53 protein-coding genes are annotated in these 47,962 nt (G+C 71.5%); 24 read left to right on the forward strand and 29 right to left on the reverse strand.

Annotated features, from left to right (window positions below; all coding sequences use genetic code 11):
* Positions 1-152: 152 nt before the first annotated feature.
* The 7 genes from soxA to EOINJALH_RS29460 form a co-directional block, all read right to left on the reverse strand.
* Entirely contained in the window at positions 153-905 is a 753-nt protein-coding gene (soxA, locus tag EOINJALH_RS29430) for a sulfur oxidation c-type cytochrome SoxA (RefSeq protein WP_088286995.1), read from the reverse strand.
* A 74-nt stretch (positions 906-979) separates the two neighbouring features.
* Entirely contained in the window at positions 980-1,300 is a 321-nt protein-coding gene (gene soxZ / locus EOINJALH_RS29435; RefSeq protein ID WP_088286997.1) for a thiosulfate oxidation carrier complex protein SoxZ, read from the reverse strand.
* A gap of 16 nt (positions 1,301-1,316) precedes the next feature.
* Positions 1,317-1,769: a SoxY-related AACIE arm protein gene (locus tag EOINJALH_RS29440; RefSeq protein WP_088286999.1), complete on the reverse strand. Its 453-nt coding sequence runs from the start codon at positions 1,767-1,769 to the stop codon at positions 1,317-1,319.
* Entirely contained in the window at positions 1,766-2,167 is a 402-nt protein-coding gene (gene soxX / locus EOINJALH_RS29445; protein ID WP_199873509.1) for a sulfur oxidation c-type cytochrome SoxX, read from the reverse strand. The genes EOINJALH_RS29440 and soxX overlap by 4 nt, the downstream gene beginning before the upstream one ends.
* Before the next feature lie 80 nt (positions 2,168-2,247).
* A complete protein-coding gene (locus tag EOINJALH_RS29450) occupies positions 2,248-4,452 on the reverse strand; it encodes a molybdopterin cofactor-binding domain-containing protein (RefSeq protein WP_088287001.1) in 2,205 nt (734 codons plus the stop codon).
* An 11-nt stretch (positions 4,453-4,463) separates the two neighbouring features.
* Entirely contained in the window at positions 4,464-4,913 is a 450-nt protein-coding gene (locus tag EOINJALH_RS29455) for a (2Fe-2S)-binding protein (RefSeq protein WP_088287003.1), read from the reverse strand.
* A gap of 130 nt (positions 4,914-5,043) precedes the next feature.
* Positions 5,044-5,718, reverse strand: coding sequence for an alpha/beta hydrolase (locus EOINJALH_RS29460; RefSeq protein WP_088287005.1), 675 nt, complete (start codon positions 5,716-5,718; stop codon positions 5,044-5,046).
* Between the two features lie 227 nt (positions 5,719-5,945).
* Between EOINJALH_RS29460 and EOINJALH_RS29465 the strand changes: the two genes are divergently transcribed.
* Together EOINJALH_RS29465 and EOINJALH_RS29470 are read left to right on the forward strand one after the other, a co-directional pair.
* Positions 5,946-6,914, forward strand: a complete 969-nt coding sequence (locus tag EOINJALH_RS29465) for a Tim44 domain-containing protein (RefSeq protein ID WP_199873510.1) — start codon at positions 5,946-5,948, stop codon at positions 6,912-6,914.
* Positions 6,915-7,047: 133 nt separating this feature from the next.
* Positions 7,048-8,331 carry a lipopolysaccharide assembly protein LapB gene (locus EOINJALH_RS29470; RefSeq protein ID WP_088287007.1) on the forward strand — a complete coding sequence of 428 codons (1,284 nt, stop codon included), beginning with the start codon at positions 7,048-7,050 and terminating at the stop codon, positions 8,329-8,331.
* A 28-nt stretch (positions 8,332-8,359) separates the two neighbouring features.
* On the opposite strand, the gene EOINJALH_RS29475 is transcribed toward EOINJALH_RS29470, so the two are convergent.
* On the reverse strand, positions 8,360-8,830 hold the full coding sequence (locus tag EOINJALH_RS29475) for a MaoC family dehydratase (RefSeq protein WP_088287009.1): 471 nt from the start codon (positions 8,828-8,830) through the stop codon (positions 8,360-8,362).
* Positions 8,831-8,899: 69 nt separating this feature from the next.
* Between EOINJALH_RS29475 and EOINJALH_RS29480 the strand changes: the two genes are divergently transcribed.
* Entirely contained in the window at positions 8,900-9,487 is a 588-nt protein-coding gene (locus EOINJALH_RS29480; protein ID WP_088287011.1) for an NnrU family protein, read from the forward strand.
* Positions 9,488-9,520: 33 nt separating this feature from the next.
* Here the strand turns inward: EOINJALH_RS29480 and EOINJALH_RS29485 are convergent, their stop codons facing one another.
* The 3 genes from EOINJALH_RS29485 to EOINJALH_RS29495 form a co-directional block, all read right to left on the reverse strand.
* The gene (locus EOINJALH_RS29485; RefSeq protein WP_088287013.1) at positions 9,521-10,258 is read right to left on the reverse strand and encodes an SOS response-associated peptidase; all 738 of its coding nucleotides are present in this window, start codon (positions 10,256-10,258) and stop codon (positions 9,521-9,523) included.
* 46 nt (positions 10,259-10,304) lie between these two features.
* Positions 10,305-12,371 carry a TonB-dependent receptor gene (locus EOINJALH_RS29490; protein WP_144290222.1) on the reverse strand — a complete coding sequence of 689 codons (2,067 nt, stop codon included), beginning with the start codon at positions 12,369-12,371 and terminating at the stop codon, positions 10,305-10,307.
* Between the two features lie 79 nt (positions 12,372-12,450).
* Positions 12,451-12,846 carry a DUF2946 family protein gene (locus tag EOINJALH_RS29495; protein ID WP_088287015.1) on the reverse strand — a complete coding sequence of 132 codons (396 nt, stop codon included), beginning with the start codon at positions 12,844-12,846 and terminating at the stop codon, positions 12,451-12,453.
* A gap of 143 nt (positions 12,847-12,989) precedes the next feature.
* Here EOINJALH_RS29495 and EOINJALH_RS29500 point away from each other — a divergent pair, with 143 nt between their 5' ends.
* Positions 12,990-13,223, forward strand: coding sequence for a hypothetical protein (locus EOINJALH_RS29500; protein ID WP_088287017.1), 234 nt, complete (start codon positions 12,990-12,992; stop codon positions 13,221-13,223).
* Here the strand turns inward: EOINJALH_RS29500 and EOINJALH_RS29505 are convergent.
* The 3 genes from EOINJALH_RS29505 to EOINJALH_RS29515 form a co-directional block, all read right to left on the reverse strand.
* Positions 13,202-13,792, reverse strand: coding sequence for a DUF3299 domain-containing protein (locus tag EOINJALH_RS29505; protein WP_088287020.1), 591 nt, complete (start codon positions 13,790-13,792; stop codon positions 13,202-13,204). The two genes, EOINJALH_RS29500 and EOINJALH_RS29505, sit on opposite strands and share 22 nt — an antisense overlap.
* Positions 13,793-13,873: 81 nt before the next feature.
* On the reverse strand, positions 13,874-15,136 hold the full coding sequence (locus EOINJALH_RS29510) for an ABC transporter permease (protein ID WP_088287022.1): 1,263 nt from the start codon (positions 15,134-15,136) through the stop codon (positions 13,874-13,876).
* A gap of 43 nt (positions 15,137-15,179) precedes the next feature.
* Positions 15,180-15,881 carry an ABC transporter ATP-binding protein gene (locus EOINJALH_RS29515; RefSeq protein WP_088287025.1) on the reverse strand — a complete coding sequence of 234 codons (702 nt, stop codon included), beginning with the start codon at positions 15,879-15,881 and terminating at the stop codon, positions 15,180-15,182.
* Between the two features lie 204 nt (positions 15,882-16,085).
* Between EOINJALH_RS29515 and EOINJALH_RS32075 the strand changes: the two genes are divergently transcribed.
* Together EOINJALH_RS32075 and EOINJALH_RS29520 are read left to right on the forward strand one after the other, a co-directional pair.
* A complete protein-coding gene (locus EOINJALH_RS32075) occupies positions 16,086-16,238 on the forward strand; it encodes a hypothetical protein (RefSeq protein ID WP_158219947.1) in 153 nt (50 codons plus the stop codon).
* Between the two features lie 168 nt (positions 16,239-16,406).
* Positions 16,407-16,685 (forward strand): DUF427 domain-containing protein, encoded by a 279-nt coding sequence (locus tag EOINJALH_RS29520; protein WP_088287028.1) that lies wholly within the window; start codon positions 16,407-16,409, stop codon positions 16,683-16,685.
* A gap of 83 nt (positions 16,686-16,768) precedes the next feature.
* On the opposite strand, the gene EOINJALH_RS33255 is transcribed toward EOINJALH_RS29520, so the two are convergent.
* Positions 16,769-16,894: a hypothetical protein gene (locus EOINJALH_RS33255; protein ID WP_255407148.1), complete on the reverse strand. Its 126-nt coding sequence runs from the start codon at positions 16,892-16,894 to the stop codon at positions 16,769-16,771.
* A gap of 311 nt (positions 16,895-17,205) precedes the next feature.
* Between EOINJALH_RS33255 and EOINJALH_RS29525 the strand changes: the two genes are divergently transcribed.
* Genes EOINJALH_RS29525 through EOINJALH_RS29535 form a run of 3 tightly spaced genes read left to right on the forward strand, consistent with a single transcriptional unit; the run spans position 17,206 to position 20,278 of the window.
* On the forward strand, positions 17,206-17,862 hold the full coding sequence (locus EOINJALH_RS29525; protein WP_158219948.1) for a Crp/Fnr family transcriptional regulator: 657 nt from the start codon (positions 17,206-17,208) through the stop codon (positions 17,860-17,862).
* An 8-nt stretch (positions 17,863-17,870) separates the two neighbouring features.
* A complete protein-coding gene (locus EOINJALH_RS29530; RefSeq protein WP_234414101.1) occupies positions 17,871-18,665 on the forward strand; it encodes a hypothetical protein in 795 nt (264 codons plus the stop codon).
* A 38-nt stretch (positions 18,666-18,703) separates the two neighbouring features.
* Positions 18,704-20,278, forward strand: a complete 1,575-nt coding sequence (locus tag EOINJALH_RS29535) for a thioredoxin fold domain-containing protein (protein WP_088287031.1) — start codon at positions 18,704-18,706, stop codon at positions 20,276-20,278.
* Here the strand turns inward: EOINJALH_RS29535 and gstA are convergent.
* From gstA to EOINJALH_RS29550, 3 genes are all read right to left on the reverse strand, one after another.
* Entirely contained in the window at positions 20,271-20,879 is a 609-nt protein-coding gene (gene gstA, locus EOINJALH_RS29540; RefSeq protein ID WP_088287033.1) for a glutathione transferase GstA, read from the reverse strand. The genes EOINJALH_RS29535 and gstA overlap by 8 nt on opposite strands.
* Before the next feature lie 77 nt (positions 20,880-20,956).
* Positions 20,957-21,628 carry an ankyrin repeat domain-containing protein gene (locus EOINJALH_RS29545; RefSeq protein WP_088287035.1) on the reverse strand — a complete coding sequence of 224 codons (672 nt, stop codon included), beginning with the start codon at positions 21,626-21,628 and terminating at the stop codon, positions 20,957-20,959.
* Positions 21,603-22,028: a deaminase gene (locus tag EOINJALH_RS29550; RefSeq protein WP_088287037.1), complete on the reverse strand. Its 426-nt coding sequence runs from the start codon at positions 22,026-22,028 to the stop codon at positions 21,603-21,605. Before EOINJALH_RS29550 ends, EOINJALH_RS29545 begins: the two co-directional genes overlap by 26 nt.
* 42 nt (positions 22,029-22,070) lie before the next feature.
* On the opposite strand from EOINJALH_RS29550, the gene EOINJALH_RS29555 reads away from it, so the two are divergent.
* The 4 genes from EOINJALH_RS29555 to EOINJALH_RS29570 all read left to right on the forward strand — a co-directional run bounded on the left by EOINJALH_RS29555 (position 22,071) and on the right by EOINJALH_RS29570 (position 26,070).
* A complete protein-coding gene (locus EOINJALH_RS29555) occupies positions 22,071-22,439 on the forward strand; it encodes a glutaredoxin domain-containing protein (RefSeq protein WP_088287079.1) in 369 nt (122 codons plus the stop codon).
* A gap of 162 nt (positions 22,440-22,601) precedes the next feature.
* Positions 22,602-24,122, forward strand: a complete 1,521-nt coding sequence (locus tag EOINJALH_RS29560) for an alpha/beta hydrolase (protein ID WP_088287081.1) — start codon at positions 22,602-22,604, stop codon at positions 24,120-24,122.
* Positions 24,119-24,910: an ATP-binding cassette domain-containing protein gene (locus EOINJALH_RS29565; protein ID WP_088287083.1), complete on the forward strand. Its 792-nt coding sequence runs from the start codon at positions 24,119-24,121 to the stop codon at positions 24,908-24,910. Before EOINJALH_RS29560 ends, EOINJALH_RS29565 begins: the two co-directional genes overlap by 4 nt.
* Positions 24,907-26,070 carry an ABC transporter permease gene (locus EOINJALH_RS29570; RefSeq protein ID WP_088287039.1) on the forward strand — a complete coding sequence of 388 codons (1,164 nt, stop codon included), beginning with the start codon at positions 24,907-24,909 and terminating at the stop codon, positions 26,068-26,070. Before EOINJALH_RS29565 ends, EOINJALH_RS29570 begins: the two co-directional genes overlap by 4 nt.
* Before the next feature lie 165 nt (positions 26,071-26,235).
* Here the strand turns inward: EOINJALH_RS29570 and EOINJALH_RS29575 are convergent, their stop codons facing one another.
* A complete protein-coding gene (locus EOINJALH_RS29575; RefSeq protein ID WP_088287041.1) occupies positions 26,236-26,544 on the reverse strand; it encodes a hypothetical protein in 309 nt (102 codons plus the stop codon).
* 202 nt (positions 26,545-26,746) lie between these two features.
* Here EOINJALH_RS29575 and EOINJALH_RS29580 point away from each other — a divergent pair, with 202 nt between their 5' ends.
* On the forward strand, positions 26,747-27,460 hold the full coding sequence (locus tag EOINJALH_RS29580; protein WP_088287042.1) for a LuxR family transcriptional regulator: 714 nt from the start codon (positions 26,747-26,749) through the stop codon (positions 27,458-27,460).
* Between the two features lie 310 nt (positions 27,461-27,770).
* Here EOINJALH_RS29580 and EOINJALH_RS29585 read toward each other — a convergent pair whose 3' ends face one another.
* From EOINJALH_RS29585 to EOINJALH_RS33080, 3 genes are all read right to left on the reverse strand, one after another.
* The gene (locus EOINJALH_RS29585) at positions 27,771-27,965 is read right to left on the reverse strand and encodes a DUF2892 domain-containing protein (protein WP_088287044.1); all 195 of its coding nucleotides are present in this window, start codon (positions 27,963-27,965) and stop codon (positions 27,771-27,773) included.
* Between the two features lie 82 nt (positions 27,966-28,047).
* Positions 28,048-28,728, reverse strand: a complete 681-nt coding sequence (locus tag EOINJALH_RS29590) for a Crp/Fnr family transcriptional regulator (RefSeq protein WP_088287046.1) — start codon at positions 28,726-28,728, stop codon at positions 28,048-28,050.
* A gap of 11 nt (positions 28,729-28,739) precedes the next feature.
* On the reverse strand, positions 28,740-28,994 hold the full coding sequence (locus EOINJALH_RS33080; RefSeq protein WP_088287048.1) for a YkgJ family cysteine cluster protein: 255 nt from the start codon (positions 28,992-28,994) through the stop codon (positions 28,740-28,742).
* Between the two features lie 116 nt (positions 28,995-29,110).
* On the opposite strand from EOINJALH_RS33080, the gene mnmG reads away from it, so the two are divergent.
* From mnmG to EOINJALH_RS29615, 4 genes are all read left to right on the forward strand, one after another.
* On the forward strand, positions 29,111-31,093 hold the full coding sequence (gene mnmG, locus EOINJALH_RS29600; protein WP_088287050.1) for a tRNA uridine-5-carboxymethylaminomethyl(34) synthesis enzyme MnmG: 1,983 nt from the start codon (positions 29,111-29,113) through the stop codon (positions 31,091-31,093).
* A 68-nt stretch (positions 31,094-31,161) separates the two neighbouring features.
* A complete protein-coding gene (gene rsmG / locus EOINJALH_RS29605) occupies positions 31,162-31,776 on the forward strand; it encodes a 16S rRNA (guanine(527)-N(7))-methyltransferase RsmG (protein WP_234414102.1) in 615 nt (204 codons plus the stop codon).
* Positions 31,777-31,886: 110 nt separating this feature from the next.
* Positions 31,887-32,663 (forward strand): ParA family protein, encoded by a 777-nt coding sequence (locus EOINJALH_RS29610; protein WP_088287054.1) that lies wholly within the window; start codon positions 31,887-31,889, stop codon positions 32,661-32,663.
* 5 nt (positions 32,664-32,668) lie between these two features.
* Entirely contained in the window at positions 32,669-33,442 is a 774-nt protein-coding gene (locus tag EOINJALH_RS29615; protein WP_158219949.1) for a GNAT family N-acetyltransferase, read from the forward strand.
* A gap of 62 nt (positions 33,443-33,504) precedes the next feature.
* Here EOINJALH_RS29615 and argC read toward each other — a convergent pair whose 3' ends face one another.
* A complete protein-coding gene (gene argC, locus EOINJALH_RS29620) occupies positions 33,505-34,446 on the reverse strand; it encodes an N-acetyl-gamma-glutamyl-phosphate reductase (RefSeq protein WP_088287057.1) in 942 nt (313 codons plus the stop codon).
* Between the two features lie 53 nt (positions 34,447-34,499).
* Here argC and EOINJALH_RS29625 point away from each other — a divergent pair, with 53 nt between their 5' ends.
* From EOINJALH_RS29625 to EOINJALH_RS29645, 5 genes are all read left to right on the forward strand, one after another.
* On the forward strand, positions 34,500-35,048 hold the full coding sequence (locus EOINJALH_RS29625) for an alpha/beta hydrolase (RefSeq protein ID WP_088287059.1): 549 nt from the start codon (positions 34,500-34,502) through the stop codon (positions 35,046-35,048).
* Positions 35,049-35,070: 22 nt separating this feature from the next.
* Positions 35,071-35,964: a ParB/RepB/Spo0J family partition protein gene (locus tag EOINJALH_RS29630; RefSeq protein WP_088287061.1), complete on the forward strand. Its 894-nt coding sequence runs from the start codon at positions 35,071-35,073 to the stop codon at positions 35,962-35,964.
* Between the two features lie 432 nt (positions 35,965-36,396).
* Complete coding sequence (locus tag EOINJALH_RS29635) at positions 36,397-38,319, forward strand: PrkA family serine protein kinase (RefSeq protein ID WP_088287063.1); 1,923 nt, start codon at positions 36,397-36,399, stop codon at positions 38,317-38,319.
* A 32-nt stretch (positions 38,320-38,351) separates the two neighbouring features.
* On the forward strand, positions 38,352-39,644 hold the full coding sequence (locus EOINJALH_RS29640; protein ID WP_199873511.1) for a YeaH/YhbH family protein: 1,293 nt from the start codon (positions 38,352-38,354) through the stop codon (positions 39,642-39,644).
* A gap of 1 nt (position 39,645) precedes the next feature.
* A complete protein-coding gene (locus EOINJALH_RS29645) occupies positions 39,646-41,211 on the forward strand; it encodes a SpoVR family protein (RefSeq protein WP_088287065.1) in 1,566 nt (521 codons plus the stop codon).
* Between the two features lie 78 nt (positions 41,212-41,289).
* On the opposite strand, the gene EOINJALH_RS29650 is transcribed toward EOINJALH_RS29645, so the two are convergent.
* Positions 41,290-42,711 carry an FAD-binding oxidoreductase gene (locus EOINJALH_RS29650; protein WP_088287067.1) on the reverse strand — a complete coding sequence of 474 codons (1,422 nt, stop codon included), beginning with the start codon at positions 42,709-42,711 and terminating at the stop codon, positions 41,290-41,292.
* Positions 42,712-42,807: 96 nt separating this feature from the next.
* Between EOINJALH_RS29650 and EOINJALH_RS29655 the strand changes: the two genes are divergently transcribed.
* Positions 42,808-43,407, forward strand: coding sequence for a cob(I)yrinic acid a,c-diamide adenosyltransferase (locus EOINJALH_RS29655; RefSeq protein WP_088287069.1), 600 nt, complete (start codon positions 42,808-42,810; stop codon positions 43,405-43,407).
* A 61-nt stretch (positions 43,408-43,468) separates the two neighbouring features.
* Here EOINJALH_RS29655 and EOINJALH_RS29660 read toward each other — a convergent pair whose 3' ends face one another.
* The 5 genes from EOINJALH_RS29660 to EOINJALH_RS29680 all read right to left on the reverse strand — a co-directional run bounded on the left by EOINJALH_RS29660 (position 43,469) and on the right by EOINJALH_RS29680 (position 47,932).
* Positions 43,469-44,047 carry a DUF882 domain-containing protein gene (locus EOINJALH_RS29660; RefSeq protein WP_088287071.1) on the reverse strand — a complete coding sequence of 193 codons (579 nt, stop codon included), beginning with the start codon at positions 44,045-44,047 and terminating at the stop codon, positions 43,469-43,471.
* A gap of 10 nt (positions 44,048-44,057) precedes the next feature.
* Positions 44,058-45,626, reverse strand: a complete 1,569-nt coding sequence (locus EOINJALH_RS29665) for a murein L,D-transpeptidase (RefSeq protein WP_199873512.1) — start codon at positions 45,624-45,626, stop codon at positions 44,058-44,060.
* Complete coding sequence (locus tag EOINJALH_RS29670) at positions 45,623-46,297, reverse strand: SagB/ThcOx family dehydrogenase (RefSeq protein ID WP_088287073.1); 675 nt, start codon at positions 46,295-46,297, stop codon at positions 45,623-45,625. The genes EOINJALH_RS29665 and EOINJALH_RS29670 overlap by 4 nt, the downstream gene beginning before the upstream one ends.
* Before the next feature lie 127 nt (positions 46,298-46,424).
* Entirely contained in the window at positions 46,425-46,739 is a 315-nt protein-coding gene (locus tag EOINJALH_RS29675) for a hypothetical protein (protein ID WP_088287089.1), read from the reverse strand.
* Between the two features lie 98 nt (positions 46,740-46,837).
* Positions 46,838-47,932, reverse strand: a complete 1,095-nt coding sequence (locus EOINJALH_RS29680) for a 3-deoxy-7-phosphoheptulonate synthase (protein ID WP_088287091.1) — start codon at positions 47,930-47,932, stop codon at positions 46,838-46,840.
* Positions 47,933-47,962: the final 30 nt, after the last annotated feature.

Genomic DNA, 47,962 nt, shown 5'->3' on the forward strand with positions numbered 1-47,962 from the left:
CCGCCGGAGGTCGCGTGCTGCGGCCTGCCCGGCCGCGGCTTTGCCGCCTCAGCGCCCAAAGGTCGGGACACGGTCCAGCCCCACTGCACGCAGAACGTCCGTTACGAGCCCCTTCCCAACTGCAGGGCTCCCCCATGGACGGTACCGACGCATCAGGGGCGCACCGCGGGCCCCTCGAGCGGCATGCCGGCGGCGCGGCGGGCCAGGTGCAGTTCGATCGCCAGGCCATCGTCGGAATCGGCCGCGAACGGTTCGGCGCGCACCCCGGCCAGGCAGCTGCGCACACGCCGTGGCAGTGAGCCAAGACCCTGCCATTCCAGGCGGTAGGTGGGATAGCCGGTGGGGTGGGCCTGCGGGATCGGCGCGCCGCCCAGGCGTTGGCCGGCGTGCTGGTCGTGGCAGGACGCGCAGGCCAGGTTGAGCTGGCCCAGGCGCAGCTGCCACAGCCGCTCGCCGCGGGCGGCCCAGGGCGCCAGGCGGGGGTGGTCGGGCGGTGCCAGCGGCAGGCCTCGCGAGGCCTGTGCCAGCCAGGCGGCCAGGGCCAGCAGCTCGGGGCCGTCGGCGCCCTGGGGCGCGGCCTGCTGGTGGCGCTGGCGGCAGGCGTCGATGCGGCCGGCCAGCGTGACCGGCCGGCCAAGGGACGCGTCGTATGCGGGGTAGCGGCTGGCCATGCCGCGCTCGCTGCCCGCGGCGTGGCAGCCGCTGCAGGCTCGGCCGTTGGCGGGCGGCCGCGACCACAGCGCCTCGCCTTCCTTCACCCACAGCTGCGCCGGGTTCAGGCTGTCGTCGGCCTGCATCGCCTGCAGCGCCGGCGACATGAACGCCGACCCGGGGCGGCGGGCGTCGTCGGCGGCGTGCGCGGCGGCCACCGCCAGGGCGGCCGCGGCTGCAGCCGTGCAGGCCATCGTTGCGCGGCGGCTGGCGCGACGGCCCTCCGGGAGACGCGCACAAGGGATCGCGCCTGGCGGTCCGTGGCTGCTCATGCCACGTTCAGCGCCACCGTCTCGGTCTGCCGGAAGCCGTGGTCGCCCTCCCAGGTGAAGGTGAGGGTGCCACTGGCTTCGACGCGCAGGAAGAACGCGACGAAGGGGTTGGCCGCCACGGCCGGGTACAGGCGGGCGCTGAACACCGTGCGCTCGCCGTAGCGGCAGTCGAACTGGGTGACGATGTTGCGCGGCAGCGGCCGGCCGAGGTCGTCGGATCGGTAGCCGGTTTCCATCGGGTGGGCGAGCGTCACGCGCACCTCGATGACGTCGCCGCGGCGCGGCGTCGGGGGCAGGTGGATCAGGCTGCGGGCCATGGCGCGTGCGAAGGGGCTATTCGATGCAGGCGGCCAGGGTCACGATGACTTCGACCTGCTGCTGCCAGACGCTGTGGTCGCTCATCCGCGCCAACGCCACCAGGCGCTGCGTGGTGGCCAGGCGGATGCGGGTGGACACCTCGGCGCGGCCGTTGGCCGGCCCCAGCGTGAACTGTGCGACGTCGCGCTGCGGGTTGCGCTCGTTGAAGATCACCAGCTCGCGCACGTGGTCGGCCTCGGTCATCGGGCTGTCGACGCGCACCGTCACCGGCACGGTGTTGCCGTTGTCGACCAGTGGCGCGATGTCGAGCGTGACGCGGCCGTCGCGCGGGGTGACCGTGCCGGACCAGGCACGGATGGCCTCGCGCAGGCCGGGTTCGAGCGGCAACTCGGCGGCCCGCAGCGGCCGCAGCGTCACCGAGGCGAGCAGCCCGGCGACGACCACCTGGCGGCGCGATGCCTGGCTCATTTGAGCGTGGCGAGGTAGGCCACCACGTCTTCCAGCTGTTGTGCATCGAACAGCGGCCGGCCCTGCCGCGCCGGTGCCACGCGTTGCAGGCCGTCGGTGCGCCGGTACGAGGGCATCAGCGAGCCGGGGTTGAGGCGCTCGGGGTCGACCAGCCGCTCGCGCAACTGCGCGGCGGACCAGCGCGCGCCGGCCCCCGCCAGGTCGGGTGCCAGCGTGCCCTGCTGTGACGCCGGCACCCCAGGCACCGCATGGCACAGCACGCACAAGCCCTGGCTGCGGCTGGCCACCAGCGCCGCGCCGCGGGTGGCGTCGCCGGTCGGTGCGTCGGCGGCCGCCGACGTGGTGGCGGCGAGCCAGGCACCCACGACCATCGCAGCCAGCCCGCCGGGCTGCGGCATCTCAGTACCGCCCGGCCGTTCCGAAGGGACTGAGAGCCCCCTCGGGGGGCAGCGAACGCAGTGAGCGTGGGGGCGTCATTTCAGGCCTTCCGCAGGTTCTGGTCCTTCAGCGGCAGGTCGCGGATGCGCCGGCCGGTGGCGGCGAAGATGGCATTGAGCACCGCCGGGGCGGCCACCGCGATGGTGGGTTCGCCGACACCGCCCCAGAAGCCGCCCGAGGGCATCACGATGGTCTCGACCTTGGGCATCTGGGCCATCCGCACCACCGGGTAGGTGTGGAAGTTGTCCTGCTCGATGCGGCCGTTCTTGACGGTGCATTCGCCGTACAGCGCCGCCGACAGGCCGTAGGCGAACGAGCCCTCGACCTGGGCCTCGATCTGCTGCGGGTTGACGGCGTGGCCGCAGTCGGTGGCGGCGACGATGCGGTGCACGGTGAGCGCGCCCTCCGCGCTGACCGAGACCTCGGCGCAGGCCGCCACGTAGCTGCCGAAGCCCATGGTCTGGGCCAGGCCGCGGAACACCTTCTGCCCGTTCACGTCGGGGGCCGGCGTGCCCCAGCCGGCGCGGCGCGCGGCGGCTTCCAGCACGGCCAGGTGCTTGGGATGGTTGGCCATCAGCTCGCGCCGCAGGGCCAGCGGGTCGCGTCCGGCGGCATGCGCCACCTCGTCGAGGAAGCATTCCAGGTAGATGGCGTTCTGGTTGAGGTTGACGCCGCGCCAGAAGCCCGGCGGCACATGCGGGTTGCGCATGGCGTGGTCGATCAGCAGGTTGGGCACCGTGTAGCCGATGCCGGCCTCGGGCCCGCTGGGGTTCAGGCCCTGGAAGACCACCGGGTCGAGCCCGTTCTTGACGTTCTGCGGGAACACCGCCGACAGGATCGATTGCCCGGCCAGCCGCATGTGCAGCGCGGTGAGCTTGCCCTGGGCATCCAACCCGGCCTGCAGCTTGCACTGGGTGATGGGGTGGAAACGCCCATGCAGCATGTCCTCCTCGCGCGACCAGATCAGCTTGACCGGCGTGCCGGGCATCTGCTTGGCGATGAGCACCGCCTGGCGCACGTAGTCGCTCATGCCGCGGCGGCCGAAGCCGCCGCCGAGGTGGATCTTGTGCACGTCGCACTGTGCCGCCGGCAGGCCCGAGGCCTCGGCGGTGGCGGCCAGCGCGGCCTCGCCGTTCTGGGTGGGGCACCACACCTCGCAGCGCTCGGCGGTGTAGCGCGCGGTGGCGTTCATCGTCTCCATGCAGGCGTGGTTCTGGTGCGGGTACGAGTACACCGCCTCCACCTTGCGCGCGGCCTGCGCCAGCGCGCCACGGGCGTCGCCCACGGTGTTGGCGGCGGCGGCCTCGGGCGCGTCCAGCGCGGCCTTCAGGGTGGCGGCGAAGGCCGCGCTCGAGGCATTGGCGTGGGCGCCTTCGTCCCACTTCACCGGCAGGGCGTCGAGCGCGGTCTTGGCGTGCCACCAGGTGTCGGCCACCACGGCGACGGCACTGTCGCCCACGCGCAGCACCTGCTTGACGCCGGGCCTGCCCTGGATGGCGGCGGCGTCGAACGATGCGAGCTTGCCGCCGAACACCGGGCAGTCCTTGATGGCGGCGTTGAGCATGCCCGGCAGCTTGAAGTCCATGCCGTAGACCTGCTTGCCGTTGAGCTTGTCGGCGGTGTCCAGCCGCTTGACGGGCTTGCCGGCGATGGTCCAGTCCTTCGGGTCTTTCAGCTTGACGTCGGTGGGCGCTGCCACCTTGGCCGCGGCCGCGGCCACCTGGCCATAGGTGGTGCGCCGGCCGCTGCCCGGGTGGGTGATCACGCCGGCGGCGGTGCGGCACTCGGCGGCAGGCACCTTCCACTCGGCGGCGGCGGCCTGCACCAGCATCAGCCGCGCGGCGGCGCCGCCCTTGCGCACGTAGTCGTGCGAATCGCGCACGCCGCGGCTGCCGCCGGTGCCGAAGTTGCCCCACACGCGTTGCCGGGCCAGGTTCTGCCCCGGCGTGGGGTATTCGGTGCGCACGCGGGCCCAGTCGCATTCCAGCTCTTCGGCCACCAGCTGCGACAGCCCGGTGAGCGTGCCCTGCCCCATCTCGCTGCGGGCGATGCGCACGACCACGGTCTCGTCGGGGTGGATCATCACCCAGGCGTTGACCTCGGCGCCCTGGGCGGCCCCTTGGGCGTGGGCCTCGGGCTGCAGGCCGGGGATGTGGAAGGCCAGCACCAGCCCGCCACCGGCGGCCGAGCTGCTGGCCAGGAAGCGCCGGCGGGCGGGGGACGTGGGATGAGCGGTGAGTGCCATCGTCGTCTCCCTCAGGCCTTGGCGGCCAGCTTGATGGCCGCGCGCACCCGGTTGTAGGTGCCGCAGCGGCAGATGTTGGTGACCGTGGCGTCGATGTCGGCGTCGGTGGGCTGAGGCTTGCTCTTCAGCAGCGCGGCCGCGGTCATCAGCATGCCGCTCTGGCAGAAGCCGCATTGCGGCACGTCGAGCTGGGCCCAGGCCTTCTGCACCGGGTGCGAGCTGTCGGGCGACAGGCCCTCGATGGTGGTGACCTTCTCGCCGGCACCGACCGACGACACCGGCCGCGCGCAGCTGCGCACCGCCTGGCCGTCGATGTGCACCGTGCAGGCGCCGCACTGGGCGATGCCGCAGCCGTATTTGGTGCCGGTGAGGCCGAGCTGCTCGCGCAGCACCCACAGCAGCGGGGTGTCGGGCTCGGCGTCGTGCGTCAGCACCTTGCCATTGACGTTGAGCGTGGCCATCCTGCGGTCTCCCCTGGTCGGAAGGCGCGATCATCCTCCGGGACCGGAAGACCCTGCATCGGTGTAGACGAGCACGCGTGCGACGCGCGGCAGGCGTGCTCGCCCGGTGCGCCGGGCGGCCGGCCGGGCCTCAGGCCCAGGCGCGCAGCAGCCAGCGGTTCAGTGCGGTGATCTCTTCCAGGCACACCGAGTGGGCCATCGGGTAGGCGTGCCAGTCGACGGCGTAGCCCAGGGCCTTCAAGGCCTCGCGGGCGGCCTCGCCGCGGGCCGGCACCACCACGTCGTCGTCGCGGCCGTGGGCCAGGAACACCGGCACGTCGGCGTTGGCGGCGTGGCGCTCGGCGGCGGTGGTGGTGGCCAGCGGCAGGTAGCCCGACAGGCCGGCGATGCCAGCCAGGCGCTGTGGGTAGCGCAGGCCGGCCAGCAGGGCCATCGCGCAGCCCTGCGAGAAGCCCGACAGCACGATGCGCCGGGCCGGGATGCCGCGCACCACCTCGCGGTCGATCAGCGCGTGCACCTGCTGCAGCGAATCGCGCAGGCCGGCCTCGTCCTCCGGCCGACCGGCGCCCGCACCGCCCAGCGGCGCCAGGATGTCGTACCAGGCGCGCATGCGGTAGCCGTTGTTGATCGTCACCGGCCGCACCGCGGCCCGCGGCATCACGCAGCGCACCGGGCCGACGGCCGACAGATCCAGCTCGTCGCACATCGGCAGGAAATCGGTGCCGTCGGCGCCCAGGCCGTGCAGGACGATCAACGAGGCCACCGGTTCGGCGGCGGGGCACAGTTCGATGGTGTCCAAGGGCATGTTGGCCTCGATGCGGCTGCGGGGATGCGATCATCGTATGCGCTGCGGGCCCAGGCATGGCAGCATCCGGTGCTGTCGGGGCTTGCATTCCGGGCCGGGAACCCCACCTGCCGATCCGCCGGGATCGGGCGTTTGGCGGAACCTTCACGGAACCAATCGGCCCGTCAGTGATCCGAGGGCATGGCCGCAACCCACGGGCGTGCATGCGAATTGAACAGGAGACTCACTTGAAGACCTTGCTGGTGGCACTTTCGATGGCGGTGGCCGGGCTCACGCTGAGCCTGGCGCCGATGGAATCCGAGGCCAAGCGCCTGGGCAGTGGCAAGGCGGCCGGCATGCAGCGGCAGACGCCTGCCCAGTCGCCCAACGCCACGCCGGCCACGCCGGCCGCCACGCCCGGGGCCAACGCGGCCGTGCCCGCCGCCGCTGCGGCACCGGCCGCTGCGGCGGCCGCCGGCAAGCGCTCGTGGATGGGTCCGCTGGCCGGTCTGGCCGCGGGCATCGGCCTGGCCGCGCTGTTCAGCCACCTGGGCATGGGCGAAGGCCTGGCCAATGTGGTGATGATGGTGCTGCTGGCGCTGGCCGCCTTCATGGTGATCCGCTGGGCGATGGGCCGCTTCGGCGGCGGTGCGCGCCGCAGCATGGGTGGCCCGCAGCTGGCCGGCGCAGGCGCGCCGATCGGCGCCGCCACCGGCATGCCGGATCATCGGCAGGAGCCCGCGATGGCGCGCAGCAGCCTGGCCCCTGCGGCCACCCCGGCCATGGGTGCGGGTGCGGCCGCCTCGACGCCGTCCGTGGGTGCTGCATCGGCCGCCGTGGCCCTGCCCGACGGCATGCCGGCCGCCGAGTTCGAGCGCGTGGCCAAGCTGGTGTTCATCCGCCTGCAGGCCGCCAACGACGCGGCCAACGTGGACGACTTGCGCCGCTTCACCACGCCCGAGCTGTTCGCGTCGCTGAAGGCCGATCTGCTGGAGCGCGGCAGCGCCACCCAGAAGACCGACGTGGTGCAACTCGACGCCAAGGTCGTCGACACCGCCACCGAGGCCGGCCAGCACATCGTCACGGTGCGCTTCCAGGGCCTGATCCGCGAAGCCGCCGATGCCGGCGCCGAGCCCTTCGACGAGCTCTGGCATCTGGTTCGCCCGGTCGACGCCAGCGGCGACTGGGCCATTGCCGGCATCGCGCCGACCCAGTGACGGCCTGAACACCGGTTTCCAACGGCGGCTTCGGCCGCCGTTTTGCATTCCGTGGGGGCTGCACGGCGCCACTGCGGCGCCGGGTGCCGCCACCCCTACACTCCCGCTTCCCGCCACCCAGCCCCAACGAGCCGTGAACCGACACCACCCCTTCCGTCTCGCGCTGCGGCGCCCCCTGGCCGTGCTGCTGCTGGCAGCCTTCACCGCCACCGCGGGTGCCCAGCCGGCGCCGGCCGCCCCGGCCGCCAGCGCACCCGCCGGGCCCACCGTCAGGGTCGAAGTGGGCAAGCCCCTGCAGGAGGCACAGGCGCTGCTGAAGGCCAAGGACGGCAAGGGCGCCCTGGCCCAGGTGGCGCTGGCCGAGGCAGTGCCAGCGCTGACCTCGTACGAGGCCTATGCCATCCAGCGCATCAAGGGCGTGGCGGCGCTCGAGGCGGGCGACACGGCGATGGCCTCGGCCAGCCTGGAGGCCTCGCTCGCCTCCCAGCATCTGCCCGCCACCGACAAGCTGCCGCTGACCGATGTGATCGTCCGTCTGGCCATCCAGGCCAAGGACTATCCGCGTGCGATCACCTGGCTCGGCCGCTACAAGGACCTGGGCGGGGCCGATGCCGCGCTCCGCCGGGCCCTGCCGCAGTTGCTGGCCGAGACCGGCGACTTCGCCGGCTCGGTGCGCGAGGCCCGGGCCATCGTCGCGGCCGATGAGGCCGCCGGCCTCGGCAGCCCCGAGACGCTGCTGCGCAACCTGGCCTTCGCGCAGAACAAGCTCGGCGACAACGACGGCTACGTGGCCACCCTGGAGCGCCTGGCCCAGCAGCATCCGAAGGTCGACTACTGGGCCGACCTGATCTCGCGCGTGGAGCGCAAGCCCGGCTTCGACGGCAACCGGCTGCGGCTGGACGCCTACCGCCTGATGCGCGCGGTGGGCCTGGTGCTCGAACCCGACGAGCTGGCCGACATGGCGGCGCGCGCGCAGCAGGTGGGCCTGCCGGCCGAGGCCCAGGCGCTTCTGGACGAGGGCTTTGGCGCCGGTGCGCTGGGCAAGGGCAAGGAAGGGCCGGCCCACGTGAAGCTGCGCGAGCAGGCCACCAAGGCGGCGGCGGTGGACCGCGCCGGCCTGGCCGAGAGCGAGAAGGCCGCGCTGGCGGGCAAGGACGGCAATGCGCTGGTGAGCCTCGGTTTCGCGATGTCGGGCGCCGGCCTGCACGACAAGGCCGTGTCGCTGACCGAGCAAGGCATCGCCAAGGGCGGCCTGCGCCGGCCCGACGAGGCACTGCTGCACCAGGGCATCGTGCAATGGCGCGCCGGCCGCAAGGACGACGCGGTGAAGGCGTTCGCCGCCGTCAAGGGTGGCGACGGTGCGGCCGACCTGGCGCGGGTGTGGTCGCTGTTCGTGACGAGCGCGAAGAAGCCCTGACGCGCCGCCCCGGCCCGGGCCCGCACGCTCAGGGGCCTGGCTGCCGCCGGAACATCCCCCAGCCCTGCATCGAAAGCACGGCCTGGTCGTGCTGGTTGAACACCTCCCAGCGCGACTGCACCAGGCCCACGCCGGGCCGGCTGGCCATGGGGCGGGCGTCGAGCACCGTCAGGCGCACGCGCAGCGTGTCGCCGGGGCCCACGGGCTGAAGCCAGCGCAGCTGGTCCATGCCGGGGCTGCCGAGGCTGGCGCTGTCGAGCAGGTGGTCGTCGCAGATCATGCGCATGGCCATGGCGCAGGTGTGCCAGCCGCTGGCCGTCAGCCGGCCGAACAGCGAGGCCTCGGCGGCTGCGTCGTCGAGGTGGAAGGGCTGCGGGTCGAAGGCCGCGGCGAAGGCGATGGTGGCCTCGCGGGTGACCTCCGTGTGGCCGAACTCGCGCACCAGGCCGGGCGGGAAGTCTTCCCAGTGCAGGCGTGGCGTGGGGCTGTTGTCGCTCATGGCGGACCAGCATAGCCGGTGGCGGCGAGAATCTTCTCCGATGCCACCGCGGCGAACGAGAGGAAGACAATGAGCGTGTTGATCCTGGGCCTGGTGCTGTTCCTCGGCATGCATTCGGTGCGCATCGTGGCCGACGGCGCGCGCGGCCGCTTCATCGCGCAGCGCGGCGAAGGGGCGTGGAAGGGGCTCTACACCCTGGTCTCGATCGCGGGCTTCGCGCTGATCGTGTGGGGCTACGGCCAGGCGCGGCAGCAGCCGGTGGTGCTGTGGCCGTCGCCGGTGTGGGCGCGCCACCTGGCCAGCCTGCTGACGCTGGTGGCCTTCGTGCTGCTGGTGGCCGCCTACGTGCCGCGCAATGGCCTGAAGGCGCGGCTGCACCACCCGATGGTGTTGGGCGTCAAGGTGTGGGCACTGGCGCACCTGCTGGCCAACAACACGCTGGCAGACCTGCTGCTGTTCGGCGGTTTCCTGGTGTGGGCGGCACTGAGCTTCCGCGCCGCCCGCGGCCGCGACCGCACGGCGCAGACGGTCTACCCGGCCGGCACGCTGGCGGGCACCCTGATCACCGTGGTGGCGGGCGTGGTGGGCTGGGCGGTCTTTGCGTTCTGGGCCCACCGCGCCTGGATCGGCGTGCGGCCGTTCGGTGGCGCGGCCTGAGCGCCGCTGCCTGAGCGCCCCCGAACGGGCGGCTCACGAACGGTCGGGGGCGGGCGATCCGGCCTGCGGCTCGGCGCCCGGCAGCGGCTCGATGAGCTGCGGGCCCTGGGCGCTGGAGCGGCCGACGGCGCGGTCCACCGGCCAGGCCTGCATCTGGCCGTCGGGCAGGCCCTGCATCAACGGCGGCAGTGCGGCCGGGTCCTGCTGTCCGCGCGACAGCCAGGCGGCCCAGTGCTCTGGTGGCACCATCACCGGCATGCGGTCGTGGATGGGCGACATCACCGCGTTGGGCGCGGTGGTGACGACGCAGCAGGTGAGCAGCCAGGGTGTGTCCTCGGCCGCGTCCTTCGGGCGCCAGGCTTCGAACAGGCCGGCCATCGGGAAGAAGGGCGCGCCGCGCGGGCTGATGTACCAGGGCTGCTTGAGGGGCTTGGCGCCGACCGGCGCCACGGCCTGCCACTCGTAGAAGCCGCTGGCCGGCAGCAGGCAGCGGCGGCGCCGCACGGCCTGGCGGAACGAGGGCTTGTCGGCCATGCCCTCGCTGCGGGCATTGTTGAGCTTGGCGCCGATCGACGGGTCGGCGGCCCAGTGCGGCACCAGGCCCCAGCGCATCAGCTCGCCGACGCGCTCGCCGGCCTTGCTCTCGTAGACCACCGGCACCAGCGCCTGCGGGGCCAGGTTCCAGTGCCGGTCGAAGGGCTGGATGCGCGTGAGGCTGAAGCCCGAGACCAGGGTCTCGGGGTCATAGGCCACGACATAACGACCGCACATGGCGGCATCGTCGCACAGCGACGCGGCCGCGTCGCCGGGGCGGCTGTCAGAAGGTCACGCGCACCCCCGCACCCAGGGCCCGGCCGCCCAGCGGCGACAGCTCGCGCGCGGTGCGCAAGGCCGTGGCGTTGTAGGCCAGCGTGTCGCCCAGGTTGTCCAGCCTGACGTACCACAGCGCCGTGCCGACCGGCAGGCGCTGCTGCCAGCTGGCGCGCAGGTGCAGCAGCGTGTGGCCGGCGGTGGACACGTCGGTGTCGGGCACGCGGCGCTGGGCGGCGGCGTGGGTGAGCTGCAGGCCCACCTGCCAGGCGCCCTGCGCGGCGTCGAGCGCCAGCTGCACCCGCACCGGCGCCAGGCGCGGCAGCGGTTCGCCGGTGGCGCGGTTGGTGCCGCGCACCAGGTCGAGGCCGGCACTGGCGTCCAGCGTCCAGGGCCGCTCGGCCAGCCGCAGCCGGCCTTCGAGCTCCAGGCCGTGCAGGCGCGCCGGCACGCCGATGAAGGCGTATTCGGGCACCGCGTCGAGGCCGCCGTCCTCGTTCGGCACCTCGATGTCGCGGCCGGTCGCGTCCAGGGCCAGGTAGTTGGCGAAGCGCGTCGCGAACACGTTGGCCTTGAACTGCGCCGCGCCCTGCTGCCACTGCAGGCCCAGGTCGAGGTGGCGGCTGCGCTCCTTGTCCAGGCCGGGGTCGCCGCGCTCGTAGGCGCCGGTGGCCACGTGCACGCCATTGGCGTAGAGCTCGTAGTAGGCCGGCGCGCGCTCGGTGTGGCCGGCCGTGGCGCTGGCGCGCCAGCCGCCGGCCAGCGGCCATTGCGCACCGAACGACAGGCTGCGCGGTGCGAAGCGGCGCTCGTGGGCGCTGCCGAAGCGGGGCCCATCGGGCAACTCGGCGTCGGCAGCGTCGCCCTCGGACGCCACCCGCGCGCGCTCCACCCGCAGGCCGGCGCTCAGGCGCAGCGGGCCGGCCGACCACTCCTCGATCGCGAACAGCGCCTGGCTGCGCGTGCGGGTGGCGGGCACGAAGGCCTCCTCGCCGAGGGCCGAGAAGTCGAGCTGCTCGGCCTGCAGGCCGACCATGCCCTGCAGCGGGCCGATCGGGGCATGGCGGGCCTGCAGGCGCAGCTCGCGGCCGGTGCTGCGGAAGGTGGTGCCGACCTCGCCGGTGCCTTCGACCTCTTCGTGGCGGTAGCGCGTGTGGCTGGCCTGGAACTCCACCTGCTCGAACGGCCCGGCCAGGCGGCGTCGCTCACCGGCCAACTGCACCCGTTCGCGGCGCATGCGGATGCTCACGTCGGGTTCGACCGTGACGCCGTAGTCGTTGCGGTGGCTGTCGACGGCGGCCCCGACGAAGCCATCGGCATCGGCCCAGCCGAGGCCCAGCGCACCGGCGCGGCTGCGGCCGGCGCTGTTGACCACGCGGGTGCTGTCGGGCAGGGCCTCGCCGTCGGCCTGCGGGGTGAAGCGCGGCACGCGCAGGTCGTCGCTACGGCGGCCGGCCACGTCGGCGTGCCAGTTCAGGCCGCCGGCGCCACCTTCCACCACCGCGGCGGCGGCCCGCTCGGCCGCGGCACCGCCCAGGCGCACTTCGGCACGGCCCCCCACGCGGTCGAGGGCGAAGCGCGGGATGCGGTTGTCCAGCGTGTTGACCACGCCGCCGGTGGCGTTGCCGCCGTACAGCAGCGCGGCTGGGCCGCGCAGCACCTCGATGCGCTCGGCCACCAGGGGGTCGAGCGCCACCGCGTGGTCGAAGCTCAGGTTCGACGCGTCGGCCGAGGCGCCGCCGTTGTCGAGCAGGCGGATGCGGTCGCCGTCCAGGCCGCGGATGACCGGCCGGCTGCTCTGCGGGCCGAAACCGGTGGCGCTGACGCCGGGCAGGCCGGCCAGCGTGTCGCCGAGCGTGCCGCCGCGGCGCAGCACCAGCTCGGGGCCGGTGAGCACGCTGGTGGGTTGGGTCAGCACGTCGCGGCCCAGCGGGTTGCCGGTGATGACGACGCTCTGGGGCGGAGGTGCGTCGGCCGCGTGGGCCGGCGAGACGGCGTGGAGCAGGACGAGGGCGACGGCGCAGGCCACCGGGGAGCGGCGCAGCGCCGCCCGGATCGGGAAAGGATGGGGCATGGGGCAATTCCTGTGGAAAACACGGCAATGGGCCTGCCGGTCCGGCACGGGGCCGGGCCGGTGAGGCCAGCGGGTGGATTCAGCGCAGGAAGGCGGGCGGTCCGCGGGCCGACGGCCCCTGGTGGGGCGTGGCGCGGGCGGCCCAGGCGGCGGACCGGGGCGGGGCCTGGTCGCCGGTCGGGGCAAGGGCGATGGCCAGGGCGGCCGGCAGTGCAAACGCCAGCGCGGCGTGGGCCAGGCACAGGCCGCAGGCGTGTGCGGCGTGGGGGTCGCCGTCGTGATCGTCCGAGGCGGTGTCGGACGGCACGCCCGCCGTGCTCGACACCGTCCCCGGAAGGCCCTCGCTTGCCAGGTGCGTCAGGCCATGCTGCAGCCCGAGCTGCTGCATGAGCAGCAGCACCAGCGCCAGCAGCGCGACCAGAAAGACCTGGTGGCCGGGGCGCGGGCGACGGTGGGCGGGGCGCGGGGTCGTCACGCCGGGAAGTATGGCAGCGTGGCCGCGGGGGGCCCCCTTCCGGGGGGAGCCGGGTCCCCACCCCGGGCGATGGTGCGCGCCCCGGGTGCGGCCGATCATGCCGACACCGGCCCGCGGGGGGTCGGCCCGCAACGGAGACGACGATGGCAAGCTGGTGGCACGCACGAACTCAATCGGCCGGATCGCTGGACCGCGACAGCCGCCTGCCGGCCCCGGCGGGCCACGATGCCTTGGCGGCACCGGCCGCGGGCGGCTGGCACGAGTCGAGCTGGGACCTGATGCGCGGCCTGTCGGTGATCGAGGGGCCGCTGCCCGACGACCTGCCGCTGGTGTGGCTGGGCGGGTTCGCCGAGGGTCAGCGCGCCGGCGCGGTGTAGCGGTCGACCAGCGCGGCCTCGATGCGGTAGCCGCTGGTGCCCATCGGCGAGCCGGCGCGCGCGGTGCGCAGCGTGCCGCGCACCCACACCGTGTCCATCGCGCGGTAGCCCTGCAGCGGCTTGGTCGGCACGACCATGACGATCTGGTTGGCCGGCGGCGGTGGCGTGTGGATGCAGGCACCGAAGTAGGGCACCAGCAGGAACTCGCTGAGGCCGGCCTTGGTCTCGTCCAGCGGCACCAGGTAGCCGGGCAGCTTGATCGAGGCACCGTCCAGCGCGGCCACGGTGGGCGCGTTGTCCCAGGCTTCGCGCAGCTTGTTCAGCATGTCCTGCGCCTTGGGGTCGCCGTCGTTGAGCAGGCCGATGTTGCCGCCGCCGGGCAGGTCTTTCATCGGGTCCCAGTTCTTGGGCACGAGGTCGTCCCACTTGATCTCGACGTGCGTGCCGGCGGCCGGCTTGGCGCCGGCCTGGGCCAGGGCCAGCCCTGGGGCCAGCAGGGCGGACGACAGGGCACCCAGCGCCAGGGTGAGGCAGCTGCGGCGGTCGAGGCGGGGGGTGGGGCGTGTCATGGCTCTCAAGAGTATGTGGCTCTGCCACTTGGCTTGACCCCCTCGGGGGGCGGGTTGGGCGCAGCCCGGCCCTGGGGGTGGTCAGATTCTCGGCGACAAACCGTCGGCCAGCGAGAGCCGGTAGGCGCGCCAGCCCGGCACCAGGCTGGCCAGCCAGCCACCGGCCAGCAGCGCGCCGATCAGCCGCCACTCGGCCACCGAGGGCAGCCCGGTGCTGAGGGCGATGCCGAAACGCGCCTGCACCCAGTCGGCACCGAGCAGCAGCGCCAGCGCGCCGGCGGCGATGCCCAGCAGCACGCCACCGAGGGTGACCAGCGCGCCTTCCAGGGCCAGCAGCAGCAGCACCTGGCGCGGCCCGGCGCCCACGGCGCGCAGGATGGCCAGCTCGCGGCGGCGCTCGTTCAGGCCGGCCAGGATCACCGCCACCAGGCCGGCCAGGCTGACCACCGACACCAGCGCGCTCACGGCCAGCAGGCCGCGCTCGCCGACGCCAACCACCTCCCACAGCTCGTCCAGGGCCACGCCGGGCAGGATGGCCAGCAGCGGTTCGTCGCGGAAGGCGGCCACGTCGCGCTGCAGCGCAAACACTGCGGTGCGGCTCTTCAGTCCGACGAGCATGGCGGTGATGTTGCGCGGCGTCAGGTCGCGCTGCGCGGCCTGCTCGGCGCTGAGCTTCTGGCCGGGGATCGGTGCGCCGGCCATCCAGTCGAGGTGGATGGCCTCCAGCCCCTGCAGGCCGATGTGCACCGTGCGGTCGACCGGCGTGCCGGTGGGCGCCAGGATGCCGACCACGGTGAAGGGCTTGTCGGCGTGGTCGTTGGCGGCGAAGGCGCCGTCGCCGTGGCTCAGCACGATCTTCCGGCCCAGCGTGTAGCCCAGGCGCTGCGCGACCTCGGCGCCGAGCACCGCATCGAACACGCCCGAGAAGGGCTGGCCCTGCGCCATCCGCAGGGGCTCGCGCGCGCCGTGGCGGAAGTGCACGAAGTAGTCGCCGGTGGTGCCCATCACCGCGAAGCCGCGGTGGCTGTCGCCCAGCGACAGCGGCACCGTCCAGGCCACCGCCCGGTGCTGCGCCAGCGCCTGCGCGCTGGTCCAGCGGATGTTGTTGGTGGCGTTGCCGATGCGGAACACCGAGTACAGCAGCAGTTGCACCGGCCCCGTACGGGCGCCGACGATCAGGTCGGTGCCGGACACCGCCTGCGAAAAGTTGTCGCGCACGTCCTGCCGCAGGCGTTCGATGCCCAGCAGCAGCAGCGTCGACAGCCCGATCGACAGCGCCACCAGCGCCAGCACGAAGCGGCGGTTCCTGGCGCTGCGCAGCGCCAGGGCCAGCAGCGCCTTCACCGGCGCACCCCTGTGCCTCGCGCCCACACGCCGGGCAACACGGTCATGCCACCACCGCCGCCCGGTTGAGCGTGGGCAGGTCGACCACGCGCTCGAAGCGCTCGGCCAGCCGCGCGTCGTGGCTGACGAAGACCAGCGTGCTGCCGGCTTCGGCGCAGGCGCCGAGCAGCAGGTCCATGAAGGCTTCGCGCAGCGGCTCGTCGAGCGCCGAGGTGGGCTCGTCGGCGATGACGATCTCGGGCTGGCCGATCAGGGCGCGCGCCGCGGCCACGCGCTGTTGCTGGCCGATCGACAACTCGCCGGCGCTGCGGCGCCAGTGGCGCTCGGGCAGGCCGGTGCGGGACAGCAGCGATTCGGCGGCGCCGGCCGCCGTGCGCGCGGCGCGGCGCGGCGAGAAGCGACAGGGCAATCGCACGTTGTCCAGCACCGACAGGTAGGGCAGCAGGTTGAACTGCTGGAAGATGTAGCCCAGGTGGTCGGCGCGGAAGCGGTCGCGCCGCGACGGCGACAGCGCCGACCACGACTGGCCCAGCGCCTGCACCTGGCCGTCGCGCGCCACCAGCACGCCGGCCAGCAGCGACAGCAGCGTGCTCTTGCCGCAACCGCTGGGCCCGCGCACGAACAGTGTCTGGCCGCGCGGCACCTGCAGGGCCTCGATGTCCAGCACCTCGTGGTCGGTGCCAGGCCAGCGGAAGCGCAGGCCGTTCAGCGCCAGGGCGAGGCCGGGGTCGGAGGTCGTGCTCATCGGTGGCTGGGTGTGGGCAAGGAGCGCGCGGCGTTGGCTGCAAGGCGCCGGCAGCTTAGCAGCGCCCTCGGCGTCTGCCGTTCATCGGCCGTTGCCACGGTTCGTCGCGCACGGCCGCGGCTTCGTCGCAATCCGCTCGCCGGGCCCGGCGGCGGTGCCTAGAGTGCACCCATCGACCACCCCACCCGCCACCAGGAGCCCACCATGTCCACCGTCCGCACCGCCCAGCAAGCCGTCTCGTTCGCCCTCGCGGCCATCGTCACGTTCAGCGTGATGCTGGGCTTGAACGGCCTGGCTTCGCCCGACAGCGCCGCGGTGACGGAACTGGTGGCCGCCGCCTCGGCTCCCAAGGCCTGAGCGGTCGGACGCGCCGCTGGCGCATCGCCGGTTTCACCCGCCCCTGCCTCCTCTGAACCGTCCTGACGCGCAGGGGTCTTTGCAGCCCGCCGGCCTGTGGCCGAGCGGGCTTTTTTCCATCGCGGCCCGACGCAGGTACGATGCCTGACAGCACAGCAGGAGCCTGCCATGAAAGCCATCTGGAACGGCGCGGTCATCGCCGAGAGCGACGACACGGTGGTGGTTGAAGGCAACCACTACTTTCCCGAATCGTCGCTGAACCGCCAGTACCTCACCTTCAGCAACCACCGCACCAGCTGCGTGTGGAAGGGCCAGGCGCATTACCACAGCCTGTTCGTCAACGGCGAGATGAACCCCGACGCCGTCTGGTACTACCCCGAACCCAGCGAGGCCGCGGCGCAGATCAAGGGCCGCGTCGCCTTCTGGAAGGGCGTGCAGGTGGTGTGAGCCACGGCGCGGCGCCCTCGGGCGCGGGCCGCACGCCGAAGGCCGCGCGCACGGTGGCGCCTCGCCTGAAGGCCGGGTCGGGCTCATGCGCAGCCGAGCACCAGCAGCAGCACCAGCACGGCGGTGACGGCGCCGATGCGTCGCAGCGCGCGGTGCATCAGGTGCACGGGGCATTCACGCAGGCGGAGATCGAGGTACAGGGTGGCCATGGGGAGGCTCCTTCGCGAGGGGTCGATGGGGTGGGTAGACATGACGCCATCGTGCGGCGACGGCGCCATGCCCGCCAGGCGCGCGGTGAACGCTGCCGCTGTTCAACAGTGAACGGAAATCCGTCCCGGAGTGAACGCGGCGCCGCGCCATCGATCGCGCCAGGTGCCGCGATCCGGCCACCGCGGCGGCGGCCGTGGTGTGCAGGTGCCGCCGCGGTGGCGGGCCTTGCGGCATCATGTGGCCGCATGACGCTGCACACCCCACCCGGCCCGCGGCCGGTGCCGCCGGGCCTGGGTCGGAGCCCTGGCGAGTGATCGATCCTGCCGTGGCCGGTTCGCCCGCGTCGGCGAACGCCCTGCCCGCCCCGCTGCTGGAGGCGTTGGCGCTGCATGGCATGACGCGGGTGCATGCCAAGGGCACGCTGGTGGTTGCCGAGGGCGAGCCGGCGTTGTCGATGTACCTGGTGCACGAGGGCCAGTTGCGGGTGTTCGTGTCCGACGAGGACGGCCGCGAGGTGCAGCTCAACACGCTGGGCCCGGGTGAGTACTTCGGCGAACTGATGCTGGGAAGCCAGGTGCGCACGGCCACCGTGCAGACGCTGACGCGCGCGCGCCTGACGATGATCACCCGGCCCGAGTTCGAGCGCGCGCTGGCCGAGCGGCCTGACCTGGCCTTCCACGTCATCCAGCACCTGATCGAGCGCGTGCGCGTGCTCAGCCGCAACGTGCAGGGGCTGGTCTCGATGGACGTCTACGGCCGCGTGGTGCGGCTGTTCAACGAGCTGGCGGTGGACCTGGACGGCCAGCGCGCCGTGCCCGGCCCCTTGAGCCAGCAGAAGATCGCCGACCGCGTGGGCGCCTCGCGCAGCATGGTCAACCGCATCCTGCAGGAGCTGGCCGGGGGCGGCTACATCGAGGTCGGCCGCGACCGCATCCTGCTGAAGAGGGCGCTGCCCAAGCGTTGGTGAGGGTGGTGATGGCCGGATCCGATCCCGCGCCCCTGGGGACAGTGCACCAGCGCCGGCTGCGCGAGGTCTGGCGCTCGGCGGGGTGGCCGTACCAGGACCTGGTGGAGGTGGAGTTGCTCGACGCCGGGTGGCTCGAACGGGTGCGCGACGGGAACGGCCGCGAGACGCTGCGCGTCACCGACGCCGGCGTGGCCGTGCTGGCGCAGACCTTGCGCCGCAATCGTGCCGCCCGCGACGCGCACGAGGCGCTGGTGGCCCGCGTGGCGCGCGAGATGCAGCGCGCCGGGCGGGTGGTGTGGCGCGGCCTGGCGCTGCGCGCGCGCGTCGGCGCCGAGGCGGGCGATGCCGATGCCGCCGGGTGGACGATGGCCATGCCCGATGTCTATTCGATCCGCCACACCACGGTGGAGGACTACGTCGAGCCGATCGTCCACGAGATCAAGGTGCGGCGTGCCGACCTGCTGTCGGACCTGCGGCGGCCCACCAAGGGTGAGGCGTACCGCTGGCTCGGCGGCGAGTGCTGGTACGTGATCCGCGCCGGCATCGCCCTGCCGGAGGAGATTCCCCCGTGCTACGGCGTGATGCTGGCCGATGATGCCGGCGCCCTCGACGTGGCCCGCCCGGCCCCCCGGCGGGCGATGCGCCTGCCATTCGCGGTGTGGATGGCGCTGGCCCGCGCGACGCCCGAGCCGCTGGACGACGCGCCCCAGCCCGGCCTCGGCGGCGCCAACGACGCGTTGCCGGGCGACGAACACGTCGACCCCTCGGGCGGAGGCCTGCCACCACCAGACGACGGCGCCTGACCGCACAATATCGGTCGTCTTGCCAAGGAGCCGTCCCGATGCGCCGAATCCCCCTGGTTTCCGCCCGCACCGTGCCCGCGATCGCGCTGGCGGTGCTGCTGGCCCTGTCCCCGCCGACATTGCATGCGGCGGGTGTGGCCTGGTCGTATGCCGCCGAGGACAGCGACATCGAGCGCGTCTTTGCCCAGGCGCGCAGCGAGAAGAAGCCGGTGCTGCTGTACTGGGGCGCCAAGTGGTGCCCGCCGTGCAACCAGCTGAAGGCGACGCTGTTCAACCGCCAGGATTTCATCGAGCGCTCGAAGGCCGTGGTGCCCGTCAACATCGACGGCGACCTGCCGGGCGCACAGAAGCTGGGCGCGCGCTTCAAGGTGCGCGGCTACCCGACGATGATCCTGCTGACGCCCGAGGGCACCGAGATCACCCGGCTGCCTGGCGAGGCCGACGCACCGCAGGTCATCGCGATGCTGCAGCGGGCCCAGTCCGGCGGCAGGCCGGTGAAGACGCTGCTGGCCGAGGCCCAGGCGGGCAAGCCGCTGTCCGGCAGTGACTGGCGCGCGCTGGCGCTGTATGCGTGGGACACCGACCAGGACCAGCTGGTGCCCGGGCCCGAGCGGGCCGGCCTGCTGGCGCAGCTGTCGGCCGCCTGCCCGCCGGCCGAAACCGAGTCGGCCACGCGACTGCTGTTCAAGGCCCTGGCCGCCAGCAACGAGAGCACGGGCCTGAAGCCCGACGCCGCGCTGCGCGAGAAGGTGCGCAAGCTGCTGGCGCAGCCCGCCGTGGCGCGGGCGCAGATGGACACGCTGGTCAATTTCGCGCCCGACATCACGCGGGCCCTGGCGCCGGAGCCGGGCGCCGAACGCCGCCGCGTCGCCGCGGCCTTCGACACCGCGCTTCAGCGGCTGGAGGCCGACGCCACGATGTCGCGGGCGGACCGCCTGTCGGCCCTGGTGGGCCGCGTCGAGCTGGCCCGGCTGGACGGACCGAAGGACGCGCTGAACCCCAAGCTCGACGCCCGCTTGCTGAAGCAGGTGCGGGCCCATGCGGCCCGCGTCGACCGCGAGATCACCGACAGCTTTGAGCGCCAGGCGGTGGTCACCGGTGCGGGCCACATGCTGGCCCAGGCCGGGCTGTGGACCGACAGCGACGCGCTGCTGAAGGCCAATCTGGCGAAGAGCCATTCGCCGTACTACCTGATGAGCCAGCTGGCCGGCAACGCACGCAAGCTCGGCCGCAAGGACGAGGCGCTGACCTGGTACCAGCAGGCCTTCGACGGCGCCGAGGGACCGGCGACGCGCCTGCAGTGGGGGGCCAGCTACATCAGTGCGCTGGTCGAGCTGGCGCCGCAGGACGCAGAACGCATCGAGCGCACCGTGCGCCAGCTGTTCATCGAGGCGGGACAGGACAAGTCGGCGTTCTACGAGCGCAGCGCGCGGTCGTTGCAACGCGTCGGCTCCAAGCTCGCAGGCTGGAGCGGCGACGGCTCGCAGGCGGCCCTGGAGCGCCTTCGCACCCAACTGGACGACGTGTGCAAGGGCCTCGACGCCGCCGATGCGCAACGCGCCACCTGTGAATCGGTGGCGCGGACGCTGTCGCCGAAGCCCGCGCTTACTTGATAAGGCCTTCGGCCTTCAGCGCGGCCTGCACGGCCGGGCGAGCGGCCATGCGGCCCATGAAGGCCTGCAGGTTGGCAAACCCGCTGGCGTCCACGCCCACGTACTGGCACCAGTTGGTCACGGTGAACAGGTAGGCGTCGGCCACCGTGAAGGTGTCGCCGGTGAGGTAGGCCTTGCCTTCGAGCTGCTCGTTGACGTACTTGAAGCGGGCGGCCAGCTTGTCGCGGAACATCGCCTTGGCCTCGTCGGGCATGCCCGGCGTGAACAGCGGCGAGAAGGTCTTGTGCAGTTCGGTGGAGATGAAGTTCAGCCACTCGACCAGGCGGTAGCGGGCCATCGTGCCGTTGGCGGGCGCCAGCCCCTTGGCGGGCACCAGGTCGGCCAGGTACTGCACGATCGCCGGCCCTTCGGACAGGCGCTGGCCGTCGTCGAGCTCGAGCAGCGGCACGTAGCCCTTCGGGTTGATCGTGTAGTAGTCGGTGCCGTCGTTCAGCTTGTGGGTCTTGGTGCTGGCCAGCACCGCCTCGAACGGCAGGCCGGTTTCCTGCAGCACGATGTGCGGGCTGAGCGAACAGGCGCCGGGGCTGTAGTAGAGCTTCATGGACGATCTCCTCTTTGGTGTATTAGACGGGGGACCCGGACGATACCCTGGCCACCTTGCCCCTGTGCCACGCTGCGCTATCGCGCGCCAGCGCCGCGCAGCAGGCCCACGATGGCCCGCTGGCCGCGCCGTTCGGCGTGCTGCAGCGCGGTGACGCCGTCGCGGTCGGCGAGGTCGAGCCGGGCGCCGCGGGCCACCAGCAGCCGCACGATCTCGGTGTGCGCCGGGCCGCCGTCGCCCAGGATCACCGCCTCGAGCAGGGCCGTCCAGCCCAGGCGGTTGACGTGGTCGACGTCGATGGCGCTGGCCAGCAGCACGCGCACCGTGTCGACATGGCCGTGGTGGCAGGCCGGGATCAGCGCCGTGCCGCCATAGCGGTTGGTGCGGCGGAAGTCGGCGCGGGGCAGGGCCAGCCGCACGATCTCGGTCAGGCCGCCGGCGCCGGCCAGCAGGAACGCGCTGTCCTGGATGTCGTCCTGCGCGTTGACGTCGGCGCCCTGGGCGATGAGCAGCCGGGCGACCTCGGTGTGGCCGCCCTGGGTGGCGGCGAGCACCGCGTTGCGGCCCCGGCCGTCGGCGTCGTTGACAGCGGCCCCGTCGCGCAGCAGGCGCTGCACGGCGGCGAGGTCGCCGCGGGCCGCGGCGTCGACCAGCGCGGGGGCCGGCCCGGCCGCCAGGGCGCCGGAGGCCAGCGCCCCTGCCAGGGCGACAACGAGTCGGCGGTCAGCGCGCACGCGGCGGCCCGGCATCGGTGCCTTCGCCGTGGAACATGCGGGCGATGCCGGCACGTGCGGCGGCGGCCTCGCACAGGTGGCAGGGTCGCGAGCTCGACACCAGCAGCAGGCCGCCGAGGTCGTTGCGGCCCAAACGGTGGGCGGCATCGCGCAGGGCCTCGCGCTCGGCGTGGGCGTCGAGGTTCTGGCGGGTGACGACGCGGCTGGGGGCCTCGCCGACGATGCGCCAGGTGGCGTCGACGACGACCGCGCCGTAGGGCTGGTCGCCGCTCAGCACCGCGGCGTCGCGCAGTGCCCGCGCGCGGGCCAGGGCCGCGACCAGGCCCGGCGGCAGGGCGGGCGAGGCCTGGCCGAGCACGGCCCAAGGCCATGCGACGCCGCAGGCCAGCCACGCGAGTCGGCGTTGTCCGTCCATCGGCGCAGTATGCTGGGCTGCATGGCCACTGTCACCCCCACCATGCCCCGACCCATCCTTGCCGACGACCAGATCCACCCCGCCATCCGCACCCAGGTCGCCACGCTGCACGCCGATGTGGTGCGGTCGGTCCAGGAGGCCGCGGCCACGCACCCGGTGGTGGTGGTCGGCATGGGCGGCAACCCGTTCGTGCGCAAGGCCCGCCGTGCGCTCGACGCGGCCGGCGTGGCCCACAAGGATCTGGACTTCGGCAACTACTTCACCGACTGGCGCCGGCGCAACGCGCTGAAGCTGTGGACCGGCTGGCCGACCTTTCCGATGGTCTTCGTGCGCGGCATGCTGGTGGGGGGCGCCACCGATGTGCAGAAACTGATCGACAGTGGCGAACTGGCCCGCATGCTGGCCGCCTGATCGTCGGGCCGGGCGCGGTGTTGCGTCTGGCGGCGCTGCCCGGGAGCCCGCAGACCGGCCAGCACGGTGGCAACGGATCAGCCGTCGAATCGCGGCAAGTCGTCACTGAAGTGCGACTGCGCTGACGTCGGTGGAAGGTGGCGGACGCACACAATGCGGGCCATGGCGATTCGAGGCTTGCGGCGCACCTGGTGCGACGGTGGTGGCGGGCGCGTCACCAGGGTGCTGGCGGCGGCGGCGGTGCTGATGGCGTCGGCCACCGTGCGCCCACAGGGCCTGTCGCTCGTCCCCTGCAAGCTCGACGGCGTGGAGCACGAGGCCCGGTGCGGCGTCGTGCGGCGGGCGCTGGACCCTTCGCGACCCCAAGGGACGGCCATCGACGTGCATGTGGCGGTGCTGCCGGCCGTGGCGCGGCGCAAGGCGTCCGACCCGGTGTTCTTCTTCGCCGGCGGCCCGGGCCAGAGTGCCATCGACCTGGCCGGCCCGCTGTCCAGGCGCTTCGCGCGACTGTCCAATCGGCGCGACCTGGTCTTCGTCGACCAGCGCGGCACCGGCCGCAGCGCCCCGCTGAAATGCGCCGACGACGACCTGCGGTCCGTGTTGCGTCCGATGGCCGAGACGGCCGACGAGGCCCGTCGCCTGCAGCGCCTGCGCGAGTGCGCGGCCATGCTGCAGGCCCTGCCGCACGGCGACCTGCGCCGGTACACCACCGCCATCGCGATGGCCGACGTGGACGCGGTGCGTGCCGCGCTCGGGGTCGAGCGGCTCAACGCCATCGGCGCGTCCTACGGCACCCGCGCGGTGCTGGAGTACCAGCGGCAGTTTCCGCAACGCGTGCGGCGTGCAGTGCTGGACGGCGTGGCGCCGGCCGACATGGTGCTGCCGGCCTCGTTCTCGCCGGACAACCAGGCCGCGCTCGAGGCGGTGTTTGCCGCGTGCGAGCAGGAGGACGCGTGCAAGCGGCGTTATCCGATGCTGCGCCAGCGTTGGCAGGCCCTGCTGGCGCGGCTGCCGATGCCGGCCGTGGTGCCGCACCCGGTGAGCGGCCGCGAGGAGCGCGTCACCGTGACGCGCGAACTGCTGCTGTCCGCGGTGCGCACGCCGCTGTACGTGCCGCTGCTGGCATCGGCGCTGCCGGCGGCACTGGACGAGGCGGCCGACGGGCGCTTCGCGGCGCTGGTCGGCCTGGGCCAGGCCATGAGCGGCAGCGGCCGGGGGGCGGGCCTGGCCACCGGCATGCATTTCTCGGTGGTCTGTGCCGAGGACGTGCCGCGCCTGGCCGGCGACATCGATCGGCCCGGGGCCGATTTCGGCCAGACATTCGCGGCGCTGTACCGGCAGGTCTGCGAGGCCTGGCCGAAGGCGTCGGTGCCGCCGGCCTTCTTCCAACCCGTGCCGGCGCTTGCGGCCACGCTGTTGCTGTCGGGCGGCGCCGACCCGGCCACACCGCCGCGGCATGGCGATCGGGTGGCGACGGCGCTGGGCCCGAAGGCCCGGCACGTGGTGGTGCCGCAGGCCGGCCATGGCGTGCTGGCACTGGGCTGCGTGCGCGACGCGGTGCAGCGCTTCATCGACGCCGACACCGACGACGCGGCCCTGGCAGTGGATGTGTCGTGCGCGGCGGCGATGCCGCGTCCGCCGGCCTTCATCGGCTGGCCGGCCCCGGACGAGGCCGCCCGATGATCGAGATCGACGGTCTGGTCAAGCGCTTCGTGCAGGGCCGTGGCCGCACGGCGCGGGTGGTGGACGCCGTGGCCGGGCTGAGCCTGCGCGCCGCCGATGGCTGCATCACCGGCCTGCTCGGCCCCAACGGCGCCGGCAAGACGACCACGCTGCGCATGGTGGCGGCGCTGCTGGAGCCCGATGCCGGGCGCATCACCGTGGACGGCATCGACGTGGCCGCGCGGCCGCGGCAGGCGCTGGCGCGGATGGGCGTGCTGTCGGATGCCCGCGGGCTGTACCCGCGGCTGACCGCGCGCGAGAACATCGTCTACTACGGCCGCCTGCAGGGCCTGTCGGCCGAGGCGGCGTCGGCCCGCGCCGACACCCTGGCGCAGATGCTCGACATGGTGCCCCTGCTCGACCGTCGCACCGAAGGCTTCAGCCAGGGCGAGCGCATGAAGACAGCGCTGGCGCGGGCGCTGGTGCACGACCCCTCGCACATCATCCTGGACGAACCGACCAACGGGCTGGACGTGCTGGCCACCCGCTCGCTGCGCGAGGCGCTGCGGCACCTGCGCGACGAGCAGCACAAGTGCATCGTCTTCTCGACGCACATCATGCAGGAGGTGGAGCGGCTGTGCGACCAGGTGGTCGTCGTCGCGGGGGGCCGCACGGTGGCCTCCGGCACCGTCGGCGAACTGCTGGCGCGCACCGGCCACCAGGATTTCGAGGCCTGCTTCGTGCAGCTGGCCTTCGGGGCCGAGGCGGCCGGCGCAGGTGCAGGTGCAGGTGCAGGAGGGACGGCATGAGCCTGGCCTGGATCGTCTTCGTCAAGGAGCTCGTCGATGCGCTGCGCGACCGCCGCACGCTGATGATGGTGGTGCTGTCCTCGGTGGCGGTCGGTCCGCTGGTGCTGGTGGCGCTGTCGGTGCTGGTGGCGGGCATCGAGGAGCGGGCCGAGTCGCGCCAGGTGCATGCGGTGGGCATGGAGCATGCGCCCACGCTGCGCAACTACTTCGAGCGGCAGACCCACATGGTGCTGCCGGCACCGGCCGACTTCCAGCGCCAACTGGTGTCGCGCCAGTTCGGCGATCCGGTGCTGGTGGTGCCGGCCGATTTCGAGCGCGACCTGGCGGCAGGGCTGGCGCCCATCGTCGAAGTGTTCAGCGCCAGCGCCAACACGCGGGCCCAGGGCGGCGTGGGCCGTGTGGTGCGGCTGCTGCAGGGGTTCAACCAGGAGCAGGGCACCCTGCGACTGGCGCTGCGGGGTGTGTCACCCACCCTGCTGCAGGCGGTGCAGGTGGAAGAGCGCGACCTGGCCGATCCGCGCGCGCGCGCCGCCCAGCTGACCGCGATGGTGCCCTTCTTCGTGCTGATGGCCGTGCTGTACGGCGCCTTGAATGCCGCGCTGGACACCACCGCCGGCGAGCGCGAACGCGGCTCGCTCGAACCCTTGCTGATGAACCCGGCCGCACGCTCTGCATTGGTGTTGGGAAAATGGGGTGCTGTGGCGTGCGTGGGCATGCTGATCGCGCTGCTGTCGTGCCTGAGCTTCCTGCCCGCGCAGTGGTTGTTGCGCAGCGAGACGCTGGCGGCGATGTTCCAGTTCGGCCTGCGCGAGGCGGCGCTGTTCCTGGCGCTGCTGCTGCCCCTGGCGGCAGCCCTGTCGGGCGTGCTGATGGCCGTGGCGATCCGCTGCAAGAGCTTCAAGGAAGCCCAGGCAAACAGCACCCTGGTCATCCTGGCGGTGTCGCTGCTGCCGATGGTGACCCTGTTCAACCAGGAGGGCGAAAAGCCCTGGCACCTGTGGCTGCCTGCCTTGGCCCAGATCACGCTGATGGGTCGGGTGCTGAAGGGCGAGGCCATCGGCACCATGGACTTGCTGGTGCCGCTGGGCGCGGCGGCGCTGCTGACCCTGGTGTGCGTGGCCTACGTGGCGCGGCAGTTGCGGACGGCGGCCTTGCGGTGAGGGCGCTCGCCGGGCCGGCCTGCGCCGGGCCCACTGTTGCGAGGCGTTGATCCGGCTGGCACGACCGCTGTGACCCTGGGTGGTGCCCGGAGTGGGCCGCCATGGCGTGCAACCGACCTGACCCGCTTGGCGGGTGAGGTTGATGCTGGCCGGCAGGGGTCGAGCTCAGTTCGGTGCCGAGGCCAGCGCTCGCTCGACCTCCGATTGCCAGGGCAGCGCATGCACGATCTGGTTGAGGTGGCGGGCGGATTCGACCGCCGTCAGGAGTTCGCCTTCGGGGCCCACCAGCCGCAGGTTGGTGATCACCGACAGTGGATCGGCCATGGCGACGATGCCCCGTGACAGCTGAACCCAGTCCCAGGCCATCCCGGCTTCGCCTTCGTCGGAGGTGCCGGCCCACACCGTCTGGCCCGTCACGCGGTTGACCTGGTCGCCCAGGTGCGTGATCTGGGTGCCCATGTGCTGCAGCAGCATGAGAGGTCGGCCCCCAAGCTGCCACAATACTGGAGGCCAGGCGTGCAAGGTCCACGAGGGGCAATTTTGGTGTGAGGCGATCGCCATGGGAGTGTTTCTATGGTTCGAGGAATGCCGAGTGTTCGACAAGATGAGCCGTTGCGATATCTGTAAACCTTGTCAGGTCATGGCGACGACGGCCTGGATCCGCTGAGCAGTGCCTATGCTGCAAGGCGGTTATTCATCGGTGCTCGACGCACGGAGTCTGGAGGAGTTCCGGGGCGAGGTCATCCGGTTCGCGCAGGACATCGGCTTCCGCACCGTCGGGGCGTTCGTCCTGGTCGACCAACGCATAGGCAGGTCTGAGTATGTGGCCGTGCACAACGCGCCGCAGGGCTACGAAGAGGCCATGCACGACCAATCCTGCGCCAAGCGCGACCCGGTGATCCAGCATTGCCTCAAGCAGACCATGCCGATCATCTGGGACCAGGCGACCTACACGGCACGCGGCGTCGGTGACCTGTGGGAGGAGCAAGCCCACTTCGGCTACATGACGGGCATCGCCATGGCGCTTCACCTGCCCGAGGGCCGGCATTTCGTGTTCGGGGTCGACCGTGACCAGGCGCTTCCGCGCGACCCCGCCGAACTGACCAGGTTGGTGGCGGATGTTCAACTGTTCGCCGTGTGTGCCCAGGAAGCGGCCGTTCGAGTGCTGACGCCGGCCACCGCAGACGGTGCGGTGCCACGGCTGACGCCTCGCGAGGCCGAAGTGCTGAGCTGGACCATGGAAGGCAAGACGGCCTGGGAGGTGGGTGCCATCCTGGGCATCACCGAGCGCACCGTGTCGCTGCACGTGGCCAATGCGATGCAGAAGCTCGGGGCGGCCAACAAGCACCAGGCGGTGCTCAAGGCGCTTCGCCTGGGATTGATCCACTGACGGGCGGCGCGCGCCAGTTTGTGTTCACCCTGTAAGACTTGACACTACCGTGAAGTGGGACTCGCTGGTCGAATGAGGTTCATGCGCTGCTCATGGCGCTTTGTTCCCAGACCAGGAGACCCCCATGCAAGCCATCAAGTCGCACACCCAGAACCAGACCTGCCTGCCCCGCGTCGGAGGTGGTTGAGCGGCTTTCCGGTCCCATGACGAACATGAGCCCGGAGGCGCCAGCAGGTGGCGCGTCCGGGCTCACGGGGCAAGGGCTGCGATCGAGACGATCGCAGCCCTTCGTTCAATTGGGTCGGCTGGTTCAGGCCTTCTTCATGGGGCAGGTGTTCAGCCCCAGCAGCGGGTAGACCGGGCAGAACCCGACCAGGCCCGTGGCGAGCGGCACAACGCCGATCCAGCCCCAGACGCCAACCGTGCCGGTGGCGGCCAGGCCGATGAGGGCCACGCCGCCGACGATGCGAAGGATGCGGTCGATGCCGCCAACGTTGAGTTTCATGCTGTGCTCCGATGGGTGAGATCGGCACCTTGCCGACGGCGTGACTGTGCGCTTCCCAGGCGGGTGCCGTCTGTGACTGCGGTCACCGAGGACCGTCGCCGGCCGCCAGCGTGCGCAGCGCCTGGGCGTCGACGATGTCCACCCGCTCGCGGCCCAGCGCGATCCAGCCGTCGCGCTCGAAGCGCTTGAGCAGGCGGGTGACGATCTCGCGCACCGTGCCCAGTTCATCCGCCAGCGACTGGTGCGTGCGCAGCACCTGGGCGCCGTGCCCCAGCAGCGCCGCGGCCAGGCGCTGGTCGAGCCGCTGGAAGGCCACGGCCTCGGCCAGCGCCATCAGGTCGGCCAGGCGGTCGGCGAAGATGCCGAAGACGTAGCGGCGGAAGGGCTCGTGCGCCGTCCAGCGGCCGAAGGCCTCGGGCGTCAGCACGACCAGTTCGGTGTCGGCCACGGTGGCCCCGTGGGCCACCAGCGCGGTGTGGCCGAACAGGCAGGAGGTGGACGCCACGCACAGCTCGCCGGGCGTGACCCGGTACAGCTCGAGCGACCGGCCCTTGGGCGTGCCGCGGGCCACCCGCACCTCGCCCGACAGCACCATGGGGAAGCCCCGGCAGGGCGCCCCCTGCTCGAACAGCAACTGACCCACCGGCACCCGAAGGGTGGTGGCGTGGTGCTGAAGCACTTCGTCGCGCAGCGCTGTCGGCAGATCGTCGAGCACAGGGTACAGCGGGGTCAGGCGGTCGGCGAGGGGGGCGGTCGGGATCATGGAGGGATCGCTCAGGGGGCGGTGAGTCGGTCGAGCGTGGACAGCCAGCGGAGTGCGTGCTCGCGTTCTTGACCGCACATCTCGACCGAGGGCTGCAAGGACCCGCACACCGCCGGGCGCTCGGGCCGTCCGAACAGCCGGCACCGAAGGTGCTCGTCCAATTGGCTGCAGGGCACGCCGGCAGGTTTGCCCGCCGGCATGTCGGGCAGAGAGGAGCTGATCGAGGGGGCGATGCAGCAGGCGGCGCAGGCAGGGCGGCAATCCATCGCAGGACCATGATAGCGGGGGCATCGCCAACGCGGCCGCGCCGAATCGCCCCGTGGTTTTTACAATCGACGCTTCCTTCCCTGCCGCCGGATGCGTGAATCGCCGGCCCACTGCCGTGCAACACCCTCAGGAGTTCGATGTCATCGTCGTTGGCGGCGGCCATGCCGGCACCGAGGCCGCGCTGGCCGCGGCGCGCATGGGCTGCGCGACGCTGCTGCTCACCCACAACATCGAGACGCTGGGGCAGATGAGCTGCAACCCGTCGATCGGCGGCATCGGCAAGGGCCACCTGGTGAAGGAGGTCGATGCGCTGGGCGGCGCGATGGCCGCCGCCACCGACGAGGCCGGCATCCAGTTCCGCATCCTCAATTCGTCGAAGGGCCCGGCGGTGCGGGCGACACGGGCGCAGGCCGATCGCGTGCTCTACAAGGCCGCCGTCCGCCATCGGCTGGAGAACCAGCCCAACCTGTGGCTGTTCCAGCAGGCGGTGGACGACCTGATGGTCGAGGGCGACCGGGTGGTGGGGGCGGTGACGCAGGTGGGCATCCGCTTTCGGGGCCGCACCGTGGTGTTGACCGCGGGCACCTTCCTCGATGGCCGGGTGCACGTGGGGCTGCAGAACCATCCGGCTGGCCGCGCCGGCGACCCGCCGGCGGTGAGCCTGTCGGCGCGGCTGAAGGAGTTGAAGCTGCCGCAGGGGCGGTTGAAGACCGGCACGCCGCCGCGGCTGGACGGCCGCAGCATCGACTACGCGCGACTGACCGAGCAACCGGGCGATGCCGATCCGGTGCCGGTGTTCAGCTTCCTGGGGCACGCCGGACAGCACCCGCGGCAGGTGCCGTGCTGGATCACGCACACCAACGCGCGCACGCACGACATCATCCGGTCGGGCTTCGATCGCAGCCCGATGTTCACCGGCGTCATCGAAGGGGTGGGGCCGCGCTACTGTCCGAGCATCGAGGACAAGGTCAACCGGTTCGCCGACAAGGCCTCGCACCAGATCTTTCTGGAACCCGAGGGCCTGAGCACCCACGAGGTGTACCCGAACGGCATCTCCACGTCCTTGCCCTTCGATGTGCAGCTGGCGGCGGTGCAGTCGATGGTCGGGCTGGAGCGGGCGCACATCCTGCGGCCAGGCTATGCCATCGAGTACGACTACTTCGACCCGCGCGAGCTGAAGACCAGCTTCGAGACCCGATCGATCGGCGGCCTGTTCTTCGCCGGCCAGATCAACGGCACCACCGGCTACGAAGAGGCGGCGGCGCAGGGCTTGTACGCGGGTGCCAATGCGGCCCTGCAGGCCAAGGGCCTGCCGCCACTGACGCTGGGCCGCGACCAGGCCTACCTGGGCGTGCTGGTCGATGATCTGGTGACCAAGGGGGTCAGCGAGCCCTACCGGATGTTCACCAGCCGGGCCGAGTTCCGGCTGCAGCTGCGTGAGGACAACGCCGATGCCCGCCTGACCGAGCTGGGCCGCTCGGTGGGCCTGGTCGACGACCTGCGCTGGGCGGTCTTCAATCGCAAGCGGGACGCGGTGGCCCGCGAGACCCAGCGCTTGAAGTCCACCTGGGTGCACCCAGGCAAGCTGCCGGTGGCAGTGGCAGAGCGGCTGCTGGGCAAGCCGATCGAGCGCGAGCACACCTTGGCCGACCTGCTGCGGCGACCGGGCGTCGGCTTCGACGCGACGGCAGAGATCGATCGGCAGGCCCATGCCGACGCGCGTGTTTCACGTGAAACACTGCGCGATGAACTGGGTGGATTGGTGGCCGATGCCGTGATCGAGCAGGTGGAGATCGCCGTGAAGTACGCGGGCTACATCGGCAAGCAGGTCGACGAGGTGGCGCGCGCGGCGCACTTCGAGCACCTGCGCCTGCCGGATGAACTCGACTACGCGCAGGTGACGGCACTGAGCTACGAGGTGCGCCAGAAGCTCGGCCGGCATCGTCCGGAGACGCTGGGCCAGGCCTCGCGCATTTCCGGCGTCACCCCCGCGGCCATTTCGCTGCTGCTGGTGCACTTGAAGAAGCGGCGGTTCACCGGGTTCGCGACACCCGGCGCACCCGAAGGGCAGGACACCGCCGACCGGGACGCGGCCTGATGGCCTCTGCGAACGGCGGTGCCGTCGTGCCACGGGATGCGCGTTGGCAACAGGTTGCGCAGGCCGCGATGACCCTTGGCCTGGACCTGGCGGACGCCGACATCGATCGCTTGCTGGCCCACCTGGGCCTGATGGAGCGCTGGGGACGCGTCTACAACCTCAGTGCGGTGCGCGGCGCGCAGGAGATGCTCAGCCACCACCTGCTCGATTGTCTGGCCGTGGTGCCGGCGCTGCGGCGCCACGCGGCCGACCGGCCGCTGCGGGTGCTGGACGTCGGCAGCGGCGGGGGCCTGCCCGGCGTGGTGCTGGCCGTGTTGCACCCCAGCTGGCAGGTGACCTGCGTCGATGCGGTCGCCAAGAAGGCGGCCTTCATTCGCCAGGTCGGGCTCGAACTCGGCCTGGGCAACCTGGTCTCGGCGCACGCCCGGGTCGAGGACCTTCCGGCATCGGCCCCGTTTGACCTGATCACGTCCCGCGCCTTCGCGTCGCTGGCGGATTTCGTCAGCTTGACGGCGCCTTTGCTGGCGGCCGGCGGCGTGTGGGCCGCCATGAAGGGCAGGGTGTCGCTGGACGAACTGAGCGCTTGCGGGCCCACGGCCGAGGTGTTCCACGTGGAACATCTGGAGGTGCCGGGGCTGGACGCCCAGCGCTGCATCGTCTGGATGCGGCCCCGCACGGGCTGAGCGGCAGATTCAGGCGGGGCGGCGCGGCCGCCTGAATCGAGGGCCGCCGCCATCGCCGGGTCGATCGGCGGGCAGAAAACCGGCCCGGTCAGCGGCGATACTTCCGACCCATGGCCAACGTCTTTTGCATCGCGAACCAGAAGGGTGGGGTCGGCAAGACCACGACCACGGTCAACCTGGCGGCGGGGCTGGCGCGCGTCGGCCAGCGCGTGCTGGTGGTCGACCTCGACCCGCAGGGCAACGCCACGATGGGCTCGGGCATCGACAAGCGGGCGATGCCGCTGTCGGTGTACGACGTGCTGCTCGAATCGGCGTCGATCGCCGAGTCGCGCCAGCGCTCCACCGCGGGGGGCTACGACGTGCTCGGTGCCAACCGCGAGCTGGCCGGCGCCGAGGTCGAACTGGTCGGGCTGGAGCATCGCAACGAGCGCCTGCGCCAGGCCCTGGCCTTGGCGCTGGACGACTACGACTTCGTGCTCATCGACTGCCCGCCGTCGCTGAGCCTGCTCACGCTCAATGGCCTGTGCAGCGCGCACGGCGTGATCGTGCCGATGCAGTGCGAGTACTTCGCCCTCGAAGGCCTGTCCGACCTGGTCAACACGATCAAGCAGGTGCATGCCAACCTCAACCGCGAGCTGCAGGTCATCGGTCTGCTGCGCGTCATGTTCGATCCGCGCATCACCCTGCAGCAACAGGTCAGCGACCAGCTCAAGGGCCACTTCGGCGACAAGGTGTTCCAGGCCGTGATCCCGCGCAACGTGCGCCTGGCCGAGGCGCCCAGCTATGGCCAGCCGGGCGTGGTGTTCGACCCGGCCTCGAAGGGCGCGCAGGCCTACATCGAGTTCGCGCGCGAACTGGTCGAACGCGTCAAGGCCTTGGGGCGGTGAACCGCATGGGCCTGCCGGCCACCCTGCTGTCGCGCATCGAGGATGCCGGCATCAACGCGTCGGCGCCTCCGCAGCAGCGTTGGCTCGATGGGTGGCTGGTGCGGTTTTCACCCGGCAAGGCCAAGCGGGCGCGCTGCATCCAGGCCGTGGCGGATGGCCGACTGCCGATCGACGTGCGCTTCGAGGCCTGCGAGGCAATCTACCGCGAGGCCGGCCTGCCGGTGTTCGTCCGCGTCACGCCGTTCAGCCTGCCCCAGGGGCTGGACGACTGGCTGGCCCGCCGTGGCCACCATGCGGTCGACGACACCCGGGTGATGGTCGCCACGCGCCTGCCCGAGCGTGCCGAGGCATTGCCCGACGGCCTCGAACTGCGCCGCCTCGACCACGCGGCGTTTGCCGAGCAGGTGGGTGCGTTGCGCGACTCCCCGATGATTCAGCGCCGCGCGCATGCCGAGCGGCTGCAAGGCTCGCCGGTGCCCTACCAGGGCTGGGTGCTGCAGCGCCGCGACGACGGTGCGGTGGCCGCCTGCGGCCAGATGGCCACCGAGGGCGACCTGGTCGGGATCTACGATGTCTTCACCCGGCCGGACCAGCGTGGCCAGGGCCTGGCCCGGCGCCTGTGCAGCGCCTTGCTGGCCCAGGCGGCGGCCGCCGGTGCGCGGGTGTCTTATTTGCAGGTGGACGCGGTCAACGCGCCGGCGCGGGCGATCTACTGGGGCCTGGGCTTCGACGACGCCTACGCCTACCACTACCGGTCGCCACAGGCCGACGCGCACTGACGATCAATGGCGCGGCAGCGCCATCCACCGGCGGGCCCGACCAGCGCCGGGCCGCAGAACCGCTACAGCCCCAGCGCCTCGTCCACGCCCAGGTGCACGTTCATCGACTGCACCGCCGCGCCGCTGGCGCCCTTGCCCAGATTGTCCAGCCGCGACATCAGCAGCGCCTGGCGGTCGTTGGCGAAGACGAAGAGGTCGCAGCGGTTGGTGTCGTTGCAGGCCTGAACGTCGAAGAAGCCGTCTTCCAGCGTGGCCGGATCGGACAGCGGCATGACGCGGATGAAGGGTTCGCCGGCATAGTGCGCCGCCAGCGCCCGCTGCAGGGCAGCGCCGTCGGTGCCGGGCGCCAGCTGCGAGAAATGCAAGGGCACACTCACCGCCAAACCCTTGTAGAAGCTGGCGACGATCGGCTGGAACACGGGCGCCGACTGCAGCCCCGTGTGGTTCATCATCTCGGGGATGTGCTTGTGCGCCAGCGTCAGCCCGTAGGGCCGGGGTGATTCCAGCCGTGCGTCGCCGCCCGCCTGGTACTGCTCGATCATCTTCTTGCCGCCACCGGAGTAGCCGGTGATGGAGGTGGCCGACACCGGCAGGCCGGCCGGCACCAGCCCGGCGTCGACCAGCGGGCGCAGCAGCAGGATGAAGGCGCTGGCGTGGCAGCCCGGGTTGGCGATGCGCTTGCTGGCGCGGATCTTCTCGCGCTGGCCGGGCGCCAGTTCGGGCAGGCCGAAGGCCCAGTCGGCCGAGGTGCGGTGGGCCGTGCTGGCGTCGATCAGGCAGGTGCGCGGGTTGGTCACCAGCGCAGCGGCCTCACGCGCGGCGGCGTCGGGCAGGCACAGGAAGGCCACGTCGGCGGCGTTGAGCAGGCGCGCCCGCTCGGCGCTGTCCTTGCGGCGGTCGGCGTCGATGCGCAGCACCTCGATGTCGCTGCGGCGGGCCAACATCTCGTGGATGCGGAGTCCGGTGGTGCCTTCCTGGCCGTCGACGAAGATGCGGTAGCTCATGAGGGGGGCCTGATCGTTACGATGCGAGAAGGCCCAGAGGATAAGGCAGGACGATGACCGACACACGATGGCTGCTGTTGCCGGGCTGGCTCGATTCCGGCCCCGACCACTGGCAGTCGCGCTGGGAGCGCCTGCACGGCTGGCAGCGCGTGGTGCAGGACGACTGGCAGTGGCCCCGCCGCGGCGACTGGATGGCGCGGCTGGAAGACACGCTGCTGCAGGACGAGCGCCCTGCGGTGCTGCTGGCCCACAGCCTGGGGTGCCACCTGGTGGCGGCCTGGGCGGCGCACAGCAGCCACACGCGCCGGGTCGTCGGTGCGCTGCTGGTGGCCCCGCCCGACACCGAGCGTGCCGACATGCCGCCGCAGTTGTTCAACTGGCGGCCCATGGTGCGACAGCCGCTGCCATTCACGGCGCGGGTGGTCCACAGCAGCGACGACCCGTTCTGCCATCCCGACACGGGGCGCGCGCTGGCGGCCGCCTGGCGGGCCGCGGTCACCGACCTCGGCCCGCGAGGGCACGTCAACGCCGAATCGGGCCTGGGCGACTGGCCCGAGGGCGAGGCCCTCGCGCGCGCATTGGCGGCGCCGCCCGGCGGCTGATCGTCGGCGAGAATCGCCCCCCATGGTCACCAAGAAACCCAAGGGCCTCGGCCTCGGCCTCGAAGCCCTGCTGGGCCCCAAGGTCAGCGATGCGGCGCCGGTCGATGCCTCGCGCCCCAGCAGCCTCAAGCTCGGCCAGTTGCGCCCCGGCAAGTACCAGCCGCGCACCCGCATGGACGAGGGCTCGCTGTACGAACTGGCCGAGAGTATCAAGAGCCAGGGCGTGATGCAGCCGATCCTGGTGCGCCCGGTGGGGGCCAGTGGCTACGAGATCATCGCGGGCGAGCGGCGCTTCCGTGCCGCCAAGCTGGCCGGGCTCGACGAGGTGCCGGTGCTCGTGCGGGACGTGCCCGACGAGGCCGCCGCCGTGATGGCGCTGATCGAGAACATCCAGCGCGAAGACCTGAACCCGCTCGAGGAAGCCCAGGGCCTGCAGCGCCTGATCACCGAATTCAAGCTCACGCACGAGCAGGCCGCGCAGGCCGTGGGCCGCTCGCGCAGCGCCGCCAGCAACCTGCTGCGGCTGCTCAACCTCACGCCGCCGGTGCAGCAGATGCTGGTGGCCGGCGACCTGGACATGGGCCATGCCCGCGCGCTGCTGGCGCTCGAATCTGCGCAGCAGGTGCTGTGCGCCAACGAGATCGCCGCCAAGAAGCTGTCGGTGCGCGAGGCCGAGAAGCTGGTGACGCGCGCGCAGGGCAACGGCCGGCAGGCGCCGCTGCTGCGCGTCAAGAAGGACAAGTCGCGCGACATCGTGCGCCTCGAGGAACAGCTCGCCGATGCGCTGACCGCCCAGGTCGAGATCCGCATCCACCGCAAGACCAAGCGCGGCGAGCAGGGCGAGGTCGCCATTGCCTTCGGCTCGCTCGACGAGCTGAACGGCCTGCTCGACAAGCTCGGCATCACCGAGCGCTGACCGGCCTGCGCTGCCGCCCTGCGGCAGCCCCCTCGATCGCGGGGGCGGCGCGTGGAGGCCGTCCACACACCGCGTCAGGCCTTGCACTCCATCGAGGCGCACTATGTATTCAATTTGCGTGACACTGGTGCATGCCTGTCAACGCAATGTCAGGCCCGACACGTTGTTGCCTCATGAGGGTGCGTGTATCGACTGGCCCGGCGCTTGCTCAGTTGTCGGTGAAATGCGCCGGATTGCCGCCATTGCTCAATCGATCGACACTGCCTCCTTCCAACGAAGCTCACGCTGCCTGATCATCGCCAAGAACTCCAGATGACCGGAAAGCTCTGATGGAGCCCGGGTCCGTACAGCCGGGACTCCATCAGAACTTCCCCAAGACACCGTCGCCGCACCCGCGGGCTGTCGGTGTCGTGTCCGCCTCAGGAGGTCCGAATGGACGTGATCACGAGCTTCGCCGCACGCTACGAGCGCACCCGCGAAGAGGAAATTTCGCTCGAGGACTACCTCGCCGAGTGCAAGCGCAACCCGCTGGCCTATGCCACCGCCGCCGAGCGCATGCTCAAGGCGATCGGCGAACCCCAGATGGTGGACACGCGCAACGATCCGCGCATGTCGCGCATCTTCGCCAACAAGGTCATCAAGATCTACCCGGCCTTCGCCGAGTTCTACGGCATGGAAGACGCCATCGAGCAGGTGGTGTCCTACTTCCGGCATGCGGCTCAGGGCCTGGAAGAAAAGAAGCAGATCCTCTACCTGCTGGGCCCGGTGGGCGGTGGCAAGAGCTCCATCGCCGAGCGGCTGAAGTCGCTGATGCAGGACGTGCCGTTCTACGCCATCAAGGGCTCGCCGGTGAACGAGTCGCCGCTCGGGCTGTTCGACCTCATCGAGGACGGCCCGATCCTCGAAAGCGAGTACGGCATCCCGCGCCGCTACCTCAACCGCATCCTCAGCCCCTGGGCGGTGAAGCGGCTCGAGGAGTACGGGGGCGACATCCGCAAGTTCAAGGTCGTCAAGCGCCACCCCAGCGTGCTCAAGCAGGTGGGCATCGCCAAGACCGAGCCGGGTGACGAGAACAACCAGGACATCAGCTCGCTGGTCGGCAAGGTCGACATCCGCAAGCTCGAGACCTACGCCCAGGACGACCCGGACGCCTACAGCTTCTCCGGTGGCCTGTGCCTGGCCAACCAGGGCCTGCTCGAGTTCGTCGAGATGTTCAAGGCGCCGATCAAGGTGCTCCACCCGCTGCTCACCGCCACGCAGGAAGGCAACTTCAAGGGCACCGAAGGCTTCGGCGCCATCCCCTTCGACGGTGTCGTGCTCGCGCACAGCAACGAGAGCGAGTGGAAGGCCTTCCGCAACAACAAGAACAACGAGGCCTTCCTCGACCGCATCTACATCGTCAAGGTGCCTTACTGCCTTCGCGTGAGCGAAGAGATCAAGATCTACGAGAAGCTGATCAACGGCAGCTCGCTGGCGCAGGCCAAGTGCGCCCCCGGCACGCTGAAGATGATGAGCCAGTTCGCCATCCTGACGCGCCTGAAGGAGCCCGAGAACTCGTCGCTGTTCAGCAAGATGCAGGTCTACGACGGCGAGAGCCTGAAGGACACCGACCCGCGCGCCAAGAGCTACCAGGAGTACCGCGACTACGCCGGCGTCGACGAGGGCATGAGCGGCATCTCCACGCGCTTTGCCTACAAGATCCTCAGCAAGGTCTTCAACTTCGACAGCCAGGAGGTGGCCGCCAACCCGGTGCACCTGATGTACGTGCTCGAGCAGCAGATCGAGCGCGAGCAGTTCGCGCAGGATCTCGAGCAGAAGTACGTCGGCTACATCAAGGAGCAGCTCGCGCCGCGCTATGCCGAGTTCATCGGCAAGGAAATCCAGACTGCGTACCTCGAAAGTTATTCCGAGTACGGGCAGAACATCTTCGACCGTTACGTCACCTACGCCGACTACTGGATCCAGGACCAGGAGTACCGCGACACCGACACGGGCGAGGTCTTCGACCGCGGTGCCCTCAACGCCGAGCTCGAGAAGATCGAGAAGCCGGCCGGCATCGCCAACCCGAAGGACTTCCGCAACGAGATCGTCAACTTCGTGCTGCGGGCGCGCGCCAACAACCAGGGCAACAACCCGGTCTGGACGAGCTACGAGAAGCTGCGCACGGTGATCGAGAAGAAGATGTTCTCGAACACCGAGGAACTGCTGCCGGTGATCAGCTTCAATGCCAAGGCCAGCGCCGACGAGGCCAAGAAGCACGAGGACTTCGTCGCCCGCATGGTGGCCAAGGGCTACACGTCCAAGCAGGTGCGCCTGCTGTGCGAGTGGTACCTGCGCGTGCGCAAGTCCAGTTGAGCCAGGGGCACCCGATCATTCCAAGGACCGTCATGCTGCAGCAGATCATCGATCGCAGGTTGGCCGGCAAGAACAAGTCGATCGGCAACCGCGAGCGCTTCCTGCGGCGCTACAAGGACCAGATCCGCGAGGCGGTCAAGCGCGCGGTCGACGGTCGCGGCATCCGCGACCTCGAGCGCGGCGAGGAAGTGCGCATCCCCAAGAAGGACCTGTCCGAGCCGGTGTTCCACCATGGCCAGGGCGGCGTGCGCGACATCGTGCACCCGGGCAACAAGCAGTACATCCGCGGCGACCGCATCGAGCGGCCCAAGGGCGGGCAGGGCGGCGGCGCGGGCAAGGGGCAGGCCAGCGATTCGGGCGACGGCGAGGACGACTTCACCTTTGCGCTCAGCAAGGAAGAGTTCATGCAGGTCTTCTTCGAGGACCTGGCGCTGCCTCACCTGGTGCGCACCCAACTGGCCGAGACACCGGAGTACAAGACCCACCGCGCCGGCTACTCCAGCGATGGCACGCCCAACAACCTGCACGTGGTGCGCTCGCTGCGCGGCGCCATCGGCCGGCGCATCGCCATCGGCTCGATCTCCCGGCGCGAACTGCACGAGCTGGAAGAACGCCTGCTCGAACTGCAGCGTGCCGCCACCCGCGGCGACGTGGCCGCCGAACTCGAGATCCCGGGCATCAAGCTGCAGATCGAGGCCTTGCGCGCCCGCGTGTCCCGCATCCCCTTCCTCGACCCGATCGACCTGCGCTACCGCAGCCGCGTGCGCGTGCCGGTGCCCACCAGCAAGGCTGTGATGTTCTGCCTGATGGACGTGTCGGGCTCGATGGACGAATCGCGCAAGGAACTGTCCAAGCGCTTCTTCATCCTGCTGTACCTGTTCCTCACCCGGCACTACGAGAAGATCGACATCGTCTTCATCCGCCACCACACCCAGGCCCAGGAGGTGGACGAGGAAAACTTCTTCCATGCCCGCGAGACCGGCGGTACCGTGGTGTCGAGCGCCCTGGTGCTGATGGAAGAGATCATCCGCGCCCGCTACTCGCCCACCGAATGGAACATCTACGGCGCGCAGGCCAGCGACGGCGACAACTGGCACCACGACAGCGGCCGCTGCCGCGAGCTGTTGAGCGAGAAGATCCTGCCGCTGTGCCGATACTTCGCCTACGTGCAGGTGGCCGAGGAAGAGCAGAACCTGTGGGAAGAGTACGCCCAGCTGACCGAGGTGCACCGCCACTTCGCGATGCGCAAGGCCACCGAGGCCTCGCAGATCTACCCGGTGTTCCGCGACCTCTTCAAGAAGGAGGGCGCCGCCGCGGCGGCATGACATGGCCGCCGACATCGACCCCCTCGCCGCCAAGCCCCTGAACGGCCCGATCCCGGGCGCGCACGCCACCGAGCGCCTGCCCGGCCCGAGCGACTGGACCTTCGAGCTGATCGAGCGCTACCACGCCGTGATCCGCAAGACGGCCCAGCGCTTCGGCCTGGACACCTACCCGAACCAGCTCGAGATCATCACCGCCGAGCAGATGATGGACGCCTACGCCAGCGTGGGCATGCCGGTGAACTACCGCCACTGGAGCTACGGCAAGGAGTTCATCTCCACCGAGAAGAACTACAAGCGTGGCGCCATGGGCCTGGCCTACGAGATCGTCATCAACAGCAACCCCTGCATCAGCTACCTGATGGAGGAGAACACGATGGCGATGCAGGCGCTCGTCATCGCCCATGCGGCCTACGGCCACAACAGCTTCTTCAAGGGCAACTACCTGTTCCGCATGTGGACCGACGCGTCGTCGATCATCGACTACCTGGTCTATGCCAAGAACTACGTGGCCGACTGCGAAGAGCGCCACGGACTGCAGGCGGTGGAAGAGTTCCTCGATTCCTGCCACGCGCTGCAGAACCATGGCGTCGACCGCTACCGCCGGCCCAGCCGCAAGTCGCTGGCGCAAGAGCTGGCCGAGGCGCGCGACCGAGAGCATCACGCCCAGCAGCAGATCAACGACCTCTGGCGCACCCTGCCCAAGCGCGTCGAGAAGGCCGACGGGCCGGCCGAGGTGCGGCGCTTTCCCGACGAGCCGCAGGAGAACCTGCTGTACTTCGTCGAGAAGAACGCGCCGCTGCTCGAGCCCTGGCAGCGTGAGCTGGTGCGCATCGTGCGCAAGGTGGCGCAGTACTTCTACCCGCAGCGCCAGACGCAGGTGATGAACGAAGGCTGGGCCACCTTCTGGCACCACCGCCTGCTCAACACCATGTACGACGAGGGCTGGCTCACCGACGGCGTGATGATCGAGTGGCTCAAGTCGCACACCAACGTGGTCTACCAGCCGCTGGTGGGCGAGCGCGGCTACTCGGGTCTGAACCCCTACGCGCTCGGCTTTGCGATGTACACCGACCTGAAGCGCATCTGCGAGAAGCCCACCGACGAAGACCGCCACTGGTTCCCCGACATCGCCGGCACGCCTTGGGTGCCCGCGCTCGACGCGGCGATGCGCAACTACAAGGACGAGAGCTTCATCGGCCAGTTCCTCAGCCCCAAGCTGATGCGCGACTTCCGCCTCTTCGCGATCACCGACGACGAGAAGCAGAGCGAGCTCGAGGTCAGCGCCATCCACGACGAGTCGGGCTACAAGCGCGTGCGCGAGGCGCTGTCACACCAGTACGACCTGGGTTCGCGCGAACCCAACATCCAGGTCTGGAACGTCAACCTGCGCGGCGATCGGTCACTCACCCTGCGCCACTTCCAGCACAACGACCGCCCGCTCGATGTCGGTGCCCAGGAGGTGCTGAAGCACGTGGCGCGGCTGTGGGGCTTCGGCGTGCACCTCGAAAGCACCAACGCCCGCGGCGACGTGACGAACCGCTGGTCGGTGGTGGCGCCGGCGCACTGACCGGCGCCGTCCCGCCGATCCTGCCGGCCGGCCGGCCCGGCGGGGCGACGCCACTGCGGCGCCGTCGCAGGGCCGGGCCTACAGCGCGAAGATCTTGCCCGGGTTCAGGATGTTCTTCGGGTCGAGCGCGCGCTTGAGCAGCCGCATCATCTCCACCGTGCCGGCGCCGGTCTCGTCGACCAGGAAGCCCTGCTTGTGCAGGCCGATGCCGTGCTCGCCGGTGCAGGTGCCGCCGCAGGCGATGGCACGCTGCACCACGCGCTCGTTCAGCGCCTCGGCGCGGTCGCGCTCCTCGGGCCGGTCGGGGTTCACCAGGTAGGCGATGTGGAAGTTGCCGTCGCCGACGTGGCCGACGATGTAGTGCGGCAACCCGGCCTCCTGGGCCTCGCGCTTGGCCGCGACCACGCAATCGGCCAGCTGCGAGATCGGCACGCAGGTGTCGGTGGTCACGGTGCGGCAGCCCGGGTGCATGGTCATCGCGGCGAAGTAGGCCTGGTGGCGCGCCGCCCACAGCTTGCTGCGCTCTTCAGGCGTGGTGGCCCACTCGAAGTCCTCGCCGCCGTGCTCGCTGGCGATCTCCTGCACCGTCTGCGCCTGCTCGGCCACGCTGGCCGGCGAACCGTGGAACTCCATCAGCAGCATCGTCGCCTCGCGCAGCGCCAGCTTGGCGTGGCGGTTGACGGCGGTCACCGCGTTGGCATCGAGCAGCTCGCAGCGGGCGATGGGCACGCCGAGCTGGATCAGCTGGATGGTGGTGGCCACCGCGGCGCCCTCGTCGGGAAAGTGGCAGATGGCCGCGCTCACCGCCTCGGGCAGCGGGTAGAGCTTCAGCGTCACTTCCGTGATCACACCCAGCGTGCCCTCGCTGCCCACCATCAACCGGGTGAGGTCGTAGCCGGCGCTGGACTTGCGTGCGCGGGTGCCGGTGCGGATGACCTCGCCGCTGGCCGTCACCACCTCGAGCGCCAGCACGTTCTCGCGCATGGTGCCGTAGCGCACGGCGTTGGTGCCGCTGGCGCGGGTGGCCGCCATGCCGCCGAGCGAGGCGTTGGCGCCGGGGTCGATCGGGAAGAACAGGCCCGTGTCGCGGATCTCGCGGTTCAGCTGCTCGCGCGTGACGCCGGGCTGCACGGTGACCAGCAGGTCCTCGGGGCTGACCTTCAGGATCTTGTCCATGCGGCTCACATCGAGGCTGATGCCGCCCTGCACGGCCAGCAGGTGGCCTTCGAGCGACGAGCCGGTGCCGTAGGCGATCACCGGCACCGCATGCTCCGCCGCCAGCCGCACGGCGTCGGACACGTCGGTCGTGGACTCGCAGAACACCACGGCGTCGGGCGGCCGCACCGCGAACGGCGATTCGTCGCGGCCATGCTGCTCGCGCACGGCCGCGGCCAGCGACAGCCGGTCGCCGAAGCGCACGCGCAGGCCGTCGATCAGCGACGCCGGCACCGGCCGCGGGTCGACGTGGGGCATCAGGTGGGTGGGCAGCGCTGCGTTCATCGGATGCTCCAGGGGCGAAGGGCGGATTCTAGGAGTCGGCCGTCGGGGCGGGCGGCTTGGGGCAAGATGTCGGCCTTTGCACAAGGGCACCAGCGCATGGCCAACCGACTCACGCAGATCGCCACCCGCACCGGCGACGATGGCACCACCGGGCTGGGCGACGGCACCCGCGTGGCCAAGGACCACCTGCGCGTGCAGGCCATGGGCGATGTCGACGAGCTCAACTCGGGCCTGGGCGTGCTGCTGGCCGAGCCGCTGCCCGACGACGTGCGCTCGCTGCTGGTGACCATCCAGCATGAGCTGTTCAACCTCGGCGGCGAGCTGTCGATCCCGGGCTACTCGCTGCTGAAGGACGAGGCGGTGGCCGCGCTCGATGCCGCGTTGGCCACGCACAACGCCGCGCTGCCGCGGCTGGCCGAGTTCATCCTGCCGGCGGGCACGCGCAGCGCCGCGCTGGCGCATGTCAGCCGCAGCGTGGCCCGCCGCGCCGAGCGTGCGGTGGTCACGCTGGCCGCGCACGAGGCGGTGAACGACGCGCCGCGGCAGTACCTGAACCGCCTGTCCGACCTGCTGTTCGTGCTGGCCCGGGTGCTCAACCGCGCCAACCTCGACGGGCTGGGCGGCGACGACGTGTACTGGCGCAGCGAGCGGCTGGCCGCCCAGGCGGGCGGCAGCGGCGACGACGCTGGCGCCTGAGCGGCCGGGCGCGCGCCCGCGCTGGCATTCCCTTGGCGCCAGGGCGCGCCGCCCATCGGCGCTACCAGGTGCGCACCCGCCCCGTGTCGACGTGCACGAACTGCTCCTGCGCGTAGAGCCCGACGCCGCCGGCGCGCAGCGACCGGGCCGCATCGCGCAGGTCGGCCAGCGCGACGCCCGGCAGCCGCAGATCCAGCGCGCGGCCTTCGAGGTGCAGGCTGTGGCGCGCCACGCCGCCACCGCCGGTGCGGCGCAGGCGTGCGTTGGTGACCTCGCCGCGATAGCCCGAGATGATCTCGAAGGCACCGCGGTGGCCGACCGCCTGCTGCAACTGGTGCAGCAGGTCGAACAGGCGCGGGTCGATGCGGCCGACCTCGCCGGAGTAGTGGTCGCGCAGGAAGCGGTCGAGCGTGCCCAGCGCCGCGGGCACGTACCGGCCGTCGACGGCGTAGGCCAGTTCCACCCGCTCACCGGTGTGGGTGTGCACCAGCGACAGCACGCGCGGCCTGTCGGCCGGGCCCGCGGCGGCCCGCGCCGGGGTGGCGATCATGGGCAGGGCGGCCGTGGCCGCAGCGCCGGTGCCGAGCCGCGAGACACGGCGCAGGAACAGCCGGCGGGCGGGGGCGTTGGGGTGGCTCATGGCGGTGGTCTCACGGCAGATCGAGGGCGATGGATGCCCGCACGCGCCGACGCAGCGCGGCCTCGAGCGCCCGATCATGCCCGTACAGGTCGTCGAAGAAGTGGACGCGCCCGTCCTTGACGAGCGCCGTGCCATAGGTGATGAGCACGGCCACCGGCGGGTCCACCCTCACCGCCGTGGATGGGCCTTGCGCCATCGCCTGGCGGATGCGCTCCTCGGTCCACCCCGGCTGGCCGTGCAGCGCGAAGGCGGCCAGCGCCGCCGGTTGCTCGACGCGGATGCAGCCGTGGCTGAAATCGCGGCGTGCCCGCTCGAACAACTGCACCGACGGCGTGTGGTGCAGGTAGATCGCGCTGCGGTTGGGGAACACGAACTTGATGTCGCCGAGGGCGTTGCGCGGCCCCGGCCGCTGGCGGATGCGCAACTGCCCGGCCAGCACGGCCTGCAGCTTGGCCTCTCCCAACACCTGATCGGCGCGTCCATCGGTACCGACGAATTCGAAGCCCTCGTGCGCCCAATGGCCGGGCTCGCGCCGCAGCCGCGGCACCAGTTCGTGGCGGGCGATCGAGGCGGGCACGTTCCAGAACGGCTTGAACTCGATCGAACGCAGCCACTCGTCGATCAGCGGGGTGCGCTTGTCCATCGCCTGGCCGACGATGACCTTCATCTCGGCCGCGACCCGGATGCGGTCGCCCTGCACCTCGTAGGCGCGCAGCACGAACTCGGGGAGGTTCACCACGATCATGCGGGGCCCCTGGCGCCATGGCGTCCAGCGCAGCCGTTCGAGCGACAGTTCCAGCTGGCGCGCGCGCTGCCCGGGCGTCACCTGCAGCGCCGCCCAGGTGCTGCGGCCGATGACGCCATCGGCCTGCAGGCCGTGCCGCTGCTGGAAGGACTGCACGGCAGCGACCAGCCGGCCGTCGTGGACCGGCGCTGGGGGCGCCGATGCGGTGGCCTGGGGCTCGCGGGCGTCGAGGTCGCCCAGGGCAGCGAGCCGAGCCTCCAGCGCCGGCAGCCCGTCCCACGCCATGCCGGGTTCGAGCGCGCGGACGCGCTTGCCGGGTGGCAGGGGCAGTGCGGGCCAGCGCAGCGCCCAGGCCGGGTGGCCTTCGAGGGCGCGGTAGCGTGCCAGGGCCTCGCGCAGGCGGCCGTACTGCGGCAAGGCCGGCTCGGCCTGCCGCACCGCCTGGGACAGGTCCTGCAAGGCCAGCGCGGCGCGCAGCGCTGCCGCCGGGTCGAAAGGTGACTGCCCGCGCGGGGCATCCGCCGGGGGCGCGCGCCCCACGTGCAGGTCGCTCAGGTAGCGCAGCATGGCCAGGGTGAGCGCCTGCTGCAGCCGGTCGGCCGCCGCAGGCCGCGGCGGCACGGCGGAGGACTGCTCCACCGCCCGACGCAGCGCTGCCACACTGTAGTCGCGCGGGTCCAGGCCGTGGCTGGCGGCGTCCGCCAGCAGCGCCACGGCGGCCGACGCCTGCGCGCCGGGCCGCGCGCCGTCGAACCACGCCAGAGGTGCCTGCGCCTGTGCCGCCCACGTGCCCAGGCCGAGCAGGATCAGCAGTGCACCACGCGCGCGGATCACGGGGCCGACGATGCCGTCGCCGCGGCGGCGCCGGGCCGGCCGACGGTCTGCGCCAGCAGCACCTCGTGATCGGGCCCGAGCGCCATCGCGCGGGTCAGTGCGTCGCCGTCGAACCAGCCCCGGATCACCGTGGACAGGCCGAGCGACGCGCAGGTGAGGTACACGTTCTGCGCCATCGCGCCGGCGGCGGCGAAGGCATAGCCCTGGCGCCGCGCCGGCGGCACCAGCGTCATGCGGTCGTGGTCGGCGACGTAGATCAGGTCGAGTGGCGCGGTGTCGACGAAATCCTGGTAGCCGCTGACGCGCCGCACGTCGGTGGCGGCGGCCAGCCGCAACTGGTGAGCGGCGGGGTCGTAGACGTACAGGCCCTCGGCCAGCGCCGCATAGACCAGCACCTCCTGCGCGTTCATCGCGCTCGGCGCGGTGCGGCCGCCGAGCTCGGGGCGGTTGATGCCGGTGGCGGCCCACAGCACGTCGGCCAACTGCTGCGCCGTCAAGGGCTTCGGCGAGAACGCACGCTGCGACTGGCGCCGCCGCAAGGCGTCGACCAGCCGCGTGCCGCCACGGTGGCGCGCTGGCGGCAGCGCCTTCGCAGGCGCGCTGTCGCCCACCGGCGGGGCGGGCCGCAGCTGGCCCATCAGGCCCATCGCGAGCTTGGTGAGCGTGTTCATCGGCAGGCCTCCGGGTCGCTTCGACGCACCGCAGCGTAGGCCAGCGCGCCGCCCGCCGATTGAGGCGGCGCAATCACGCCGGATCGGCGGCGCGGCTGGCGCGCGAATGCCCAGGCGGCAGGTCGGTTCAGTAGGCGATCGAGTTCGTCTCGACGTCGACCCGCACCACCGGCTTGCCAAGGGCGCCCGAGGCGGCGCGGGCGAAGCCGACGCGAAACTCGGCGTCGGTCTCGAAGCGCTTGGCGCCCACCGTGGTGGCGATGGCCAGCAGCTTGTCGGCCGTGAGCACCTTGCCGCTGGCGCGCAGCGGCTCGCAGTCGTTGGCGATGAACTGCTCGTCCAGCCACCGGCGCGCCTGTTCCGGGGGCAGGGCGTCACTCGCGCCCAGCGGCACGGCGGTTTCCTGGTCGGCGCTGAAGCGGATGAAAACTTCGTGACGCATCATGGTTCTCCTGCGGTGGAACGGACCGGCCCCTGTCGGCGACCGGCCCTGACATCCGTCAGCTTACGCCCAACGGCCGGCCGTGCAGGCCGTTTGGATCAAGACTTGCGGCGGGCCGCCACGGCGTCGCTCAGCACCTGCAGCACGGTGAGCGAGTCGTCCCAGCCGATGCAGGCGTCGGTGATGCTCTGGCCATAGGTCAGCTTGGCGGGGTCGTCCTTGCCGGGCGTGAACTTCTGCGCGCCAGCGTGCAGGTGGCTCTCGACCATCGCGCCGACGATGCAGCGGTTGCCGGCGGCCATCTGGGCGGCCACGTCGCGGGCCACGTCCACCTGGCGCTCGTGCTGCTTGCTGCTGTTGGCGTGGCTGAAGTCGATCATCAGCTGGCAGGGCAGCTTGGCGGCGGTCAGTTCCTTGCAGGCCGCAGCCACGCTGGCGGCGTCGTAGTTGGGCGTCTTGCCGCCGCGCAGGATGACGTGGCAGTCCTTGTTGCCATTGGTCTGCACGATGGCCACCTGGCCGTTCTTGTGCACCGACAGGAAGTGGTGCGGCCGCGACGCCGCCTGGATGGCGTCGGTGGCGATCTTCAGGTTGCCGTCGGTGCCGTTCTTGAAGCCGATGGGCGCGGACAGGCCCGAGGCCAGCTCGCGGTGCACCTGGCTCTCGGTGGTGCGCGCGCCGATGGCGCCCCAGGCGATCAGGTCACCGATGTATTGCGGGCTGATCACGTCGAGGAACTCCACACCGGCCGGCACGCCCAGGCGGTTGATGTCCACCAGCAATTGGCGCGCGATGCGCAGCCCTTCGTGGATGCGGTAGCTCTCGTCGAGGTAGGGGTCGTTGATCAGGCCCTTCCAGCCGACGGTGGTGCGCGGCTTCTCGAAGTACACGCGCATCACGATCTCCAGCGTGCCGGCGAACTTCTCGCGCTGGGCCTTCAGCTTGCGCGCGTACTCCAGCGCGGCGGCGGGGTCGTGGATCGAGCAGGGGCCGATCACCACCAGCAGGCGGTCGTCCTGGCCGTCGAGGATCTGGCGCACGTTGCGGCGCGTGTCGCCGACGAGCTTCTCCACCGGCGTGCCGGCGATCGGGAAGAAGCGGATCAGGTGCTCGGGCGGCGGCAAGGGGGTCACCTCCTTGATGCGCTGGTCGTCGGTCTGGCTGGTCTTCTCGCTGAGCACGTAGCCATGGATGCCGTCGACCGGGGTGGCGGGGCTGCTGGG

It is taken from the genome of Ideonella sp. A 288 (genome assembly GCF_002198735.1).
GTDB lineage: Bacteria > Pseudomonadota > Gammaproteobacteria > Burkholderiales > Burkholderiaceae_C > Pseudaquabacterium.

Coding starts and splice junctions, on each gene's coding strand:
- EOINJALH_RS29450 (WP_088287001.1), bottom strand. CDS start 4,452: ATGGCACTCACCGCTCATCCCACGTCCCCCGCCCGCCGGCGCTTCCTG.
- EOINJALH_RS29670 (WP_088287073.1), bottom strand. CDS start 46,297: ATGAACACGCTCACCAAGCTCGCGATGGGCCTGATGGGCCAGCTGCGG.
- EOINJALH_RS29480 (WP_088287011.1), top strand. CDS start 8,900: ATGAGCGTGTTGATCCTGGGCCTGGTGCTGTTCCTCGGCATGCATTCG.
- EOINJALH_RS29475 (WP_088287009.1), bottom strand. CDS start 8,830: ATGAGCGACAACAGCCCCACGCCACGCCTGCACTGGGAAGACTTCCCG.
- EOINJALH_RS29440 (WP_088286999.1), bottom strand. CDS start 1,769: ATGAGCCAGGCATCGCGCCGCCAGGTGGTCGTCGCCGGGCTGCTCGCC.
- EOINJALH_RS29615 (WP_158219949.1), top strand. CDS start 32,669: ATGGGCCTGCCGGCCACCCTGCTGTCGCGCATCGAGGATGCCGGCATC.
- EOINJALH_RS29550 (WP_088287037.1), bottom strand. CDS start 22,028: ATGGACGGACAACGCCGACTCGCGTGGCTGGCCTGCGGCGTCGCATGG.
- EOINJALH_RS29660 (WP_088287071.1), bottom strand. CDS start 44,047: ATGAGCCACCCCAACGCCCCCGCCCGCCGGCTGTTCCTGCGCCGTGTC.
- EOINJALH_RS32075 (WP_158219947.1), top strand. CDS start 16,086: ATGTCCACCGTCCGCACCGCCCAGCAAGCCGTCTCGTTCGCCCTCGCG.
- soxX (WP_199873509.1), bottom strand. CDS start 2,167: ATGCCGCAGCCCGGCGGGCTGGCTGCGATGGTCGTGGGTGCCTGGCTC.
- EOINJALH_RS29555 (WP_088287079.1), top strand. CDS start 22,071: ATGCCCCGACCCATCCTTGCCGACGACCAGATCCACCCCGCCATCCGC.
- EOINJALH_RS29585 (WP_088287044.1), bottom strand. CDS start 27,965: ATGAAACTCAACGTTGGCGGCATCGACCGCATCCTTCGCATCGTCGGC.
- rsmG (WP_234414102.1), top strand. CDS start 31,162: ATGACCCTTGGCCTGGACCTGGCGGACGCCGACATCGATCGCTTGCTG.
- EOINJALH_RS29545 (WP_088287035.1), bottom strand. CDS start 21,628: ATGCCGGGCCGCCGCGTGCGCGCTGACCGCCGACTCGTTGTCGCCCTG.
- EOINJALH_RS29530 (WP_234414101.1), top strand. CDS start 17,871: ATGGCCGGATCCGATCCCGCGCCCCTGGGGACAGTGCACCAGCGCCGG.
- EOINJALH_RS29580 (WP_088287042.1), top strand. CDS start 26,747: ATGCTGCAAGGCGGTTATTCATCGGTGCTCGACGCACGGAGTCTGGAG.
- EOINJALH_RS29565 (WP_088287083.1), top strand. CDS start 24,119: ATGATCGAGATCGACGGTCTGGTCAAGCGCTTCGTGCAGGGCCGTGGC.
- EOINJALH_RS29455 (WP_088287003.1), bottom strand. CDS start 4,913: ATGGCCACGCTCAACGTCAATGGCAAGGTGCTGACGCACGACGCCGAG.
- EOINJALH_RS29535 (WP_088287031.1), top strand. CDS start 18,704: ATGCGCCGAATCCCCCTGGTTTCCGCCCGCACCGTGCCCGCGATCGCG.
- EOINJALH_RS29515 (WP_088287025.1), bottom strand. CDS start 15,881: ATGAGCACGACCTCCGACCCCGGCCTCGCCCTGGCGCTGAACGGCCTG.
- soxZ (WP_088286997.1), bottom strand. CDS start 1,300: ATGGCCCGCAGCCTGATCCACCTGCCCCCGACGCCGCGCCGCGGCGAC.
- EOINJALH_RS29645 (WP_088287065.1), top strand. CDS start 39,646: ATGGCCGCCGACATCGACCCCCTCGCCGCCAAGCCCCTGAACGGCCCG.
- EOINJALH_RS29675 (WP_088287089.1), bottom strand. CDS start 46,739: ATGCGTCACGAAGTTTTCATCCGCTTCAGCGCCGACCAGGAAACCGCC.
- EOINJALH_RS29640 (WP_199873511.1), top strand. CDS start 38,352: ATGCTGCAGCAGATCATCGATCGCAGGTTGGCCGGCAAGAACAAGTCG.
- EOINJALH_RS29625 (WP_088287059.1), top strand. CDS start 34,500: ATGACCGACACACGATGGCTGCTGTTGCCGGGCTGGCTCGATTCCGGC.
- EOINJALH_RS29460 (WP_088287005.1), bottom strand. CDS start 5,718: ATGCCCTTGGACACCATCGAACTGTGCCCCGCCGCCGAACCGGTGGCC.
- EOINJALH_RS29560 (WP_088287081.1), top strand. CDS start 22,602: ATGGCGATTCGAGGCTTGCGGCGCACCTGGTGCGACGGTGGTGGCGGG.
- EOINJALH_RS29500 (WP_088287017.1), top strand. CDS start 12,990: ATGGCAAGCTGGTGGCACGCACGAACTCAATCGGCCGGATCGCTGGAC.
- EOINJALH_RS29520 (WP_088287028.1), top strand. CDS start 16,407: ATGAAAGCCATCTGGAACGGCGCGGTCATCGCCGAGAGCGACGACACG.
- EOINJALH_RS29570 (WP_088287039.1), top strand. CDS start 24,907: ATGAGCCTGGCCTGGATCGTCTTCGTCAAGGAGCTCGTCGATGCGCTG.
- EOINJALH_RS29650 (WP_088287067.1), bottom strand. CDS start 42,711: ATGAACGCAGCGCTGCCCACCCACCTGATGCCCCACGTCGACCCGCGG.
- EOINJALH_RS29485 (WP_088287013.1), bottom strand. CDS start 10,258: ATGTGCGGTCGTTATGTCGTGGCCTATGACCCCGAGACCCTGGTCTCG.
- argC (WP_088287057.1), bottom strand. CDS start 34,446: ATGAGCTACCGCATCTTCGTCGACGGCCAGGAAGGCACCACCGGACTC.
- EOINJALH_RS33080 (WP_088287048.1), bottom strand. CDS start 28,994: ATGGATTGCCGCCCTGCCTGCGCCGCCTGCTGCATCGCCCCCTCGATC.
- EOINJALH_RS29655 (WP_088287069.1), top strand. CDS start 42,808: ATGGCCAACCGACTCACGCAGATCGCCACCCGCACCGGCGACGATGGC.
- EOINJALH_RS29505 (WP_088287020.1), bottom strand. CDS start 13,792: ATGACACGCCCCACCCCCCGCCTCGACCGCCGCAGCTGCCTCACCCTG.
- EOINJALH_RS29630 (WP_088287061.1), top strand. CDS start 35,071: ATGGTCACCAAGAAACCCAAGGGCCTCGGCCTCGGCCTCGAAGCCCTG.
- EOINJALH_RS29575 (WP_088287041.1), bottom strand. CDS start 26,544: ATGCTGCTGCAGCACATGGGCACCCAGATCACGCACCTGGGCGACCAG.
- EOINJALH_RS29590 (WP_088287046.1), bottom strand. CDS start 28,728: ATGATCCCGACCGCCCCCCTCGCCGACCGCCTGACCCCGCTGTACCCT.
- soxA (WP_088286995.1), bottom strand. CDS start 905: ATGGCCTGCACGGCTGCAGCCGCGGCCGCCCTGGCGGTGGCCGCCGCG.
- EOINJALH_RS29635 (WP_088287063.1), top strand. CDS start 36,397: ATGGACGTGATCACGAGCTTCGCCGCACGCTACGAGCGCACCCGCGAA.
- EOINJALH_RS29490 (WP_144290222.1), bottom strand. CDS start 12,371: ATGCCCCATCCTTTCCCGATCCGGGCGGCGCTGCGCCGCTCCCCGGTG.
- gstA (WP_088287033.1), bottom strand. CDS start 20,879: ATGAAGCTCTACTACAGCCCCGGCGCCTGTTCGCTCAGCCCGCACATC.
- EOINJALH_RS33255 (WP_255407148.1), bottom strand. CDS start 16,894: ATGGCCACCCTGTACCTCGATCTCCGCCTGCGTGAATGCCCCGTGCAC.
- EOINJALH_RS29610 (WP_088287054.1), top strand. CDS start 31,887: ATGGCCAACGTCTTTTGCATCGCGAACCAGAAGGGTGGGGTCGGCAAG.